The organism is Marinimicrobium sp. UBA4209 (assembly GCF_002381585.1).
Lineage (GTDB): Bacteria > Pseudomonadota > Gammaproteobacteria > Pseudomonadales > Cellvibrionaceae > Marinimicrobium > Marinimicrobium koreense.
Genome location: NZ_DFTP01000043.1, coordinates 395 through 55,662 on the forward strand (window position 1 = coordinate 395; position 55,268 = coordinate 55,662).

General features: G+C 59.5%; 61 protein-coding genes and 2 tRNA genes. 26 read left to right on the forward strand and 37 right to left on the reverse strand.

What is annotated here, in order from left to right:
* Positions 1 to 150, forward strand: a 150-nt coding sequence (locus B3187_RS17540) for a PA2817 family protein (RefSeq protein ID WP_414673681.1), incomplete at its 5' end; no start/stop codon positions are given.
* A gap of 522 nt (positions 151 to 672) precedes the next feature.
* Here the strand turns inward: B3187_RS17540 and B3187_RS05735 are convergent.
* Together B3187_RS05735 and B3187_RS05740 are read right to left on the reverse strand one after the other, a co-directional pair.
* Positions 673 to 748, reverse strand: a tRNA-Gly gene (locus B3187_RS05735).
* 14 nt (positions 749 to 762) lie between these two features.
* A tRNA-Glu gene (locus B3187_RS05740) sits at positions 763 to 838 on the reverse strand.
* Positions 839 to 1,068: 230 nt separating this feature from the next.
* Here B3187_RS05740 and B3187_RS05745 point away from each other — a divergent pair.
* Positions 1,069 to 1,851, forward strand: a complete 783-nt coding sequence (locus tag B3187_RS05745; protein ID WP_286805053.1) for a hypothetical protein — start codon at positions 1,069 to 1,071, stop codon at positions 1,849 to 1,851.
* Between the two features lie 22 nt (positions 1,852 to 1,873).
* On the opposite strand, the gene msrB is transcribed toward B3187_RS05745, so the two are convergent.
* Positions 1,874 to 2,272 (reverse strand): peptide-methionine (R)-S-oxide reductase MsrB, encoded by a 399-nt coding sequence (gene msrB, locus B3187_RS05750; RefSeq protein WP_286805054.1) that lies wholly within the window; start codon positions 2,270 to 2,272, stop codon positions 1,874 to 1,876.
* 112 nt (positions 2,273 to 2,384) lie between these two features.
* On the opposite strand from msrB, the gene B3187_RS05755 reads away from it, so the two are divergent.
* Both B3187_RS05755 and B3187_RS05760 read left to right on the forward strand, forming a co-directional pair.
* Positions 2,385 to 3,599 carry a pyridoxal phosphate-dependent aminotransferase gene (locus B3187_RS05755; RefSeq protein ID WP_024460649.1) on the forward strand — a complete coding sequence of 405 codons (1,215 nt, stop codon included), beginning with the start codon at positions 2,385 to 2,387 and terminating at the stop codon, positions 3,597 to 3,599.
* A 24-nt stretch (positions 3,600 to 3,623) separates the two neighbouring features.
* Entirely contained in the window at positions 3,624 to 4,115 is a 492-nt protein-coding gene (locus tag B3187_RS05760) for a hypothetical protein (RefSeq protein WP_286805057.1), read from the forward strand.
* Positions 4,116 to 4,282: 167 nt separating this feature from the next.
* On the opposite strand, the gene B3187_RS05765 is transcribed toward B3187_RS05760, so the two are convergent.
* The 3 genes from B3187_RS05765 to B3187_RS05775 form a co-directional block, all read right to left on the reverse strand.
* Positions 4,283 to 5,404 (reverse strand): 4-phosphoerythronate dehydrogenase, encoded by a 1,122-nt coding sequence (locus B3187_RS05765; RefSeq protein WP_286805058.1) that lies wholly within the window; start codon positions 5,402 to 5,404, stop codon positions 4,283 to 4,285.
* Between the two features lie 371 nt (positions 5,405 to 5,775).
* Positions 5,776 to 6,678 carry a 5'-3' exonuclease gene (locus B3187_RS05770; protein WP_286805059.1) on the reverse strand — a complete coding sequence of 301 codons (903 nt, stop codon included), beginning with the start codon at positions 6,676 to 6,678 and terminating at the stop codon, positions 5,776 to 5,778.
* On the reverse strand, positions 6,675 to 7,238 hold the full coding sequence (locus B3187_RS05775; protein ID WP_286805061.1) for an elongation factor P hydroxylase: 564 nt from the start codon (positions 7,236 to 7,238) through the stop codon (positions 6,675 to 6,677). Before B3187_RS05775 ends, B3187_RS05770 begins: the two co-directional genes overlap by 4 nt.
* Before the next feature lie 205 nt (positions 7,239 to 7,443).
* Here B3187_RS05775 and B3187_RS05780 point away from each other — a divergent pair, with 205 nt between their 5' ends.
* Complete coding sequence (locus tag B3187_RS05780; RefSeq protein WP_024460654.1) at positions 7,444 to 8,142, forward strand: hypothetical protein; 699 nt, start codon at positions 7,444 to 7,446, stop codon at positions 8,140 to 8,142.
* Between the two features lie 64 nt (positions 8,143 to 8,206).
* On the opposite strand, the gene tusA is transcribed toward B3187_RS05780, so the two are convergent.
* Positions 8,207 to 8,461, reverse strand: coding sequence for a sulfurtransferase TusA (tusA, locus tag B3187_RS05785; protein WP_123637754.1), 255 nt, complete (start codon positions 8,459 to 8,461; stop codon positions 8,207 to 8,209).
* 150 nt (positions 8,462 to 8,611) lie between these two features.
* On the opposite strand from tusA, the gene B3187_RS05790 reads away from it, so the two are divergent.
* Both B3187_RS05790 and B3187_RS05795 read left to right on the forward strand, forming a co-directional pair.
* Complete coding sequence (locus tag B3187_RS05790) at positions 8,612 to 8,992, forward strand: hypothetical protein (protein ID WP_123637755.1); 381 nt, start codon at positions 8,612 to 8,614, stop codon at positions 8,990 to 8,992.
* Between the two features lie 77 nt (positions 8,993 to 9,069).
* Complete coding sequence (locus B3187_RS05795) at positions 9,070 to 9,360, forward strand: antibiotic biosynthesis monooxygenase family protein (RefSeq protein WP_123637756.1); 291 nt, start codon at positions 9,070 to 9,072, stop codon at positions 9,358 to 9,360.
* Between the two features lie 12 nt (positions 9,361 to 9,372).
* On the opposite strand, the gene rlmM is transcribed toward B3187_RS05795, so the two are convergent.
* From rlmM to B3187_RS05810, 3 genes are read right to left on the reverse strand one after another with little or no spacing between them, the layout of a single operon-like run.
* Complete coding sequence (gene rlmM / locus B3187_RS05800; protein ID WP_123637757.1) at positions 9,373 to 10,428, reverse strand: 23S rRNA (cytidine(2498)-2'-O)-methyltransferase RlmM; 1,056 nt, start codon at positions 10,426 to 10,428, stop codon at positions 9,373 to 9,375.
* The gene (locus tag B3187_RS05805) at positions 10,425 to 11,060 is read right to left on the reverse strand and encodes an alpha/beta family hydrolase (RefSeq protein ID WP_286805063.1); all 636 of its coding nucleotides are present in this window, start codon (positions 11,058 to 11,060) and stop codon (positions 10,425 to 10,427) included. Before B3187_RS05805 ends, rlmM begins: the two co-directional genes overlap by 4 nt.
* Positions 11,053 to 11,283 carry a YheU family protein gene (locus B3187_RS05810; protein ID WP_286805064.1) on the reverse strand — a complete coding sequence of 77 codons (231 nt, stop codon included), beginning with the start codon at positions 11,281 to 11,283 and terminating at the stop codon, positions 11,053 to 11,055. Before B3187_RS05810 ends, B3187_RS05805 begins: the two co-directional genes overlap by 8 nt.
* 71 nt (positions 11,284 to 11,354) lie before the next feature.
* Between B3187_RS05810 and B3187_RS05815 the strand changes: the two genes are divergently transcribed.
* Positions 11,355 to 11,879, forward strand: coding sequence for a glycine cleavage system protein R (locus B3187_RS05815; RefSeq protein ID WP_024460661.1), 525 nt, complete (start codon positions 11,355 to 11,357; stop codon positions 11,877 to 11,879).
* A gap of 264 nt (positions 11,880 to 12,143) precedes the next feature.
* Here B3187_RS05815 and B3187_RS05820 read toward each other — a convergent pair whose 3' ends face one another.
* The 17 genes from B3187_RS05820 to B3187_RS05900 form a co-directional block, all read right to left on the reverse strand.
* Complete coding sequence (locus B3187_RS05820) at positions 12,144 to 16,292, reverse strand: DUF6701 domain-containing protein (RefSeq protein WP_286805117.1); 4,149 nt, start codon at positions 16,290 to 16,292, stop codon at positions 12,144 to 12,146.
* Positions 16,292 to 16,693, reverse strand: coding sequence for a hypothetical protein (locus tag B3187_RS05825; protein WP_286805067.1), 402 nt, complete (start codon positions 16,691 to 16,693; stop codon positions 16,292 to 16,294). Before B3187_RS05825 ends, B3187_RS05820 begins: the two co-directional genes overlap by 1 nt.
* Before the next feature lie 19 nt (positions 16,694 to 16,712).
* Positions 16,713 to 17,486 carry a PulJ/GspJ family protein gene (locus tag B3187_RS05830; protein ID WP_286876205.1) on the reverse strand — a complete coding sequence of 258 codons (774 nt, stop codon included), beginning with the start codon at positions 17,484 to 17,486 and terminating at the stop codon, positions 16,713 to 16,715.
* Positions 17,486 to 17,965 carry a prepilin-type N-terminal cleavage/methylation domain-containing protein gene (locus B3187_RS05835; protein WP_286805069.1) on the reverse strand — a complete coding sequence of 160 codons (480 nt, stop codon included), beginning with the start codon at positions 17,963 to 17,965 and terminating at the stop codon, positions 17,486 to 17,488. The genes B3187_RS05830 and B3187_RS05835 overlap by 1 nt, the downstream gene beginning before the upstream one ends.
* Complete coding sequence (locus tag B3187_RS05840; protein WP_286805071.1) at positions 17,949 to 18,407, reverse strand: pilus assembly FimT family protein; 459 nt, start codon at positions 18,405 to 18,407, stop codon at positions 17,949 to 17,951. The genes B3187_RS05835 and B3187_RS05840 overlap by 17 nt, the downstream gene beginning before the upstream one ends.
* 23 nt (positions 18,408 to 18,430) lie before the next feature.
* Positions 18,431 to 18,850, reverse strand: coding sequence for a type IV pilin protein (locus B3187_RS05845; RefSeq protein ID WP_286805073.1), 420 nt, complete (start codon positions 18,848 to 18,850; stop codon positions 18,431 to 18,433).
* A gap of 24 nt (positions 18,851 to 18,874) precedes the next feature.
* Positions 18,875 to 19,279 carry a type II secretion system protein gene (locus B3187_RS05850; RefSeq protein WP_286805075.1) on the reverse strand — a complete coding sequence of 135 codons (405 nt, stop codon included), beginning with the start codon at positions 19,277 to 19,279 and terminating at the stop codon, positions 18,875 to 18,877.
* A 141-nt stretch (positions 19,280 to 19,420) separates the two neighbouring features.
* Positions 19,421 to 19,990: a hypothetical protein gene (locus B3187_RS05855; protein ID WP_286805076.1), complete on the reverse strand. Its 570-nt coding sequence runs from the start codon at positions 19,988 to 19,990 to the stop codon at positions 19,421 to 19,423.
* 4 nt (positions 19,991 to 19,994) lie between these two features.
* Positions 19,995 to 21,215 (reverse strand): type II secretion system F family protein, encoded by a 1,221-nt coding sequence (locus B3187_RS05860; RefSeq protein WP_286805078.1) that lies wholly within the window; start codon positions 21,213 to 21,215, stop codon positions 19,995 to 19,997.
* Positions 21,215 to 22,951, reverse strand: a complete 1,737-nt coding sequence (locus B3187_RS05865; protein ID WP_286805081.1) for a GspE/PulE family protein — start codon at positions 22,949 to 22,951, stop codon at positions 21,215 to 21,217. The genes B3187_RS05860 and B3187_RS05865 overlap by 1 nt, the downstream gene beginning before the upstream one ends.
* Before the next feature lies 1 nt (position 22,952).
* Positions 22,953 to 24,032: a hypothetical protein gene (locus B3187_RS05870; protein ID WP_286805082.1), complete on the reverse strand. Its 1,080-nt coding sequence runs from the start codon at positions 24,030 to 24,032 to the stop codon at positions 22,953 to 22,955.
* Between the two features lie 275 nt (positions 24,033 to 24,307).
* Complete coding sequence (locus B3187_RS05875) at positions 24,308 to 25,225, reverse strand: ExeA family protein (protein ID WP_286805083.1); 918 nt, start codon at positions 25,223 to 25,225, stop codon at positions 24,308 to 24,310.
* A 13-nt stretch (positions 25,226 to 25,238) separates the two neighbouring features.
* A complete protein-coding gene (mshL, locus tag B3187_RS05880) occupies positions 25,239 to 26,987 on the reverse strand; it encodes a pilus (MSHA type) biogenesis protein MshL (RefSeq protein ID WP_286805085.1) in 1,749 nt (582 codons plus the stop codon).
* A gap of 11 nt (positions 26,988 to 26,998) precedes the next feature.
* A complete protein-coding gene (locus tag B3187_RS05885) occupies positions 26,999 to 27,328 on the reverse strand; it encodes a hypothetical protein (RefSeq protein WP_123637773.1) in 330 nt (109 codons plus the stop codon).
* The gene (locus tag B3187_RS05890) at positions 27,321 to 27,998 is read right to left on the reverse strand and encodes a hypothetical protein (RefSeq protein WP_286805087.1); all 678 of its coding nucleotides are present in this window, start codon (positions 27,996 to 27,998) and stop codon (positions 27,321 to 27,323) included. Before B3187_RS05890 ends, B3187_RS05885 begins: the two co-directional genes overlap by 8 nt.
* Positions 27,991 to 28,620, reverse strand: a complete 630-nt coding sequence (locus tag B3187_RS05895; protein ID WP_286805088.1) for a hypothetical protein — start codon at positions 28,618 to 28,620, stop codon at positions 27,991 to 27,993. Before B3187_RS05895 ends, B3187_RS05890 begins: the two co-directional genes overlap by 8 nt.
* Complete coding sequence (locus tag B3187_RS05900) at positions 28,620 to 29,570, reverse strand: MSHA biogenesis protein MshI (RefSeq protein ID WP_286805089.1); 951 nt, start codon at positions 29,568 to 29,570, stop codon at positions 28,620 to 28,622. Before B3187_RS05900 ends, B3187_RS05895 begins: the two co-directional genes overlap by 1 nt.
* 217 nt (positions 29,571 to 29,787) lie before the next feature.
* Between B3187_RS05900 and trmL the strand changes: the two genes are divergently transcribed.
* The 4 genes from trmL (at position 29,788) to mnmC (ending at position 33,436) form a co-directional block, all read left to right on the forward strand.
* On the forward strand, positions 29,788 to 30,255 hold the full coding sequence (trmL, locus tag B3187_RS05905) for a tRNA (uridine(34)/cytosine(34)/5-carboxymethylaminomethyluridine(34)-2'-O)-methyltransferase TrmL (protein ID WP_286805090.1): 468 nt from the start codon (positions 29,788 to 29,790) through the stop codon (positions 30,253 to 30,255).
* A gap of 90 nt (positions 30,256 to 30,345) precedes the next feature.
* Positions 30,346 to 30,810 carry a flavodoxin domain-containing protein gene (locus B3187_RS05910; RefSeq protein ID WP_123637778.1) on the forward strand — a complete coding sequence of 155 codons (465 nt, stop codon included), beginning with the start codon at positions 30,346 to 30,348 and terminating at the stop codon, positions 30,808 to 30,810.
* Entirely contained in the window at positions 30,807 to 31,328 is a 522-nt protein-coding gene (gene fldB, locus B3187_RS05915) for a flavodoxin FldB (RefSeq protein WP_123637779.1), read from the forward strand. Before B3187_RS05910 ends, fldB begins: the two co-directional genes overlap by 4 nt.
* The gene (gene mnmC / locus B3187_RS05920; protein ID WP_286805094.1) at positions 31,325 to 33,436 is read left to right on the forward strand and encodes a bifunctional tRNA (5-methylaminomethyl-2-thiouridine)(34)-methyltransferase MnmD/FAD-dependent 5-carboxymethylaminomethyl-2-thiouridine(34) oxidoreductase MnmC; all 2,112 of its coding nucleotides are present in this window, start codon (positions 31,325 to 31,327) and stop codon (positions 33,434 to 33,436) included. The genes fldB and mnmC overlap by 4 nt, the downstream gene beginning before the upstream one ends.
* A 25-nt stretch (positions 33,437 to 33,461) precedes the next feature.
* Here mnmC and B3187_RS05925 read toward each other — a convergent pair whose 3' ends face one another.
* On the reverse strand, positions 33,462 to 34,115 hold the full coding sequence (locus tag B3187_RS05925; protein WP_123637781.1) for a DUF502 domain-containing protein: 654 nt from the start codon (positions 34,113 to 34,115) through the stop codon (positions 33,462 to 33,464).
* Positions 34,116 to 34,167: 52 nt separating this feature from the next.
* Between B3187_RS05925 and B3187_RS05930 the strand changes: the two genes are divergently transcribed.
* On the forward strand, positions 34,168 to 34,980 hold the full coding sequence (locus B3187_RS05930; protein ID WP_286805096.1) for a glutaminyl-peptide cyclotransferase: 813 nt from the start codon (positions 34,168 to 34,170) through the stop codon (positions 34,978 to 34,980).
* Between the two features lie 80 nt (positions 34,981 to 35,060).
* Here B3187_RS05930 and B3187_RS05935 read toward each other — a convergent pair whose 3' ends face one another.
* A complete protein-coding gene (locus B3187_RS05935) occupies positions 35,061 to 35,267 on the reverse strand; it encodes a cold-shock protein (protein ID WP_024460685.1) in 207 nt (68 codons plus the stop codon).
* Between the two features lie 311 nt (positions 35,268 to 35,578).
* Here B3187_RS05935 and fnr point away from each other — a divergent pair, with 311 nt between their 5' ends.
* The 7 genes from fnr (at position 35,579) to B3187_RS05970 (ending at position 41,838) form a co-directional block, all read left to right on the forward strand.
* Positions 35,579 to 36,319 (forward strand): fumarate/nitrate reduction transcriptional regulator Fnr, encoded by a 741-nt coding sequence (gene fnr / locus B3187_RS05940; protein WP_246004352.1) that lies wholly within the window; start codon positions 35,579 to 35,581, stop codon positions 36,317 to 36,319.
* Positions 36,320 to 36,358: 39 nt separating this feature from the next.
* Entirely contained in the window at positions 36,359 to 36,952 is a 594-nt protein-coding gene (locus tag B3187_RS05945) for a DUF4202 domain-containing protein (protein ID WP_123637784.1), read from the forward strand.
* A 73-nt stretch (positions 36,953 to 37,025) separates the two neighbouring features.
* Positions 37,026 to 37,376 (forward strand): ArsC family reductase, encoded by a 351-nt coding sequence (locus B3187_RS05950; protein WP_123637785.1) that lies wholly within the window; start codon positions 37,026 to 37,028, stop codon positions 37,374 to 37,376.
* Between the two features lie 70 nt (positions 37,377 to 37,446).
* On the forward strand, positions 37,447 to 38,481 hold the full coding sequence (gene dapD, locus B3187_RS05955) for a 2,3,4,5-tetrahydropyridine-2,6-dicarboxylate N-succinyltransferase (RefSeq protein ID WP_123637786.1): 1,035 nt from the start codon (positions 37,447 to 37,449) through the stop codon (positions 38,479 to 38,481).
* A gap of 157 nt (positions 38,482 to 38,638) precedes the next feature.
* Positions 38,639 to 39,769 (forward strand): succinyl-diaminopimelate desuccinylase, encoded by a 1,131-nt coding sequence (gene dapE / locus B3187_RS05960; protein ID WP_286805098.1) that lies wholly within the window; start codon positions 38,639 to 38,641, stop codon positions 39,767 to 39,769.
* A gap of 33 nt (positions 39,770 to 39,802) precedes the next feature.
* Entirely contained in the window at positions 39,803 to 41,020 is a 1,218-nt protein-coding gene (locus B3187_RS05965) for an MFS transporter (RefSeq protein ID WP_286805100.1), read from the forward strand.
* A gap of 59 nt (positions 41,021 to 41,079) precedes the next feature.
* Entirely contained in the window at positions 41,080 to 41,838 is a 759-nt protein-coding gene (locus B3187_RS05970; protein ID WP_123637789.1) for a DUF1461 domain-containing protein, read from the forward strand.
* Here the strand turns inward: B3187_RS05970 and djlA are convergent.
* The 3 genes from djlA to B3187_RS05985 are packed head-to-tail and all read right to left on the reverse strand — an operon-like array spanning position 41,813 to position 44,923.
* Entirely contained in the window at positions 41,813 to 42,619 is an 807-nt protein-coding gene (djlA, locus tag B3187_RS05975; protein ID WP_246004425.1) for a co-chaperone DjlA, read from the reverse strand. The two genes, B3187_RS05970 and djlA, sit on opposite strands and share 26 nt — an antisense overlap.
* Positions 42,620 to 42,654: 35 nt before the next feature.
* The gene (locus B3187_RS05980) at positions 42,655 to 44,277 is read right to left on the reverse strand and encodes a protein adenylyltransferase SelO (RefSeq protein ID WP_286805101.1); all 1,623 of its coding nucleotides are present in this window, start codon (positions 44,275 to 44,277) and stop codon (positions 42,655 to 42,657) included.
* A 34-nt stretch (positions 44,278 to 44,311) separates the two neighbouring features.
* Positions 44,312 to 44,923, reverse strand: a complete 612-nt coding sequence (locus B3187_RS05985) for a hypothetical protein (protein WP_123637791.1) — start codon at positions 44,921 to 44,923, stop codon at positions 44,312 to 44,314.
* A 339-nt stretch (positions 44,924 to 45,262) separates the two neighbouring features.
* Here B3187_RS05985 and B3187_RS05990 point away from each other — a divergent pair, with 339 nt between their 5' ends.
* Positions 45,263 to 46,009 (forward strand): peptidase, encoded by a 747-nt coding sequence (locus B3187_RS05990; RefSeq protein WP_123637792.1) that lies wholly within the window; start codon positions 45,263 to 45,265, stop codon positions 46,007 to 46,009.
* Here the strand turns inward: B3187_RS05990 and B3187_RS05995 are convergent.
* The 4 genes from B3187_RS05995 to B3187_RS06010 form a co-directional block, all read right to left on the reverse strand.
* Complete coding sequence (locus B3187_RS05995; protein WP_286805104.1) at positions 45,963 to 46,979, reverse strand: zinc-binding metallopeptidase family protein; 1,017 nt, start codon at positions 46,977 to 46,979, stop codon at positions 45,963 to 45,965. The two genes, B3187_RS05990 and B3187_RS05995, sit on opposite strands and share 47 nt — an antisense overlap.
* Positions 46,980 to 46,984: 5 nt before the next feature.
* Positions 46,985 to 47,947 carry an alpha-E domain-containing protein gene (locus B3187_RS06000; RefSeq protein ID WP_024460698.1) on the reverse strand — a complete coding sequence of 321 codons (963 nt, stop codon included), beginning with the start codon at positions 47,945 to 47,947 and terminating at the stop codon, positions 46,985 to 46,987.
* A 1-nt stretch (position 47,948) separates the two neighbouring features.
* Positions 47,949 to 49,397 (reverse strand): circularly permuted type 2 ATP-grasp protein, encoded by a 1,449-nt coding sequence (locus tag B3187_RS06005; protein WP_123637794.1) that lies wholly within the window; start codon positions 49,395 to 49,397, stop codon positions 47,949 to 47,951.
* Between the two features lie 121 nt (positions 49,398 to 49,518).
* Positions 49,519 to 50,181, reverse strand: coding sequence for a 2OG-Fe(II) oxygenase (locus B3187_RS06010; protein ID WP_286805108.1), 663 nt, complete (start codon positions 50,179 to 50,181; stop codon positions 49,519 to 49,521).
* A gap of 112 nt (positions 50,182 to 50,293) precedes the next feature.
* On the opposite strand from B3187_RS06010, the gene B3187_RS06015 reads away from it, so the two are divergent.
* Positions 50,294 to 50,557, forward strand: a complete 264-nt coding sequence (locus B3187_RS06015; protein ID WP_246004354.1) for a hypothetical protein — start codon at positions 50,294 to 50,296, stop codon at positions 50,555 to 50,557.
* Positions 50,558 to 50,592: 35 nt separating this feature from the next.
* Here the strand turns inward: B3187_RS06015 and B3187_RS06020 are convergent, their stop codons facing one another.
* Positions 50,593 to 50,928 carry a DUF1820 family protein gene (locus B3187_RS06020; RefSeq protein ID WP_024460702.1) on the reverse strand — a complete coding sequence of 112 codons (336 nt, stop codon included), beginning with the start codon at positions 50,926 to 50,928 and terminating at the stop codon, positions 50,593 to 50,595.
* Between the two features lie 170 nt (positions 50,929 to 51,098).
* Here B3187_RS06020 and miaB point away from each other — a divergent pair, with 170 nt between their 5' ends.
* From miaB to B3187_RS06040, 4 genes are all read left to right on the forward strand, one after another.
* Entirely contained in the window at positions 51,099 to 52,475 is a 1,377-nt protein-coding gene (gene miaB, locus B3187_RS06025) for a tRNA (N6-isopentenyl adenosine(37)-C2)-methylthiotransferase MiaB (RefSeq protein WP_286805110.1), read from the forward strand.
* A gap of 613 nt (positions 52,476 to 53,088) precedes the next feature.
* Positions 53,089 to 54,138, forward strand: coding sequence for a PhoH family protein (locus B3187_RS06030; protein ID WP_286805112.1), 1,050 nt, complete (start codon positions 53,089 to 53,091; stop codon positions 54,136 to 54,138).
* 1 nt (position 54,139) lies between these two features.
* Entirely contained in the window at positions 54,140 to 54,652 is a 513-nt protein-coding gene (gene ybeY, locus B3187_RS06035) for an rRNA maturation RNase YbeY (protein WP_286805114.1), read from the forward strand.
* 103 nt (positions 54,653 to 54,755) lie between these two features.
* Positions 54,756 to 55,268 (forward strand): CBS domain-containing protein (locus B3187_RS06040; protein WP_286805120.1); only part of this gene is annotated, 513 nt, incomplete at its 3' end.

The window sequence follows — 55,268 nt, forward strand, 5'->3', positions numbered from 1 at the left end:
TGGTACTTCGGCGGCGACTGCCTGCATTACATGCCGGATGAAGAGATCGCCAAGTACCAGCTTCTGGACGAACGCCGCCACGAAGCCATTGCCGAGGGCCGGGAGTTCTCCTATGAGCACGAACGGGCCAAGGTGTTTGGCCTGCATTAGTCGGCCAGGGTGCCAGCGGGCACGGGAAGCCGCGTAGTTTAGCAGATTCGGATGTAACCGTCTTTTTAACGAGGGCGGTCGCCCGGCGGTTTGTGTCGGGTTACGCGCTGGGCGCTAACCCGACCTACGGGGTCTACGGGATCAACCCGACACACGGGGTAGCAACTCAGTGACGGCGGGTGCGGCCTTTGGCCTTACCCGCCCTACGCAAACCGTGAACGCCGCGGAATTTGGCGCCATGTAGGGCACGCCGGTGGAATTTGGCACATTGGAGCGGGACCAAAGCGCCGGGAGCGCTTTGGCACGGCGAAGCCGCCCGCAGGGGCCGTCCGCAGGACAACATAATGCGCCGAGTGACAAACCGGCAGGAAGCCGGTTTGCACAGCCGAAGGCTGCCCGAAGGGGCTGTCCGCAGGACAGCACAATGTGGCTCGTGAAACGAGACTCGTTTCCCGGGCGGATTCCTGTGCCCAACGGCCAGACACAAAAAAAGCCGACCGAAGTCAGCTTTCTTTGAAGATTTGGAGCGGGAAACGAGACTCGAACTCGCGACCCCAACCTTGGCAAGGTTGTGCTCTACCAACTGAGCTATTCCCGCCACATTGCGTAAAATGGCGTCCCCTAGGGGACTCGAACCCCTGTTACCGCCGTGAAAGGGCGGTGTCCTAGGCCTCTAGACGAAGGGGACCCGGACCTCCCTGAGCGCTGTATGCCGTGGCATTACCCTCAGAAAGTGGAGCGCATTCTAGGGAGCGGACCGGCACCTGTCAACACTTTTTTCGAATTATTCGACCGGGAAAACAACCACTTAGCGACGCCCCTCTTTCAGCCCTCCCGATCATTAGTGCTATACTGCCGTTTTTACGCCAAATTCCCCATTCGACCCGATAAACTTCGAATCAATAACAGCGGCGGCCTATGTCCTCTTTAATAATTGCCAGCATTATTTTCGCCTTGCTCATTGTGCTGGTGGGGTACGCCTTCATTGCCCAGACGCTGGAAAAACGCAAAAAACGACGCCAACGCCTACTGACTGCCCTCAAGCATCGTCAGCGCAATTTCAAATACATGGTTTCCGGGTTCCCCGAGGGCCTACTGACCAAAGACCTGACCCTGATCATTTATCGCGCCCTGCTCGATGCCTGCGAACAACTCAGCCGCCTGGAACCTCGGGAGCCGGGGCACATGGAGGACTTCACCTTCTACTCCGGCGAGCTCGAAGCGCTCAAACACCGCACCCCGTCCGAGCGCCCTCGTCCGGCCTCCGCTGAGCAAGCCGTCGAGATCAAGCGGCTTCTACAGGAGCTGTACCGCTTTATTGCCCACCAGACCGAACGCGGCAATATCGGTCAGGCTCAGGGACAAACCTATAAGGACCAGGTCAAGCGCCTGGCGCTGCTGGTCTCCGTGGATGCCCATGCGGTCTCCGCCCGACAGGCCCAGGCCGCCGGTAAACCCAGGTTGGCCATCCACTACTATAACCTTGCGCGCAAGATGCTGACCCAGGAAAAAGGCGGACAGGGCTTCCAGAAGCAACTGGCCCAGATCAACGGCATCATCAAGAAGCTGGAAAGTCAGTTGGAACAACAATCCGACGCCGGCGCCTCGCCCACCAAAGAAGGCCCCGCGCCGGAAGAAAAGAAAGAGTGGGAAGAGTTCGAACAGGAAAGCGACTGGAAAAAGAAACAGCTGTACGATTGATCCGCCCCTGCCCCATTTCAGATTATTGCCCCTCATCTAGCTTGATGGAGGCCGAATTGATGCAGTAGCGCAAACCCGTGGGCGCCGGGCCATCGGGGAACACGTGCCCCAAGTGACTCCCGCAGTTCTTACACATTACCTCGGTACGACGCATGCCGTGGCTGCCATCAAAAGCCTCCTCGATCACCTCTTCGGTTTTGGGCGCGTAGAAACTCGGCCAACCGCAATGGGCGTCAAATTTGGTATCTGAATCGAATAACGGCTCACCGCAAGCGCGACACCGATAGGTACCCTCCGTGAACACATCCCAGTACTCACCGGTAAACGGGGGCTCAGTGCCTTTTTCCCGACAGATTCTATATTGCTCCGGCGACAACTGCTCACGCCACTCGGCTTCGCTACGATTTTTCAGGTCACTCATGAAGACTGCTCCTTGACAGGGGCTGGGAAGAGACGGGATGATTCAGTCATAGTACGGTCTAAACCACCGTAGAGTTTACTTTTCACCCGCCCCCATGGACAAGATACTGTAGATGCGCACCGTCAATAAATCCACCAAGCTCGAAGGGGTCTGCTACGACATTCGCGGCCCGGTTCTCGAGCACGCCAACCGGCTGGAAGAAGAAGGCCACCGAATCCTCAAGCTGAACATCGGCAACCCGGCACCGTTCGGCTTTGCCGCGCCCGATGAAATCATCCAGGACGTCATCTACAACCTGCCCAATGCGGAAGGTTACACCGAATCCCGCGGGCTGTTCGCCGCGCGCAAGGCGATCATGCAGGAAAGCCAGCGGCTGGACATTCCCAACATCGATATCGACGACATTTTCCTGGGCAACGGCGTCAGCGAATTGATCGTGATGGCCATGCAGGCGTTGCTCAACAATGGTGATGAGGTACTCGTACCGGCCCCCGATTACCCGCTGTGGACCGCCGCCGTCAACCTGGCCGGTGGCAAAGCCGTGCACTACCTGTGCGATGAACAGTCCGACTGGTTCCCGGACGTCGCCGATATCGCCAGCAAGATTACCGACCGAACTCGCGGCATAGTGGTAATCAACCCCAACAACCCTACCGGGGCGGTGTACAGCCAGGACGTACTCGAGCAGATTGTGCAGCTCGCCCGGGAGCACAACCTGATCATTTACGCCGATGAAATCTACAGCAAGATTCTGTACGACGACGCCGAGTTCGTACCCTTGGCACGTTTGGCTCAGGATGTCTTGTGTGTGAGTTTTAACGGCCTGTCCAAATGTTATCGCCTGGCCGGTTTCCGCTCCGGCTGGATGACCGTCAGCGGTGCAAAGCACAAGGCCAAAGGGTATATCGAGGGCCTGGAGATGCTGTCCTCCATGCGCCTGTGCGCCAATGTGCCTGCCATGTACGCTGTGCAGACCGCACTGGGTGGCTACCAGAGCATCAACGAATTGATCATTCCGGGCGGGCGCCTGCGGGATCAGCGCGATGCGGCCATGAAGGCCATTGACGAAATTCCCGGTATGAGCTGCGTCAAGCCCAAGGGCGCGCTCTACCTGTTCCCGAAGCTGGACCTGAACCGCTACAAGATCAAGGACGACCAGCAGATGGTGCTGGACTTCCTGATTCAGGAGAAGGTGCTACTGGTTCAAGGCACGGCATTCAACTGGCCGGACCGGGACCACCTGCGCATTGTGTTCCTGCCCCGGGAGGACGATCTGACCAAGGCCATTCAGCGCCTGGGCCGATTTCTGGAACATTATTCTCAGTAGCACTCAGGGAAGGCAGCAGACGTTATGGCGGATATTCACATCGCGGACTTCTACAAAGATGCGGCGCGGATTCTGGTTCAGCTGTACAACCAGTTCCCTCGCCCGACCATGCTGTTTGTGGAAGACATTGCCGGGCCAGATACGCCGGATGAGTTTGGCCTGCACAGCCCACGCCACCAGAGCTGCCTGTCCACCATGCTCTGGCTGGCCCAGACCGGCTACCTGCGTTACGAAACGCTGGTGCGCCAGGAAGCCATTGATCAGGCGGTGTTGACCCAGCGAGGCTTCACCCTTTTGGCGAGCCCCCTGCCGGTACACGATGTGGTGGGCTTTGAGGCCCTGCCCCACGACTCGGACGCGCCCGACTCAGATACCAACCCCAGCGATGGTGTGCAGGCCGCGGCCCGCGCCGACAATGGGGTACAGTTATTGCGGGATGTGCTCAAGCACGGCTCGTCGACGGCGATTGAGCAGGTGATGCTGGAGTTGTTTCGGCAGTCGCGGCATCATCCGTAATGCGTTTTACGGCGGATGCGGCACGGTCGTCGTCGGTTACGGCGGATGCGCGCTTCGCGCTTATGCCGCCCTACATCTGGCTCCATAGCTTGCGTAGGGAGGATCGGTCCGACGCCTCGGAGCGAAGCGCATCCGCCGCAACCCAAGCTCGGTACCACAGGGGTCCCCTACTTGAAACCGAGCTCGTTCAACCGCGCTCGCGCCTCATCTGATGCCTCCGACACCCGATAATTATTGAACTCCCGCCGCTTGGGATACTGCTTGCGCAGCTGATCAAACCCCTTGGCGAAATCCGCCTCACCACGCTCCGCCCGGTCCGCCAACGCCCGCAGGCGCTGGTCATCCTCGGCGATGGCGTACACTTGGGGAATCAGCGTTTTCAACGCCGACCAGACATCACCTCCCGCCAGCGTCCGCTCCGGGTCCGCCACCGCCGGACGCAAGGCATCCAACACTTTATCCGGCGCGCGGCCCAAGTGACGGCAAAGGGCCTCGTAAATCATGAAAGTGCCCTGCATCTTGCCGTCGTAGCTGTACCCGGCAATATGGGGGCTACCCAGCTCGACCCGTGCCAACAAGGGGCGGGAGATATCCGGCTCCGGCTCCCATACATCCAGCACCACCCGCAGGTCCGCTCCGGCCTCCAGGTGGGCAAGCAGCGCCTGATTGTCGATGACTGCACCCCGGCCAGCATTGAGCAGCACCGCCCCCGGGCGCAGTTGCTTGAGCTCTTCGGTGCCAATAAGGTGAAAACTCGGGTGTGAACCGGACCGGGTCAAGGGGGTGTGCATGCACACCACATCACTTTCGAACACGGTCTCTAGCGAGGTCAGGTCGGGAATCTGTTCAGTGGAGAGAAACGGGTCGTACACTCGACACTCCACCCCCTGGGCTTTCAGGCGCTGGTAAAGCCTCCCGCCGACATTACCGCACCCGATAATGCCAACGCGCTTGCCGAGCCAGTCAACATCCAGGTGCGCCAGCGCCGCATAGACGTACTCAACCACGGAGTTGGCATTACACCCGGGCGCGCTGGACCAGGTGATACCCTGCCGCTCCAGGTAGTCGATATCGAGGTGATCGACGCCAATGGTGCAAGTGCCCACAAACCGCACGGGGGTGTTGTGGAGCAGGGTTTCGTTGACTTGGGTAACCGAACGCACAAGCAGCGCGTCGGCACCTTGCAGGTCGGCATTGGTCATATCCCGCCCGGGCAGGCGAACAACCTCCCCCATTTCCCCAAAGCATTCATTGACCAGGGGGATGTTTTCATCAGCTACGATTCGCATTCAATAATCCAGTTGTTTGTTGATCACCAATATTGGGCGGTATCTGGCACTTCGGATTGTACCGCTGCGGTTGGGCATACCCCTGTGAGACACGCCGTGAATACATCCATGTAGGCTCATTACCCGCCGTCCAGGCGGGTAATGGTCTCACAGGGGTATGCCCAACCTCCGCCGTAGCGAGAGTTGACTTTGGTGGAGATAGCGACCTTTAAAAACGCACTATCTCCAGCGCCCGTGCAGTTAACTCCTACCCTCCCGCAGCACAACTATGCGAAGTACCAAAACCACCTAAATCCGGTCCCCAGTAAAACAATGCAGAGTACCCATAAACGGCGGGTGCGCTTCGCTTACCCGCCCTACGCGGAGTTTGGTCAGAAATCTTCGAGTACCCGTCGAGCCCGAGCCAGAAACCCTTCCCCAAAGCCCATTTCGTCGGCGAATTCCTCCATTGCCCACCAATCGACCGGCCCGAAGGTCAGATCTGAGAGCGTAACGTCTAACGGCAGATCGTCCACAATTTTGGCCAACTGGCGGGAAATCTCCACCTGCTCCCAGTTCGCCTCCAACTTCGCCGCCAGAGACTTCGCCCCCCGGATGGGCAAGGTTGCGACGGTCTCCCGGTTCGCCCACAGCTCATCCAGATTACCAAAATGAGCCAACAGCGCGCTCGCTGTCTTGGGGCCTACCCCCGGAACACCCGGGATATCGTCGATACTGTCCCCCACCAACGCCAAGTAATCCACCAACTGATCCGGCCGGACGCCGAGTTTTCGTTCAACATCCGGCGCGTAAGATCGCTGATCCGCCCCGTGGTCCCACAGATAATCCTGGGGCCGACACAACAGCTGGCCAAGGTCCTTGTCCCGGGTCAGGATTGCCAGTGGCCGGGGGCTGGCGCGCATGGTTCGGGCCAGGGAGCCGATCAGATCATCCGCCTCGTGGGTCTGGCTGGCGAAGCTGGCGATCCCCAGAATTTCGCCAAAACGTCGGCAGGCGGCCAACTGAAACGCCAGGGCCTCATCCGGGTGGGCCCGGCTGGCTTTGTAGTCCGGGTAGAGGTCGTTGCGGAAGCACTGACCCAGGCTCTCGTCGTAACAGGCGGCGAGGTGGGTCGGGCGGGTCTGTTCGATCAGCCGCATCAGAAAGGTGCTGTAGCCGTACACGGCACCCGTGCCGTAACCGTGCTCCCGGCTCGACCAGTTGTCGGGCAGGGAGAAATAATACCGGAAAATGTAGATTGAAGCGTCAACCAGGCAGATCGGGGACGGCGTCATGCCACATCCTCCCAGGCAAACCGGGTTTCAACCAACAGGGACTCGACATTCTCGGCGGTGCCATAGAAGGCGACCAATGCCGCCAGAAAGGCATGGACCCGGCGGCTGACGCCCTCCCGGCAGAAACGCTGCACCTGCTGATGAATCGCGCGCTTGAACGAATCGCTCGGGCCGAGCCCCGCCGCCAGGTTGTCGGCGCTGGGACGAAAACGCCAGCCCGCCGCTCGGGAGAACAACCACTCCAGGGCCTGGGGGCGCACCTCCACCCGCTCGAACTCCGCCTGCTGGGCCTCCGTACGGCCATCCGGCGCGTACCAATAGCCATAATCCTCTTTCAGACGGCGTGCCGGACCGGCGACACACCAGTGCGCCACCTCGTGCAGCGCGCTGGCGTAGTAATTGCGCGTAAACCAGATGCGGTGCGGCTCGCCGGGGGCGTACAGGGGCTCCTCGGCACCGCCACAGAGGCGCGTGGCGTGGCTTTCACTGAAGGTCTGGTCGAACAGCTGAATCAAATCTCGGCAATCGTGCCGGCTGGTGTCGCCAACATCGGTCAACATGCAACTCCTCAGGCACACTCGGGCCTGCAGGCTCTGGTGTGCGGAAAGATTTTTACTACTAGGTGTTGTGCTTTCGGGTTATAACCTATACTTTAGTGACAGATGGTTATGAAAAAGGCTCGAGCTGTGCTCGGGAACCAGTCTTTCACCATCGGTGTCTCCTGGGCTAGCGTCGTTAGCCCCAGCCTCAGCCGGGAGGTGTATTATGAAGACCTCACAGTCGCGCCACAACACGGAAAATGTGGTTGATCTCTTCACAGGAAAGTCTCTCTCCGAGCTGCACGATCAGCGCTTTGTCCGCCTGGCCCCGGAATTGGACGGCCTGGAAATGCTGTATTCCAACGATACCAGCGACGATCGTCTGTTCAGCCTGAAAATCCTGTGCTGGGGTCTGCGCGCCAATGGCGAGGTGGTGGGTCTGGTGCCCTGGCTCAATGATATCGTGGCTTGCCCGGACATCTGCGACCCGCTCAACGGCCAGTGGGAAGGGTATTACGATCCGGGCATTGATGATGTCTTCTTCGACGCCCCCATCCACAAGGTGGTCGAACTGGAAACGGCGGCGGAGTATTACGAGCTCCAATGTGAGAACGACGACGATGTCGTTCAGGAGTTGCCGGATACCATTGGCACCCACGCAGTGCTCGCCACCGAAGAAACCAACAAACTGAACCTGGTTGAAGTCATCAGCTGGCGTCTGCAGCATGACGGCAGCATTTACGGCATGCTCACCGACATGAACAAGATCGTGAGCACCCCGGTCCTGCCGGGCGATGCCTGCCTGTATCCGGCCCAGCAGAGCGATCAATTCCGGTACTTTTTCCAGCACCAGATCGCCAACAAGATCAAGGCGGAAGATCCGGAGGCTTTGGCGGCAATTTCGTTGTTGGTTGATGGGTATTGATTCAAGACGACTTGAGTGGATCTTGTCGGGTTACGCGCTGGCGCGCTAACCCGACCTACCTGAGTCAGCCACTCTTGCGGATGTAATACCGGTACTCTTCCCCTTCGCTTTCTTCCAGCACCAACTCGTGCCCGAGAAACAGACAGAACTTGGGCACGTCCCGCTCCGTGGATGGATCGGTGGCAATCATCTCGATCACCTCACCCGCCGCGACCTCACGCACCGCCCGATGCAACAACATGACCGGTTCCGGGCATACCAGGCCCCGGGCGTCCAACGCTTTGTGAATGGTCCCCGGACGTTCTTTGTGATCAGACATCGACCCTTCCCGTTATCATCAAGACGAAATTTTCGGCTTTTGCCGGTAAAGCACATACTTCGTTGCTAGACTTGAAGTAGGAGATCCGCCCGCAGGAGCGAAGCGCTGTTTCAGCGAACCGAGGCGTCGAGTTTTACAGGGGTAGTCTTTATGCCGTCACCCAATCGCCATACTGCACATAGTGCTTTAACGCCCACTGCTCTGGCCATCACCTCTCATCTACTGCGCCATGATAACCCGAATCTTGCGCAAGCCATACAGCAGGCGTTGAGGTCTCTCCCCTCAGCGCCGGCCCCAACCACCGCAGAAATCACCAGCGCCGCACTCAATCGCCAATTGCTCAGCAACCTCCACGCGCAAACGGTTGGAGAAATACTCGCAGCGCTGACGGCTCTGGGGCAACAGGCGTTGCACGACCATCAACGCCACCCCGAGCGCGTCGCGTTATTGCATGAGCTGCTGGATGAATGGGTCGCGCTGGCGGAGTGGATTCTGCAGCGCAACGAAAGTCCGCCCAGCCAGTGGCATTGACGCGCGCTTTGCATTCCCGGGCGCGGGCGCTAGAATAGCGCTTTTAACGCCTTTATTTTCATTAGCCGGAATCATTCATGATCTACGTGCTCGTTGAACGCCACATTGCCGACGGAATGGAAAGTACCTACGAAATGGCCGCGCGCAAAGCGCTCAAATCCGCTTATCAGGCCGAAGGATTTCTCAGCGGTGAAACCCTGCGGGACTTGCAGCGGCCCAACCACCACTACCTGCTGTCCAAGTGGCGCTCCCTGCACGACTGGAAACGCTGGTATTACAGCGACGAGCGTCACGAGGTCATGAACCAGCTAAATCCGACGCTCGCGGACTTTGAAAAAATCACCTTGCTGGACAAGAATCCCGTCTAGCAAGGCGCACAATCAGCGCAACCGCATGATGTGGCCGGTCACTTCTTCGCGGTCGTGATACAGCTGCTTGAACGCCAGCGCCACATCCAGCCCCGCCGCTTCACACTGCTGCTCGATTCGCTCCCGCAAGCGCGCCACTTCGGCATAGCGCTGCTTCATGGGCAGCTTCAGATTGAATACCGCCTCCCGACACCAACCCTGGCTGACCCAGAGCGCAATCATATTCGCCACCCGTGCCGGCTTGTCGGCAATATCACAGACCAGCCAATCCACCGACTTTTTCGGCTGATAGACAAAACCGTCTTCCCGATGATGAGTGACTTGGCCGGACTCCATCAGTGACTCCGCCATGGGGCCATTGTCCACCGCATCGACAAACATGCCCCGGCGCACCAATTGCCAGGTCCAGCCCCCCGGCGCCGCCCCGAGATCCACCGCTCTAAGCCCGCCGGCGAGGCGAACATCCCACTCGTACTCTGGGATGAAGTGATGCCAGGCTTCTTCCAATTTCAACGTGGCCCGGCTCGGGGCCTCTCTGGGCTGACGCAGGCGGGGAATTCCCATGGGCCAGGCGGCGCGGTTGTCCACCGGGCTGACGCCGAGGTACATACACTGGCCGGACAGTACCAGCAGATGCCAGTGCCAACGGCTCTTGGGGTCCACCAGGCGCTGCTTTTTCAGGGCGGCCATCAAGGGTGAGGTCAGCTTTTTACCGAGCGTCGACAGCTCTTTACCCTCATTGGTATCGGGTGTTTCCACTACCAGGGAGCGGGCGGCGGGAAGCGCCTGGGCCGCTTCCACCAGCGGCCCGACCCGATCCCCCGGGGGCAGGTTGGCCAGCGGCGCAGTGGTCACGAACCACTGCCGGGCAAACACCAGATCCATAAAATGCAGTTGCCCCACCAGCCTCTGCGCACCGTCGGGCTCATGGGTCACGTAGATCACATAGGCCTGCCCTTCGCGGGTTTTGATAAACCCGTACACACCGGCGGCGGTCGCCAGCTCCTGGATTTCTGCCGCGCACTCTTTTTCAAAACCGGGCCGACAGTGTAAAAACAGATGGTTCACGGGCGATCTCCCCAGTGTTGATCGATCCAGTCGACGATACCTTCGATCGCCGACTGCCAATGTTGTTGCTGACGGAACCCGGACTTCACTCGCGGTTTGAAGTCGTGGTCACCATCGTCCAGCCAGAGCCAGTTCAGGGTCGCCGGTAGATCATAAGCCCGGACCTCGTCCCGATTACCCAGCGCATCGCGAGTACCCTGCACTATCAGGGTCGTTACCTGAACCGCCTGTAAGGGCCCCAGACGGGTCTTGTCCGGCTTACCCACCGGATGAAAGGGGTAGCCCAGGCAAACCAGCCCCGAGACCCCGGGCTCATGCGCCACCAGGCTGGCCATCCGTCCTCCCAAGGACTTGCCGCCCACCAGTAGGGGAAGCGCCGTTGCTTGCGCCGACGCAATAGCCATTCGCCAGCTTTCCAACAGTTCGGGCTGTCGGTTGGGCGGTTTTTTTTTGCCCGCGGTCCGCCGCTCGGCCATATAGGGAAACTCAAACCGCCAGACGTCAACGCCCCGGGCACAGAGCCCCTCGGCCATGGCGTTCATGAAGTCACTGTCCATGGGCGCGCCCGCCCCGTGGGCCAGCAGCAAGCGGGCCGACGGGTTCGGCGGGGTATTTTTCAGCCAATCAGTCATCCCCGAGCTCCCGGGCATCCCGCTCCGGAAGCAGGCTGACGGTTTCGGTGGCGGGGTCGAACACGATCACCACATCGCCCCGCTCAATCTGGGCTTGTACCTGCTGTACCTTTCGCTCCAGGCTGGTTTCCTCCCAGCCGTAGTCGGTGCCCTCACGCGTGATGAACTCTTCAATAAGGCCTCGCAGGGCGTCGGCGGATACTTGCTGATGGGGAATGATCATGGCTTCACAATGACTTTTTTCCGGGGTTGCGCCACAATGGTGGCATAACAACTCTGAAGTGGATGACAACGATGCAACACTATTTGATTTTGACGCTGATCAGTGACGACAAGCCGGGCATTGTGGAGCGACTGGCGCAGATTATCCAGCAGCACGAGGGCAATTGGCTGGAAAGTCGCCTATCGCACCTGGCCGGCAAGTTTGCGGGTATTGTACAGGTTGCGGTGCCCGAAGCGCAGCGCGAACCCTTGACCGCCGCCCTGCAGGCGCTGGGCGGACAGGGGCTGAAGCTGGTGGTGGAATCCGCACAAGCCACCGAGCGCGCGCCCTTCCGCGCCTTCCGCTTTACCGTGGCGGGGCCGGATCGAGCCGGTATCGTGTTGGAAATCGCCCAGGCGTTCGCCGAGCGCAGCATCAATATGGGCGAGTTGGAAACCGATTATTCCAGTATGCCCTGGTCCGGCGAGCCACTGTTTCAGGCCAACGGAGTAATTGAGGTTCCGGAGTCGGTGGATATGGACGAGCTACACGATGATCTGGATTCCATTGCGGATCAGTTGGCGATTGATATCCGTCTGGAAGAGGACCAACCGTAGGATACCCATGTAGTATCACTTACAAAGCCTTATCGGTGCATTCGTCACGCTCCGGTATCAGCGAGGAACACCTATTGCAGACCCGCCGTGAACCCATCCTTGGGGGCTTCTCGTCGGCATCCATGCCTCCGAGAGTCTGCAATAGGTGTTCCTCGCTGATACCTCGGTGCCACATTTGAACTTCAGCACCCGTAGGGTGGATCGGTCCGACGTCTCGGAGCGCGAAGCGCGTCATCCACCGAAAACCTTAAAGCTCAGCACGCCCTACTCCAGAACCTCTCGCCAATAAATGATTCGATCGTGCCCCCGGTAAGAACCAAAACCGATGTTCGCCGGCGGCATCTGAATATCGTTCAGAAAATCACCGTCCTGATTCCAGTCGAAGCGCAGCCAAGGGCGGTTGGTCAGGTCAAGCTCGATATCGAACGAACCGGTATTGCCCTCCCCCGGTGCGGTGAAGTAGTGATCGGAATCACTGCTACTGAAGTTGACCCCCACCCCGTCGAGACTGGCGTATTGACCCGTGGTGCTGCCGCCGCCAACAGGAACCGTGCGGTTACTGTCGTCCACCAGATTGCCGGTCGGCTGATAGGTTATCGCTTCCCGGGGGATGCGGGTGCAGCTGTCATCGACGTTGCGGACAAATTCTGAACCGTTCCAGTATTCGGTATAAAAAGGCACTGGCAGGTCAACGACTTCGGGGCCAAAGGCATCATTCAAACGGAGCCGGCCAAAGCGCAGGTTGAGCGGATCACCCAGAGCGACTGCGCTGCAGTTTCCCGCTGCTGCGCAGTCACCGCTGGTGTTGGCATTCATGTCCAGGTCTACCATTGGACGGCCATCCAGTGAATCCATCAGGGTCAAACCCCATTGCAAGTCCGCCCTGGGACCATCCGGGAGTGTATTGGATGCTCTTAGAAAAGCGGCGCTAGAATCAGTTACTGTAAGTACCCCGCCGCTCCAGCCGGCCTCGTTCTCCGCCTGAACCCTCCCGCTTAATTCGCTGCCATTGGCGGCGTCATCGTTTTCGGCGACGTAGCCAGGGTTCGCGGTGCCCGCATACGCCAGAGTGGTATCGTCGTAGTTGCTTACCACAGCGCCATTCAGGTTGCGGGCACTGACGGTATAGGACAGGTCGATCGCAGCCTGATGCATATAGCTGAAGGATCCGCAGGCATCGCTGACGGTGCTTCCATTCAGCGTATAGTCGTATGGATAAAACCGGCCCACGGGATCACTTTCGGTCACTTCCACCAAGTCGCCCACACCGAGATAATCGTCACCGACCAAGCGGGGTTCCAGAGTAATGGTGCCCACATTATCCCAGCTCACCCCATCGCCAAGCGCTACGCCGTTATCTTCGCGAGTCAGACTCCCTGCACCGCCCAGGTTTCCGAGGCTGCCGCCCGAGGGGTAAACCAATTCACTCAGTTCAAGACGGACGCTCTGTGCTGGCGATTCATTGCCGAAGTTGGGAGTCAGTGCGCCATTGCTATTCCGGGCTTCGACCCGCACTGAGAACGGCTCTCCCGACGCCACGAAACCAGCTCCGGACCCCGTACCGCCGGGATTGGATTGCCCCGCAGCGCCCTGCACGTCGGTCACGACCAAGGTGTGGGGTTTGACGATAAAGCGATTACTCTGACCGACCAGGTCCACCGCCGGTTGCTCGCCCTCTTCTGGCAAACTCAACTGTGCCCAGAGGCGAATATCACCCACGTCGGAGTACTCCAGCGGAATGTCCGCGTAGCCTTCGTCATCAAAGCCGAGAGAGACGGGCGAGTAGGCCGGACCTGCACCGGCATTGTTCGCCTGAATGAAGGTTGATGCCAGGCTAAGGGTTTGGCCCGCACGGCAACTGCCGGGGTTGATACACTCATAGCCCAGCTGCACCGTACGGGTCTGGTTGTCCACTCGCGCCTCGCAGGAGCCGGTTTCATCATCGGTGCGCACCGCACGAATGACCGGATTGAGGTCTTCGGTGCCGGCCACCTGATTGGGCAGAGGCCCACCGGAGCGATCCCCGTAAAACACCAGCCCGGTATCAGCAAAGTTCACCGGGCCGGAGCTGCCGGAAGCTGTGCCATCGGTCACCGACAACCCCACCTCAGCCGGGCTGAGTTGACGCAGAAAGGCGGTAAAGTTGTTCTCCGAGCCTGAAAAAACATAAGTGCCATCACCAACCCAGGCAGTATCTCCCGAATCCGGCACCGGATCGGCCAGCAAGTCCACTACTGTGCCCGCGGCGGGCACAACCGCATTGCCAGCGCTGTCCCTGGCGGTAATCACTACCGGTAAGGCTTCACAGGTCACACCGTTATTGGCGTGCACCAGGGTGTAGGAGTCGACTCGGTTACCGGGGCAATGATAGAGACCGGTGGCGGTGCCATTTGCGTTACCGATAGGAATCGGCACAAAGCCGCTCGTAGCGCCAGGCGCGTCCCAGCGCAGCCGGATTTCAGAATCGATAAATTCCTCGAAATATTCCAGCTCAATATCGTAGCTCTGCCCTGCTTCCAGGTTCACAACACCACTGGTATCGTTGGTTGCTGGCTGAGGAGCCCACTCATCGATGACCAGATCACCGTCTACGCGAAGGCGAACACCATCATCAGACCGGGTCTGAAAACGATAGCCGCCTGTTTGCGTGATGTGTAACCGTCCGCTCCAGCGTACCGAGAACTCATCGTCGCCCACCCCGGCTACCCCAGGACCGCCCAGTCCCCAATCGAAGTCCACCGGGCCATCAACGCGGGTGCCCTCAGGTGCGCCCGCCAGATTCATGTTGTTATAGAACTCGCCAAAGAGCCCAGGCACCGGCGTTCCGGTCGGACAAATACTCTGGCTGCAAGGGTGTCTGGCCTGAAAAATCGCCTGCACTTCAGACTCTGTCAGCACTCCTTCGTAAATACGGACCTCATCAAGCTGCGCTTGAAGATAATTTAACGCCACGCTACTGCTGGTGTTTTCTACTCGACCAATGCTCGAGAAGCCGTTGCCAATAATGCCTGTTCCGGTGGTTCCTCTGCTGTCCAACGCGCCATTGATGAAAATCTGATACTCACCACTTTCGTGATTTCGCGTAAGCGCCACATGTGTCCAGTTTCCTGTACTCACCTGAGCATTCGAAACCGTTGTGTTATTATTTCCCACCGTCAAGCCAATCCGCCCCTGCGGATTCAACCAACCCCAGAAAATATCGTCGGCGCCCCCGTTCTCCTCTATACCAGCCACAGCCGGGGAGGACCAGGCCGTCGAGTTGCCGGTTTGTGTGGTTTTAATCCAGAACGCCATGCTGGCGGTGCGATTGAGGGTTCCGGATAAACCCGGCACACTCAGATAATCATCTACTCCATCAAACTCCCCATATCCGCAAGTACCCGGATCGCCTGAAAGCGCCGGAGCAACATCGGCCGTATCAGCGCCGTTTTGCGCTGTCGCGTTATTGCCATTGCCACTGCTGTCGATCACCTCACCTGCGGTACCGCTCCAACCAGCTTCGTCCATCCGCCAATCCGCGATTAAGGTCGCAGGAGTGCCACCCGTAGGATCGCAAAACGGCGTATAGTCCAGGTCAGGTGCTATGGCACTTGGATAACTGACGATAGTCTCTTGAGCAAGCTGTACCTCTTCCGCAGATAAGGCCCCGTTAATAACCACTTGATATTCGGTTGTTATTAGCCCATCAGCATATAAAAATCCTGTGATGGCGGAGAACTGTCTGACAGTGATCGAACCCTTTGCGTAGATAAAAAGCTGTCCTGGACTGAACCCAGACGTAACCATGTCATAACCAAGTACAACATCACCGTCGACAAATATCCGGACCGGGTCCGAGTTTCCACCTTGCTTGGTAACCTCGGTTTCCTGACCAAGCGTCATATCACCAGTAATCCAATAATCCCCGGACCGAAAGCGGACTTCGGATTGATAACCAGTGGACAAGGCTCGCATTCGATATTCACCACCTTCACTGTTGAAGGTAGCTCTCACCCGTTGGGGAACGGTTATATTTACATACTGACCAGCATTAATGTTCGTATTGCCCCCTGAAGCCGTGACAGAGCCCGAGCTACCGTTGCTTTGAAGAACAGCAACGGAGCTCGGGGTACTCGGATAACCCGTTGCCTGGCACGTACCCGAGTCGCAAATAGCTTGCCCCGGCGAGGACTGCTGTATCAGTTCTGGTGTAGAGATAAGACCACCGCCACCGTTAATTTCAGCCTGGTAACCTGCATTGACACTCCCAGTTGAAGAGTGACTTTGAACTCCGTTAGTGAATACCGCGTCACAGGCGACGGACCAGGCCAGCGGAGAGAACAGCAAACTCCCAATGAAAAGAAGAAAGCGTGCTAAGACGCACGAAAATTGGAAACAGGCGAACCGAGTGTTGAAACTGAAGAAGCGTCCCATCAAAACCTCGCCTGAACCGTCAGAGAGCGCACTGCTCGCGTGGGACCACTGCCGCATTGACTGCTGGCGGAAAGGTTGTACAAGCCCGGCTCCGCCAGCTCACACTGAACTTGTGCCGTGCACAGGTTAAGACCGTTGATACCGGAGAAGTCGATACTGGTATTCAGTGAAGCGCAGCGATTATCAACCGGGGGGCGAGCGTTGGCATTGGGGTAGAACAATTCACTCAGGCCCCGCTGAACCGCGCTTTCTGCTGCGTACAGCGCCTGCACGGTAACCACCTCCTGAACACTGGCAATACCGCTTTGGCTTGTAGTACGCCATAACGCCAGGGAGGCGAAGCCCATCACGACGATAATAAACAGCGCAACCGGCAACAGAAAGCCGTCCTGCTTCCGCATAGCACGATGTTGAAAAAGATCAGGGGACATTGCGAATCAATACCTCCTGCTCAAAAATCATGGTTTCACCGCCCTCGCTGAAGGCGACGTTCATCTGCAACAACACATTGCGACTATCACTCGCGGCAGACAATACGAAGGGACTGCCCGAGGCCTGAGCGTTGCGGGCCAACAGATCAAAGTCACTGCCAGGATCAACGTTTGCCGCCGTACGATCCTGCGCGGGATAAAAACGCAGTTGACCACCAAACAGGCAGAAGGCCTGGGGTTGATTGAGCAGGAAAAAGCGCCGCCCAATGGAATTGCGCTGCCAGGTCCGGCTGGGGAATGTCACCTCTGTGGTAGTGCGGCTGTTGACCGGCGCCAGCGACACCGGGCTACCACCATACAGCTCGCCGCTGTCCATCGCACCGATACTGAGGTAATCCGCGGTGCCAAAGTCCACCGAGTGCGGCGCGGTCTGGATCGCGGTGTGAGGGGGCGCGCCATTGGCCGCATCGGGTACCGGCTCACGGTAGATACCGCCACCCGCCACCGGCATAAACTCCACACAGTCGCCATCATTGGTAATCCGCACGCTGTAGGGCATGGCACCGCGAATCTGGCGGGTCATCCGCTCCAGCGCCTGTCGGGCGGTATTGACCAGTGCCGCCCGGGCCTGGGTTTGCCGATAGCTATCTGTGGCACTGACGATAAAGCCGGTGCCGATGGTGGCCACCAGCGCAAGCACCACGATGACCGTGATCAATTCCACCAGGGAAAACCCGGCTTGTCGTGACCGGCACCGGCACATCAGAAGTTTGTCCTGTAGGCTGAGAGGGTGAGTGATTCGCCGCTGGGCGCGGTGGTGGTCACGGTAATCCGCTTGGCCCAGCGGTTGTTGGTCAGCCCCAACTCACTCCCCGCAAATTCAACCGCGACGGTACGGTTGTATCCAGGATACGGTGAATCGGTGTCACCATCAAAGCTGCTGACACCACCCGCATCGGCACAGACCGGCGGCGAGGGTCGACCCGGCGGGGCCTGACTATCGCAGGCCGGCACTCCGCCGGGCGGCGTATTGGCATCGTAGGGCTGTGCCAGCACCACATCCAGTCGGGACTGGGTGGATTCGAGCAGCCGCACCCGCACCAGCGGGTCCACGCTGTTGATCACCGAATATCGATAGACGCCCAGCAACGCCCCGAGCGCCAGTGCAATCACGGTGATAAAGACGATCAGCTCAATCAGGGTAACACCGCGCTGACGACGCAACTCAGGGCGTATAGGCATAGCCGCTGGCCTCCACACGTACGGTGGCCGACGTCGAACCGCGGGCCACCACAATCTGTCCTGGATCGGTCCGGCCCAATTTATCAAAGGAGTAGGTGCCCGTTCCGGCCGTAATGGTTACCCCTTCGGGCAGCGTCAGCGGAAAGGTTCCTCCGGTGGCAACCACGGAAGTGCCGTTTTCCGTCACATTCAGACTGGACTGGACAACATTTACTTGGATGGAATTGCTCGTGCTGGCACGGGCCATGGCCAGTTGTTGCGCGGTAAAGAAGGCGGACAGGACCTGGTCGCGAGCGGATTGGATGGCGGCGGCGTCGGTGCTATAAAAGCGGGGCACTGCCACCACGCTGATAATGCCCAGCAGGATGATCACCGCGATCAGCTCGATCAGGCTGAAACCCGATGACTTCCGGCCATTGTACATTGCGCGCGCTGAGGGCATGGTCGGACCTGTTGCAGAGGACGTTAGGAGCTGCTTGGGTTGATTCCGTGAAGCGTAAAGCTGGCGCGGATAGCGTTGTCGGATTCATCGACAACGTCGCACTGAACAGTAGCCATATGCGATACCGTGCCATCGCCGGACCCGGCCGCTTCAATCCGATAGCCTGCTGGCAATCCGCTTACCAACAGAAAACGGGCATTCCTGCAGGCGTTCATTGGGAAGGCCGATTGGGAAATAGCCGCTGGATACTCTTCCCTCAAAATAAAGGTAGCCAAATTGGAAGAGCTAGCGGTCGACAAAGTCGCTGCCAACTCCTCTGCTGCCACCCTCTTCGCGGACGATGAGAAATCAATCAGCTTGGGAAGCGAAAATGCAGCCAAAACTGCCAAAACAGTAATGACTGCAATCAGCTCAACTAGAGTGAAACCTTTAAAGCGGCCCACTCAGTTATCTCCGCGCCTACTCGATTATGGAGCCGCAACGCCGTAAACGGTGAAGTCCGCCTCGGCCTCAGTATTAGCCACATTGGGAGAGTGAACGGTACACGTTACGTTTGCACCATCACCAACCGCCAAGGACTCGATCTCATAGTTTGCGGGTAGCGCTCCCCCCTCCAACAGACCGGCCGCATCGGTACAGTTCTCAATCGTGACAGGAGTTGGCGCATCCTGTATTCCCGCATCAGTCGCGACCGCTGCAGCATAGTTCAATGCACTGGCACTCGCCAGGTTGCCCGCGACTCCATCAACAGCCGCTTCACGAGCCGCATCCGACAAATCCACAAACCGGGGCACTGCCACGGCGGCGATAATGCCCAAAATAACGATTACCGCAATCAGCTCAATCAGAGTAAAACCGGATTGTTGTTTCATAAGAGAACTCCATTAAAGGTCATGAGTTATTGTAAAACCTGTAAAAACCACTGCTGGCGCCGAACTCCGCACTTGGCGCATGTTTTCACCTAATATAGGTGAATTCAACTTCCATGCCAACACTTAAACCGATAAAAATCGTCATTCCAGTGACGAGCTGAGCAAAACCCGGCCATCAAACGGAAGATAGTCAAAATATCGACGACCACTGTCGCCAACCAATTGACGGTAGCGACAGGCGCTTTCCCGCCCCTCGCCCACCTTGGCCACCCCGAAGACCGCATTGGGCGCCAAAGCCCCCTCCAGGCTGACAGGCGGTGCCTGATGCAGAAACGCCCGCCAAAGATCCAGACACTCCTCGGGGTCAAGACGCCCGTCTGCGGCCTCGCGCCGGGACCGGGTGTTCACCGGCCAGCCCTGAGGGTTCAGGTAGACCCTGATGTCCGAAGCATCTTCCAGCCCCACAGGCATCGTCGGCAGCTCGCTGAATACGACCACATCCCGCTCTGTCTCACCTTGTGCCCGCTGAATAAACCAGTGAGCCCGCACTCCGGACACCGCCGTTTTGAAGTTCTGGGCTGCCAGCTCAAAACTCAGCCGCTGCACATCTCCGGCCATGCGGCCATACAGACCCAAAGCGAACACCAGTACGATGCCGATCAACGTGGCGATCAACAACCATTCAAACACCCGCTGGGATTTCCGGCTCATAGGCTCACTGCTGAATGTTGTACATTTCCCACATGGGCAGGAAGATGCCCAGGGCGAGAATCAGGACAAAACTTGCCATAATGACCACCATGATCGGTTCAATACGATCACTCAGACGCTTGGTATCGTAATCCACCTCCCGCTCATAGAACTCGGCCACTTCCGAGAGCAGTTGGTCCACCTGGCCGCTCTCCTCCCCCACGGCGATCATCTGCAGCACCAGTGGCGTAAACATGCCGCTGGTCATATGGGTCTGAAACAGCCCTTCACCGCGCTCCACACCGGCCCGAATCTCACGGATCTTGTCACCCAGCCAGGGGTTATCAATGGCCCGGGCACAGAGATCCAGCGCCTGGTTGACAGGCAGACCGGCCCGCAACATCACGCTGAACGAACGCGCATAGCGGGCCATGGAGGCCCGTTCGATAATGTCGCCGATCACAATCAGGCCAAGTTTTTTGCGGCCCCAGACTCGGGCCCCCTTATCGGTTTTGATATACCGACGAAACCCGTAAAAACTGCCCACGGCGACAAACAGCAGATAGGGCCAGAAAGCGACAAAGAAATCGGACACACCCACCAGAATGCGGGTTGGCAACGGCAGGTCCGCGCCAAACTGGGAAAACATATTGGCAAAGGCGGGAATCACCTTCACGTTGATGACCATGATGGCGATGGCCAGGGCGATCAATACAAAGCTGGGATAGCGCAGCGCCGCCTTGATGCTCTTGATGGTTTCCTGGTCCCGCTCCAGATACTCACTCAACTGCTTGAAGGCGCTCTCCAGAGAGCCACTGCCTTCCCCCACACTCACCACGCTGATAAACAGGTTGTTAAACACGTTCGGGTGGTGACGCATCGCTACTGATAATTCCAAACCGGATTCCAGACGGTCGGCAATGTCCTCCAGGGTATTGCGAAAGGTCACATGGCGCAGGTTGGCGGCCAGGCCGCGAATGCCGCGTACCAGAGGCACGCCCGCCCGGGTAATGGTGTACATCTGTCGGCAGAACATGATCAGGTCAACAGTTTCTACCTGCCCACTGTGGCGCCACTCCTGCCAGCGCTCAGACCAACTGGGGCGGTGTTCATAGGGCTCGATGGCAATGGGCGTCACCCCGCGCCCGGCCAGTTGGCCAGCGACGGCGTCGGGGCTGGGGCCTTCCAGTTGGCCGGATACGGGGCGACCTTCGGCGTTGCGGCCTTTGAACTGGTAGAGGGCCATCAGATCAGCTCTGCCTCATCTTCGATCTGTGCTGAGACTTTCATGACTTCTTCGAGGGTGGAGATGCCCTCAATCGCATAGTCGAGTGCGCTGTGACTGAGGGGGCGATAGTTGGGGCTCTGCTGGGCCGCTCGGGTAAACGCATTCAGGCTGTTGTCCCGCAGCGCTTCAGCCATGGCACCATTGACTTCCAACAATTCGAAAACCCCGACCCGACCCCGGTAGCCGGTATTGTGGCAATGGGGGCAGCCCGCCCCCTGTTTAAACTGCACCTGGCTGAGATCGCGCCCCTTCGCGATGGCCGCCAGCAGTTGGCGTTCGTTGGCATCCGGCTCGTGATCCTGAATGCAACTGGTACAAATGCGGCGCAACAGGCGTTGGGCCACAATCGCCTTGAGTGCCGTGGCCACCAGGTAGGCATCGACGCCCATATCAATCAGACGCAGCGCGGAGGTCAGGGCATCGTTGGTGTGCAGGGTGGACAATACCAGGTGACCGGTCATGGCCGCGCGCAGGGCAATTTCGGCGGATTCCGCATCGCGGATCTCCCCCACCAGCAGAATGTCCGGGTCCTGGCGCAGTGACGCCCGAAGCACACTGCCAAAGGTCAGGCCGATACGCTCGTGCAATTGCACCTGGTTGATACGTGGCAAACGGTACTCCACCGGATCTTCCACGGTAATGATCTTCTTCTCGGGCTTGTTGAGCTCCGAGAGCGCGCCGTACAGCGTCGTGGTTTTACCACTGCCGGTCGGACCAGTGACCAAGACCAACCCGTGAGGGCGAGCAATGATTTTACGAAACCGGTCGACCAGCGCGGGGGGCATGCCGACCTTGCCGAGAGGCAGTACGCCATCAGTGTGGTCAAGCAGACGCATCACCACCGACTCGCCAAATTGCACCGGCATGGTGGACAGACGCACGTCAATATTGCGGCCTTTCACCTTCAGATTGAAGCGCCCGTCCTGGGGTTTGCGCTTCTCGGAAATATCCAGCCCGGACATCAGTTTCAGACGCACCACCAGGGCCGGGGCAATGCGCTTTTCGTTCATCACCTGCTCGAGCAACACGCCGTCGATGCGGTTGCGAATCCGCAATACGGTTTCATCCGGCTCGATGTGAATGTCCGACGCTTTGGCGGTGATCGCCTCTTCAAAAATTTTCTGCAACAGCTTGACCACCGGCGCATCGCTGTCGGTCGCCTCGGCGGCGAAATCCGTCAAATCGATCGCGGAGCTTTCCAGCTCTTCATCCAGTTCTTCGGCCAGCGAGGCAATTTCACTCGCCTGACTGTAGGCGATATCGAGCACATCCAGCAGCTCGGACTCGCGGACCACCGCCGGTTTGATCGTCTGATCGAGCTGGCGGGTCAGTTCATCCAGACAGAAAATATCCGTGGGGTCGGCCATCCCCAACAGCAGACCGTCGGGATCTTCCCGCAGCGGAAGCACCCGATAACGACGAGCACTGGTTTCCGGCAAGCGCCGGATCAACTCCTGGTCAAACCGGAACTGACGCAGCTCGACGAAGGGAATATTCAACTGATCGGACAGCAGGTTGAGCAGTGCATTCTCGTCCACGTACCCGAGATCCACCAGGGTGTTCCCCAGCTTCCGGCCGCTCTGCTTTTGCTCTTCCAACGCGTGGGAGAGCTGGTCGTCGGTGATCATCTGCTGGGCAACCAGCAGATCCCCGATGCGAATACGTTTGCGAGTGTTCTGTTGAGTATCAACCATATCAGGGTTCCCGGTTTTCGGTTCGACGGGCCAGTGCGTCGACACGCCCCTCCAGGTACCGGCGAATGGACTCACGGCCATCGTAAGCGCCACTGGCCAGCGCCTGTTCGAAGGCTTGCAGTGCCGCCGCCGCTCGCTGGCGGGCATCTTCCGCCAGCCCCAGCCCCAACCAGTAGGCCGGCTGTGCGCCAAAGTCATTCAGTAACTGCCGGTAATGATTGGCCGCTTGCTCGTGTCGCCCCTGCTCATAATTCAGGCGCGCCCACAAAGCGCGGTAAGGCTCATTGCCCTCAGCATGTTCCGCCGCGTTCTCCAATAGTGCCAGCGCCCGGGCATTATCTCCACGTAGAGACCAGAGCTCAGCGCCCAGGCGCGCGTGTTCATCATCGGACAATGCCCGTGATTCGTTCAACAGTTGCTCTGCCTGTGAGTCGTTACTCTCTTGCAGGTAGAACTCCACCAATGCCACGGTGCTCACCGTCGGCGGCACCCTATCTTCCGGCCACTGAGCGAGCGTCTGCTCCAGAAAATGCCGGGCCCGGCTACGCTGATCCCGAGACCACCACTGGCGCGCCTGTTGCGCGCGCCGTCGATCTTCGCTGGCAAGATCGAGTTGTACATTGAGCGAGGAGGCGTCTGCCGCCTTCTCGGTTTCCGGCTCCGTACCTTCGCTTTGCGAACGATTTCGCAGTGTCTCCAATCGGGCTTCGCTGTTCTGCATCCCCGACAACTGCGGATCGACCGAACGAGCCCGACGCAGAAATTGCTGGGCCTCATCCAGAGCCTCCCGGTCCATGGCCGCTTCAGCCAGCTCCCGATAACGCTGGGCAATCGCCGCCAGCCCGGCGAGCGCCTCCGGATGATCAGCACTGAGGGCTAACACTTGCTGATAATATTCATACGCATTGTCTCCCGCCGGGCGCGTCAACCGGTCCCGGTCCCGGGCCTGGCGAGCCTTGTCGAGCAGCAGCTGAAGATCCTCTGAGAAGCCGGAGTCCTGCGACTCATCTGGAACCGCCTCAACGGGTTCCTGAGTCAACGGTTGACTCAATGCCGCCTCTACGTCCAGTGTTGCCGGCATGCGGGGCTCCGGCTCAGCGACTGTGGATTCAGCCACCGGCGCAGAATCGATTGCTGGCATCGGTTGTTCTGTCATCGGCGCACTGCCTTCACCGCCCGCTCCAACCAGTGACCAAAACACCAGTGCGGCTATGACCAGTGCCACGAGAACGGCCAGACCCGCACCAACAAAATAGCGCGATTGCATTGGCTGAGTGCGGTGCGTCGATGGGCCGGCCGGGTTCGGGGAGGTACCGCCCCGTCGATCCAGGTCGCGCAGCATGTCATTCATCAGACTCACGTCGTGCCCCCGTACCACCAGAGCCCCACGCCCACCAACAACAAGGAGACCGCCAACCAGGGAGTCCAACCAAAAGGCGTGACGGACAGCCAGCGCCCCAGCCGACGACTTTCGGTGGTATCCTTCACGGCCCTGGCCACCTGCGCCCGACCTACCATGGAACGTCCCTGACCGAAGCTGACCAACAACGCCTTGTGGGCGAGCACATTGATCAACCGGGGAATTCCCCCGGATGCGCGATGCATCAGCCGGACCGCGCCCCGGGTAAACAGCGAGCACCCCCGATAACCGGCGGACTGCAGACGAAAATCGAGATAGTCGGCCAGGGTGCGGCGATCGATGGTACCGAGGGTTTCCGAAAACACGATTCGCTGTTTCAACTGACGCAAGTCGCTGCGATTGAGCACATCTTCCAACTCGGGCTGCCCCAACAGAACCACCTGCAACAGTTTGCTTTTTTCCGTTTCCAGATTGGTCAGCAGACGCAAGGCTTCGATGGTCTCCCGGGGCATGGCCTGGGCTTCATCCACCACCAGTACCACGCGCCGTTTCTCCGCGGCGAGTGCCACCAGCCGGGCGTAGATCTCATTCAGCAGTTGATAGGCGGGCATATCGGGCGAGGACGGCACACCGATTTCCTGGGCCAGGAAGCCTTTCAGTTCGTCCGGCGTCAGGTAGGGGTTGGGAATGTACGCGGTAAGAAACTCCGGCCCCAGGCTGGCCAGCAGCTTGCGGCACAACAGGGTTTTACCGGTGCCCACTTCCCCGACGATTTTGATGAACCCTTCGCTGTGTCGCAGGGCCAGCAATACCGTATTGAGCACCGCCCGATGGGCGGCGCTGTCGAAGAAGAACTGGGTATCGGGGGTGAGGGAAAACGGCATCTCCCGCAGCCCGAAGTAGTCCTGGTACATGACCGGCTCCGCGCTATTGCTCCCAGAGGTCGCGATAACCATCGCCCATCTGTTGCATGCGATTGCGACTGCGATCGAGTTCGTCCTGCCAGGTGCCATCATCTACCACCACCGGACGCAACAGAATCACCAGTTCGGTTTTCTGGCGGCTACGCCCCTGGGTTTTGAACAGGCTGTTGAGCAGTGGAATATCGCCCAACACCGGCCGCTTGCCATCGGTGTCCCGGGTATCCTCCTGCATCAGGCCACCCAGCACCACCACCTGGCCGCTGCGCGCCCGGACAATGCTGTCCGACTCGCGAATACCCCGTTGTGCCAGAGGCAAGGCGAACTCCTCGCTACCGACGGTAAACACTTTCAGTTGGTCATTCACTTCACTGACCACCGGATGAATGTGCAGGATCACCTCGCCGCTGTCGGCGATTTGCGGGGTCACATCCAGGGCAATACCACTGAAGAAGGACGACAGTTCGATATTGGGCGTGCTGGTCACCGACGCCACATTCGAGGTGGTGTTATTGGAGATACCGGTCACAAAGTATTCATCGGAGCCCACTCGAATCAGCGCTTTCTGGTTGTTCACCGTGGACACTCTGGGGCTGGACAGGACCTGCACGCTGCCCTGAGTTTCCAGCAAGTCGAGCAGCTCGGTTACATCACCCACCTGCAGGACGGAGGTAAACAGGTTTTCAGTACCGCGTTGCAGTTCTTCCAACCCGGAAATCTGACGGGAACTGCTTCCCGGCGGAATGGTGGTGACGGCCGAATCCTGCTCCGAGTAGCTGGTCGAGCGCAGCCGATTATAGCCGTAGTCCAACTGCCCGCTGATGACGCCCCAGTTGATCCCCGCCTGGAACCCTTCGTTCAGACGGACCTCCAGAATCTTCGCTTCCAGAATCACCTGACGCCTTACGCTCAGCTCGGAACGCTCCAGAAATTCCCGCACCGCATTCAGCTCATGAGGCATGGCCTTGACCACCACCATACCGGCCTGGGGGCTGACCATCACCATCTTGTCGCCACCCTCACCGCCGACAATGGCGGACACCGACTGGCGCAGCGATTGCCAGAAATCGGTGCGGTTCATGGTCTGCACCCGCGCCCCCGGGGACACCTCAGACCCATTGGTCGAACTGCCGTCTTCACCGGCGAGCAGGCCCAGCAGGTTGGCACTGTCATCGCCGCTGCCCGAATTATTGCCGGAACCGCGATTGTTGCGGTTATTGTTTGATGATTCACTGCGACCGATCGACAGGTTGGTGTCCGACACCCCCACCCGCTGAACATCCAGGTAGTTCACATGGAACACCTGAGTCTGAAGCTCGTTGGGATACACCGTGTAGATATTGCCCGAACGCCGGTAGTCATAACCGTAAATGTCCCGTGCCACTTCCAGCACTTCATCCACCGTGACTCCTTTCAACTCCAGCGAGAGACTGCCACTGACATCGGGGTGCACCACAATGTTGGTGTCTGAGTCCTGCACCAGCCCGAGAAAAAACGCCTTGGCGGGTACATTGCGCACTCTGACATCAAACCGCTCCGGAGCCACCTCCTCGCTGCGACGGCGCTCTGGAACCAGTGCCTGGCTCACTTCCTCGGGTACCGTCTGAGCCTGCTCACGCTGCGCCTCGGCCACCTCACTCATTTCACGCTCAGCCGCCAACTGCGAATCGCGCGGCCCAACACAGGCCGTCACCAGGACGACCGCCATCAGCGCGGCGGCGGTGTGCATCGTTCTTCTCAGAAAATGCGGATCCATAATCGTTTGCCTCATTGCTCCGCGGGCCTCGTTCGACGTACGGATTCATCGTTCAAATTCAAACGCCACTGCCGGCCGCTCTGACCGACAATCACTGAATGGGATTCAACTTGCAGCAGGCGTACCCCCCCGGTGTTGGCAATCATCTCGCCCGCCGTCAGGGACTGTCCGTTGATGATCGCCAGGCGGCGCGAGTCGCCCGCCATGATTGCGTTCAGCGTCAGGGACACCGACTCGCGGCTGGCCCGGTAATCCAGGGGGCGAGTGGGGTCGCGCTGACTGTCCGCCCACACCAGCGCCGACCACCCGATCAGACAGGCAATGCACAATAATCTAGACACCGAGCAGACCCTCCTCGGCACTCAGGGTATAAACCCGCAATCGAATATCGCCCACCGGGTAGTCCATCACTTCGTAATCCAGACGATCCCAGTAGAACCGCCAGGGCAGCCCTTCGAGCCGGCGCAGGAAACTCAACACTTCAAAGAAGTCACCGCTGACATCAAGCTCGACACTGTGTCGAAAAACACCGGTCGCCGTTTCAACCGGTTCCGCCGCTTCAGTGCCATCTGCGGCCTTGGTCAACGGCAGTTCCTCAACGGGAAGCGTGCGCACCCGTCGCAGCTGCAGCTCGGTGGTGGAAATCAACACTTCCTGAAGAATCTGCGGCAGTTGATCCGCACTGACCAACCCCTGGGAAAGGCTCGCCAGACTCGCATCCAGCTCATCCAGTGTCCGCTGCAGTTGCTCCAACTCCCTTGCGGGTCGGTTGTCCGCCTCGGTGCTCATCAGGGCGGCCAGCTGTGCCTGCTGGGCATCCCGATCGTTTGCGACGGCGGTGCGCTGCTGTTCAATCTGCTCGCGCTGACGCTCCTGAGGCAACTCAATCAACCATTGCCAGAACCCGATCAACACCGCGATCAGGCATAGCAAGAGCAGTACCCGCTCACGCAGGGAATAGGCCTCCACCCGCTCGGCCCAGCGCTGCCAACTCTGCTGCCAATCAGTCACGCGATCGCCCTCCCCGTGCGTTGGTCTCGTCGGCCTCGGCGCGCTGCACCGAAAATATCAACCCCGGTCCCCGGTCATCCGGCTCCCGCGCCACTTCCAGTACGCCGAATGACACGCTGGCGAAGCTCTCATCCTGACGCAACTGCTGTAGATACAGCGGCACCTGTTCCGGCTTGCGCACCCGGCCGGCCAGCTCGACGTACTGCCCCCCGGATTGCAGCGAAAACTCCGCCAGCGCCAGATCATCCATGGCATGGCGGGACAGGCTCAACAGTTGCCCGGAAAACCCCTCGGCGTTGCCGAGATTCTGCTGGGACATCAGGCGCAGAATCTGCTCCCGCCGCTGAATTTCCTGACGCAAACGGGCCACCTGCTCTTCCACCGTCGCACCGCGACGGGCGGGCAGTTCGGCCATGAGCCGCTGCACCTGTTGTTGTAATGTCTCCAACTGCGCGCGTTCATCCGTCAAGCGGGCCTGGAGCGAATCGGTGTACGCCGCACTCCACAGCGACAGGCCGATAATCAACACCAGAACCACCGCGATCGCGGCGATCATCTGGTTCAGGCTCAACCACACCCGACGGGGGTGAAACTCCGGCAAATACAGATTGACCTGTTGCATCAGTCCCCCTCCGTGAGTCGCAGCGCGGCGCCGATGGCGGCTAGGCACAGCGTCAGGGTGTGAGACTGAACCTGATCGCCCAGTGTCAGCGACGACTCGATGTCCAGCAACGAAACCGGCATCGGCAAGCCATTGGTCAGTGATTCAGTGATTTTATCAGGGCTGAGGTTTTCCCCGATCAGACAGATCTGGCCGGGCGGCGGCTGGCGCATCTGGCGTTCGAAGTAATCCAGGGAGCGTTGGATTTCCAGTAACAGGACATCCTCCGGCAGATCTTCCAGCAGCCCACCTTCATAGGGCACATTAAAGCGGCGGGCCAGGTGCAGGTCGTCACCGCGGACGATATGCAGACTGCCGGTGCCACCGCCCAGCTTGACCAGCGCCACCCCCCGGGCCGTGTCGCACAACCGATACACCAGGTTGCGCAACGCCAACTCCGGAATATCGATCACCTGGAGATCCAGCCGGGCGTCCGCCACCTGAGCGATACGCTGTTCAATCAGATGGCGATGGGCCACCGCAACATAGGCCATGCGCTTCCCGCCGCGGCTGCGATCCTCCGGCAACAGAAAGGCATCCAGTACCGCCTGGTCGGCGGGAAAGTCAATCAGGTCGCGAATTCGCCAACGCAGGGCCTCGCGCAGCTCCGAGGTCGGCACGGCCGGAGCCTCAACCAGGAGCAGATTGTAGTCTTCCCGCCCCAACACCAGGTGACAGGCTTTACGGCGCAACCCCAACTGCTCCACACGCTCCTCGAGCAGCCGACCTTGACGCTGGCTATCGCTCTCGGGGAGCCACTCAGCGGCCTGGAGAAAAGGTCGGGCCGTTTCGCCCTCACCGGCATGAGTCTCAATGGGATGGGCCTCGGCGCAGACGAGCGAAACCCCGCCCTCGTTGAATTGGACGCCAACTGTACCTGTACTGGATGGTCGTTTACGAAATAAGCTCAACGGCTGGCCACCTGGGCTTCCCGAGTTATTGTTGACAGAGGCAATAAACATGCCTGAACGCTGGTATTATGACGCATCGAGCGCACTAAGTCCCGGCGAACCACACAATCGCCAAGAAAATCTCGCCTTGAAGACGCTTTATATTTCTTTTTGTTATAACCAGCGTCACGAGGCCCGGATCTTGCGCACAATAGTACACGAAATCGGCTGAAAACCAATGTTCCATATTGTTTTATTTGAACCGGAAATACCGCCCAACACCGGCAATATTATTCGTCTGGCGGCGAATACCGGCTTTCACCTGCACCTGATTGAACCCTTGGGTTTTGTGCTCGATGACAAACGGCTACGCCGCGCGGGACTGGACTACGGTGAGTGGCAGTCCCTGAAAACCTATCCGGATTGGCCCAGCTTCCTGGAGCAGGCGCAACCGGCGCGACTGTTCGGACTCAGCACCAAAGGCCACCGTTACCCGAGTGAAACGACGTTCGAAGCGGGGGACTACCTGCTGTTCGGCCCGGAAACCCGAGGGCTACCCGCGTCCATTCGGGACGAGCTGGGCCCGGACCATCTACTGCGCATCCCCATGGTGGCCGACAGTCGCAGTATGAACCTTTCCAATGCGGTGTCCGTAGTGGCCTATGAGGCCTGGCGTCAATTGGGGTTTCCCGGCAGCCACCGCTGACGCCAACTCCAACAGGCTGGTATCATGCCCTGCTCAAAGGGCGCCAGCCTGATCCAGCATTCGTACCACAGTTGATTAGCAAGGGGACTCATGAGTCAAATCCAGATATTGGTGGGTAGTGTCACCGGCAATGCCGAAGGCATCGCCGAGCTCGCAGCAGAGGAACTGCAACGCAAAGGCCACCAGATCAGCATCAACAACTTTGCTCAGGTGGAAGACCTGGTCCGAAGCCCCGATGAAATTTTACTCATCTGTACCTCCAACACCGGCGCCGGCGACCTGCCGGACAACCTGCAGCCGCTGTACGTTCAGATGACCCGCGAGTATCCCGCCATTGCCGGGCGCCAGTACGGCCTGATCAATCTCGGCGACAGCAGCTACACCACCTTCGGTGAAGCCGGCCAAGCCATCGACGATGCATTCGCCGACCTCGGCGCGCAGCGAATCGGCGAGCCTCTGGTGCTGGACGCCTGCAGCGGCGACGACCCCGAAGAGTCCGCCCGGGAATGGCTTGAGCAGTGGGCGACGCTCCTGCCGGATGGAGCACCGTCATGAGCCGTGCCGCCATCGGGCTGTTTTATGGCAGCTCCACCTGCTACACCGAAATGGCGGGCGAAAAAATCCGCGCGGTACTGGGTGAAGACCGGGTGGATATGTTCAACATTGCCGATGAACCGGTCATCACCGCCCAGTTTTACGACTACCTGATTTTCGGCATCCCGACCTGGGATTACGGGGAGTTGCAGGAAGACTGGGAGGAGATCTGGGAAGAGCTGGCGGAGCTGGACCTGCGCGGTAAAGCGGTGGCGCTCTACGGACTGGGGGATCAGATCGGTTACCCCGAATGGTTTCTCGACGCCATGGGCTACCTGCACGCGCAACTGCTGGCCCGGGGCGCCCGCCCCTGCGGCTACTGGCCCCGGGAGGGCTACGAATTTGAGGCCTCTCAGGCACTCACCCCCGAGGGCGATCAGTTTGTGGGGCTGGCACTGGATGAAGAGAATGAGTTCGATCTGACCGACGAGCGCATCGCACGCTGGTGCGAACAGATTACCCGGGAGTTCGGCCTGTGAGCGACGCCCCGGAGACCGGCACTCCGGGGCCGGATCAGAACCTGGAAACCGCTCACCTGCAATGGGATGAGGCGGGTCAGCCAATCTCCACCCGGTTCGACGACGTGTATTTCTCCCGCACCGACGGACTGGCCGAAACCCGTCATGTCTTCCTGCACCACAACCGTCTGGCCGAGCGCTTCCAGGCTCTGCACGAACAGCCCGTGACTGAACGCCGCTTCGCCATTGGCGAAACCGGCTTCGGCTCGGGCCTCAATTTTCTGGCTGCCTGGCAACTCTGGCGACAAACGGCCCCTGACGATGCCCGCCTGCACTTTATCAGCGTGGACCGTTTTCCCCTGCAGCGAGACGACCTGCAACGGGCCCTGAGCCTGTGGCCCGAACTCAGGGCGCTCGCCAATGAACTGATCGATCAATACCCACCCACCGTGGGCCCGGCGTTCCACCGGTTACATCTGGACCGGGGGCGAGTGATCCTGACACTGATATTTGATGATGCCCAGAGTGGCTTGGCCCAGCTACTGAGCAGCGATCACCCTGATTTCATCCACTCTGGCCCAGCCCTGGACGCCTGGTTTCTGGATGGCTTCGCACCGGCCAAGAATGCCGATATGTGGACTCCGGAACTGTTCACTACCCTGGCTCATCTGAGCCGGCCCGGCACCACCCTGGCCACCTTCACCGCCGCTGGAGTGGTCCGGCGCGGCCTGGCCGCTGCGGGCTTCACGCCGGAGAAAGTGCCCGGCTTCGGCCGCAAGCGGGAAATGCTCACCGCTCAGTATTCAGAGCAGCAACCGGCAGCGGTACCCCAGACACCCGCCTCACAGGCCTCAGCCCCCCACCGCCTTAACCGCAAAAAACCCGCCCTGCCCTGGGCTCTACCCTCCCGCCCGGGGCTTGGGCCCGATGCGCCGCGCACGGCGCTGATTGTCGGGGCCGGATTGGCGGGCTGTCACAGCGCGCGGGCGCTGGCCGAACGGGGCTGGCAGGTGACCGTTCTGGAGCAACACCCCCGTGCCGCGCAGGAAGCCTCCGGCAACCCCCAGGGGCTGCTATACGCCAAACTTTCCCCCAAGAACTCGCCTCTGGCACGTTTCAATGTGCTGAGTCTGAGCTTCGCCCAGCGTTTTTATCGGCCCTACTGGCCAAACGGCGCCGCGTGCGGATTACTGCAGGTCGCCACCACTGACAAAGAGCGTCAATTACAGACCCAAATTGCCCAGCGTTACGAGGCTACGCCAGAGCTGGTCCGCCCAGTTAGTGCCGCCGAAGCGGGCGAGCTCGCCGGCCTGCCAGTCCCCCAGCCTGCCCTCTACTTTCCCCAGGCGGGATGGTTGAGTCCGGCGACGCTGTGTGAAGCACTACTCGACCACCCCAATATCACTCTGGGAGGCGAGACCACGATCACCGAGCTCAGCCGGCAGGGAGAACTCTGGAGCGCCCGGGACCTGAACAACCGCGAGCACCGGGCCCGCATCGCGGTATTGGCAAACGCCCGGGCGGTGCGACGTTTTTCCCAAACCGCCGCCCTGCCCCTGAAAGCCATTCGCGGACAGATTACCCAAGTGAACGCCACAGACCGGAGCCGGCAGCTGAAAGCGGCACTGTGTGGCGATGGCTACCTCGCTCCCTCAGACGGCGCCCAGCACTGCCTTGGGGCCACGTTCAATCTGCACGACACCGATACGGCGATAACGGAACGGGATCAACAGCAGAATCTGGAACAACTGGCGCAATTTGGCCCCGAGATCGCCAACCTCTTTGCGGATCAACCATTGGCCTCACTCGGGGGACGCGTTGCGTTTCGCTGCACCACGCCGGACTATCTGCCCCTGGTGGGTCCCGCCCCGGACCGGGCCGCGTTTCTGGAGGACTTTGCGCCGCTACGCAAGGACGCCCGACTGAACATTCCCCGTCCGGGGCGCTACCACGACGGTCTGTTCATCAATGTCGGCCACGGGTCCCGCGGGTTGTGCTACACCCCGCTGAGCGCCGAGCTGCTGGTCGCCCACATCGAACGGGAGCCCATGCCGCTGGACCGCGAGCTGATTCAGGCGCTGCACCCGGCGCGTTTTCTGATCCGGGATCTGATGCGCAACAAGATTTGATCCTTCAGCTCACCGAAAGCGGGACTCAAGGCTGGTCAGTGGACGCCGCTGGCTGCTCGGGGGCGGGCTCCGGCGGGTCACTGATGATCTGGGAGCCGCTACCACAGGAAATTACCGTGCGCATGGCCGCCTCGACACTGATGTGTGGCAGCAACTCCACACAGTCTTCGGTCAGGTGATAGACAAACCCCGACGAAGGAATCGGCGCCGTCGGCACATACACGGTGCAATCGCCATTGCTGTGCCGCGCCGTCACAATGGCGGTCACCGACACCGGGTTCTGACGCCCCATGATGTAGGCGCGGCACACCTGGCCACGCAGTAGCGAGGTATTGTTTTCACCGCCGAGAAACTGCATGACCACTTCCCGGATGGTGCTGTAACCGGGTGCAAAGCGCGTGAGCCACTGATCCACCCGGTTGTGTATCCAGCGGCCAATGCTGGTTTTGACCGCCAGGCCGATCAGGAAAAAGGCGCCCAGCACCAACACGATGCCGAGCAGGTCGGCCACCTGCTCCGCCAATGGCGCCCAACTGGCCAGCCAGGCGCTGATCGGGGCAATCACGGCGGTCACCAGCCCCAGCAGCCACTGCAGGATAAAGATGAAGATCGCAATGGGCAGCGCCACCATCAAGCCACCCAGTAGCGTCAATCCCACAAACGACTGCCAACGTTTCATAAATGCCTTCCCGTTGATTACCATAGAGCCCTCACTGTCCAGGACCACGCTTATGACACAATCTTCCGGTGCTTTCAACACGCTCATCCGCGGGTGCGGCCAGATGCTGTGGCTTAGCGGTCTGATGATGTCCCTGGTCGCCTGCGCCGACACCGGCCCTCGCGACATTCTTCAGTACCAGTTCCAGATCGAGGCAGAGCAACCCCACGACCCCACCCTGTTTACCCAGGGATTACTCAAGCGTGGTTCACGGTTCTATGAAAGCGGGGGCCAATACGGCCAATCTCGCCTGGTCATCTATCAGGACAACGGTCGGCAGGTCGAGCGTGAACGGCCTCTGGCCGCACGCTACTTTGCCGAAGGGCTGACGGAACTGAACAATGAACTCTACCTGCTGACCTGGCGGGAAAAAACACTACTGGTTTACGACGCGGGCACACTTGAACCTCTGCGAGAGATGAGCTATTCCGGCGAGGGGTGGGGCCTGACCAATGACGGCGAACACCTGATCCGCTCCGACGGCAGCGCCCAGCTTTATTTCCATGCACCAGAGGACTTCAGCGTACAACGTCAAATCACCGTTACCGAAAACGGCAAGGCAGTCACACGCCTGAATGAACTGGAATACGTCGATGGCGCCATCTGGGCCAATATCTGGTATTCAGATCGCCTGATCCAGATTGATCCCGACAATGGCCGGGTGATCGGCTCTCTGGATCTGGCCGAGCTGGTACGCACAGCGCAGCCCGAGACGTCCGGAGCAGTGCTCAACGGTATCGCCTACGACGCCGAGCATAACCAGTTCTGGGTGACGGGAAAGCTGTGGCCTACACTTTATCGGCTCTCCTTGAGTCCCGAGCCCTAGTGGTCCCAAACCGCGGATAGCCGCGTATAAAAAAAGCCGCACATTCTGCGCGGCTTTCTTATACGGCGTCATCGGTGAGCTCAGAGCCCAACGACATTATCCGCCTGAGGGCCTTTCTGGCCGTCTTTCACATCAAATTCCACGCGCTGGCCTTCTGCCAACGTCTTGAAGCCGGTACCGGTGATAGCACTGTAGTGCACAAACACATCCTGGCCGCCTTCCTGCTCAATAAAACCAAAACCTTTGGATTCGTTGAACCACTTAACAACACCTGTACTTCTGGACATAGTCTTAACCTTAACGTTTTGCTGAGTCGAATGAAATCCGCACCGGTACCACATGACTCCGAACGCGGGACAACCCGCTGGCACAGTTCACTTACTTATGACTGACAAAACGTGGTGCTAAAAACAGGCCTGAAGCGTGTACAGGACGACCTTGTTAGTACGACGGTGTAACCATAAATAATGCGGCGATTGGCCAGCAAAAATGACTATATACTCGTTGCAGAGCCCCTGTAAAGAGCCCACCGGTGCAACACCTTTACCCTGCCAGACAAAGCTGCAACAATAGCCTCACGACCTTTATGGAAGATGCCATGATCCGGATCAGCACCTCTGAAACCAACTGCAGCCACGACCCCCAGACCTCCTGCGGCACCTGTCGTCTGAACACTCTGTGCCTGCCGCTGAGCCTGCATCTGGATGACGTCGATCAGCTCAACCGGATCGTCCAACGCGGCCGCCCCCTTCACAAGGGCGAACATCTCTATCGAGCCGAAGACCCGTTCGACGCCTTGTTCGCAATCCGCTCCGGTGCGGTCAAGGCCTCCACCCTCAACGAACAGGGTGAAGAACAGGTCACCGGCTTCTACTTGCCCGGCGAACTGGTGGGCCTCGACGGCATCGCCGATAACCGGTATACCAACACCGTGGTCGCGCTGGAAACCTCGTCCATCTGTGAAATCCCCTTTGAACAGGTGGAGGATTTGAGCCTCAAAATCCCTTCTCTGCAGCGCAATGTCTTTCAACTGCTCAGCCGGGAGATCACCCAGGATCAGCAGCTGATCAGCCTGCTGAGCAAAAGCAGCGCTGAAGAGCGGGTAGCCACCCTGCTGCTGAGTCTCTCCAGCCGCCATCAGCGCCGCAAGCTGTCGCCCACCGCCTTCCGACTGCCCATGTCACGAACGGATATTGGTAACTTTCTCGGGCTGACCATCGAGACCATCAGCCGGGTGTTCAGTCGCCTGCAGCAGCAGAAAGTGCTGTCTGTCGACAAAAAAGAAATCCATATTCTGGATATGGAGCAACTGCGCCAACTGGCCAGCCAGCGCCACTGACACCGTTTGCCGATCAACCCCACAGGACTGACTCGCCCCATGCCCGATTCACAGACCCGACTCGATCAGACTCTGGCCGCGTTCGACGCCGCCAACGCCGAAGACCCGAACCGGGAAACGGATCAGGGGGAGAGCCACCCCAAAGAGTGGCTGTACGGCCGACGCATGACCGAAACTCTCAACGTCTTCTGTCCGGATGCTTCGGAACCCCTGCAACTGGCCGCGCGCTGCCAGCACATTCGCCGCTGGGAGAGTCCACGCAGCGACTACCCCGACGGCCGGGCCGGTTATAAAAAGTGGCGCAGCCAGCTCGCCCTGCACCACGGCCGGGTGGCCGGTCAGATCATGGCGGAGCACGGCTACGATGAAGAGACCATCCGCCGGGTGCAGGATATGCTGATCAAACGCAACCTCAAGCGCGATCCGGAGGTGCAGACTCTGGAGGATGTGATCTGCCTGGTTTTTCTCAGTCACTACCTGGAAGACTTCGCCCAGAAGCACAATGAGGAAAAGCTGATCGATATCATCCAGAAGACCTGGAACAAGATGTCGGAGAAGGGCCATGAGGCGGCACTGAAGCTGCCGTTGTCGGAGCCGATGGGGCGTCTGATTCACAAGGCGCTGGGTGCATAAAAGGCCGCAATCCCGCCAAACCCACCTTAAAATTTGCTACAATTGCCGGTTTTGCAAAACCGGTGAACATTTCATGGCAGCGATTACCCTCTACGGCATCAAAAACTGCGACACCGTCAAGAAAGCCCGCCGTTGGCTGGACGACCAGGGCGTGGACTACCGGTTTCACGATCTACGCTCCGACGGGCTGACCGAAGCCCAAGTCACCGGCTGGCTGAGCGAGCTGGGAATGGACCTGGTGAACAAACGCAGTACCAGCTGGAAAGCGCTGGACGAAGCCACCCGGGAGCAAATGACCGCTGACAATGCGGCTGCGGTGATTCTCGAGAACCCCACCCTGATCAAGCGTCCGCTGCTTGATACCGGGGATGCCCGCCACGTGGGGTTCAAGGCAGACGATTACACCGCCTGGTTGGCCCACTGAGCGGGCCTCTCGCACTGCATCGCGTTTCTTTCAATTTCCGTATTAACGTAATGACCCACAGGACATGACCATGACTCAACTGTACAGCCTCGGCCTTGGTGTCGGCACCCAGAATCTGAACAACGAGTGGTTGGAAGTTTTCTACCCTCAGCCTCTGCTCAACCCGGCCGAGGCCACCGCTTCCGCCGTGGCCCAGGCGCTGAACTATCAGGGCGGCAACCAAGTGATCGAGCTGGACGTCGACAAGATGCAGGGCCTGGCTGAGGCGCTTGAGCAGGCCGGAGACGATGCCCAGGCGGCCATTGCCCGCTCCTTCATTCACAGCAAGCGTCCGCTGGTCGCGACGCTGCTGGCCGAAGACAGCGCGCCGAAGTCGGTGCCCGAGGGTTACCTGAAGCTGCACCTGATTTCCCATCGACTGGTCAAACCTCACGGTACCGACCTGACCGGTCTGTTTGGTTGCCTGCCCAACGTTGCCTGGACCAATCAGGGCGCGGTGGATCTGGACGAACTGCCGGAGCGTCAACTCCAGGCCCGCTTGGCTGGTGATCTGCTGGAAGTGGCCTGCGTGGACAAGTTCCCGAAAATGACCAATTACGTGGTGCCCAAAGGCGTGCGGATTGCCCACACCGCCCGGGTTCGCCTGGGTGCCTACCTGGGTGAAGGTACCACCATCATGCACGAAGGCTTTGTGAACTTTAATGCGGGCACTGCCGGCCCCGGCATGATCGAAGGTCGTATCTCCGCTGGCGTGTTTGTCGAGTCCGGCTCCGATCTCGGCGGCGGCAGCTCGACCATGGGCACCCTGTCCGGCGGCGGCAACATCATCATTTCCATCGGCAAGGAGTGCCTGTTGGGCGCCAATGCCGGCACGGGCATTCCGTTGGGCGATCGCTGCACCATCGAATCCGGTCTGTACATCACCGCGGGCACCAAGGTGGTAGTCCTGGACGATCAGGGCAATGAGGTGAACACCGTCAAAGCCCGGGAACTGGCCAACCAGTCCGGCCTGTTGTTCCGTCGCAACTCCCTGACCGGTCGGGTCGAATGTGTGACCAACAAGACCGCGGTGCAGTTGAACGAGTCGTTGCACGTTAACAATTAAGTTAGGTTAGGTTACGGCGGATGCGCGCAAAGCGCTTATCCGCCCTACGCAAACCACGGCAATATCCGTGGGGCGGATCGGTCCGACGCCTCGGAGGCCAAAGGCCGCATCCGCCGTTCCCAAAAGCCGCATCCGCCGACACCCCAAGAGACCTGCTATGACCCCCACACTCCAACTCGCCCACGACCTGATCCGCCGTCGCTCGGTCACCCCCGACGACGCCGGCTGTCAGGACCTGATGATCCAGCGCCTGGAGGCCATCGGCTTTCAGGTGGAACGGTTGCGGTTTGAAGAGGTGGACAACTTCTGGGCCACCCGGGGCACCGACGGGCCACTGCTGGCCTTTGCCGGGCACACCGATGTGGTGCCCACCGGCCCGGAAGGTCAGTGGCAACATCCCCCGTTCGAACCGGTGGTCGAATACGGCATGCTGTACGGTCGGGGCGCGGCGGATATGAAAGGCTCTCTGGCCTCCATGGTTGTGGCCTGCGAGCAATTTGTGGCGGAGCATCCAGATCATCAGGGCCGGATCGGTTTTCTGATCACCAGCGATGAGGAAGGCCCCTCGGTGAACGGCACTGTGAAAGTGGTGGAGTGGCTGGAAGCCCGCCAGGAGAAAATCGACTGGTGCATCGTGGGTGAGCCCTCCAGTACCGACCGGGTGGGCGATGTGATCAAGAACGGTCGCCGGGGTTCCCTTGGTGGCATCCTGCGAGTCAAAGGCGTTCAGGGGCATGTGGCCTACCCTCACCTGGCCGACAACCCGATTCACAAAGCCGCCCCGGCGCTCGCCGAGCTGGCGGCACAGGAGTGGGATCAGGGCAACGAATTCTTTCCCGCCACCAGCTTCCAGATTTCCAATATCAACGGCGGCACCGGGGCCACCAATGTGATCCCCGGCGACGTCGAAGTGGTGTTCAATTTCCGCTTTTCCACGGAAGTGACCGAAACGCAGTTGCGTGAACGCACCGAAACGATCCTGAATAAACACCAGCTGAATTACGAGCTCGACTGGAAACTCAGTGGTCAACCCTTCCTGACCGCCGAGGGCGAGCTGGTCGACGCCGTCGTCAAAGCGGTAGAACAGCACACCGGGCAGAAGCCGATACTCTCCACCGCCGGCGGCACCTCGGATGGGCGTTTTATCGCACCTACCGGGGCCCAGGTGGTCGAACTCGGTCCGCGCAATGACACCATTCACAAGGTGGACGAGTGTGTTAAAGCGGAAGATCTGGACACCCTGACCGCGCTCTATCAGAGCACGCTCAAACGGTTGCTCATCCGCTAAAGTCGATCACCTGCTGAAGACCGAGAGGGTACTGTGCAGAATTATTTTCGTTTTATCGCCCAGTCCTGGCCACTGTTGGCGTTTGGGTTTATCAGTATTTTCTGGGGTAACTTCGGGCAGTCGTTTTTCATCAGCTGGTACGGTACGCCCATTCAGGAGTCTCTGGGGCTGTCCGCCGGTCGGTACGGGTCCCTGTATTCCATTGCCACACTGACCAGCGGCCTGCTGATCATGGTGTTCGGGGGGCTGATTGACCGGCTGCCATTGCGTTTCTTTGCCTCCCTTTCTGCCGTGGGGCTCACGCTAGCCGGCATCGTGATGGCGCTGGCCTATCACCCCCTGCTGTTGTTACTCGGACTGTTTCTTCTGCGTTTTTGCGGCCAGGGGCTGCTGCCCCACACCGCACAGACCACCATGGCCCGCTATTTCGACCGGGACCGGGGCAAGGCATTGAGCGTCTCGGCCAGCGGCGTACCGGTCGGCGAGGTGATTCTGCCCATTGCGGCAGTGGCACTGATCACTCTGATCGGCTGGCGGGGCAGTTGGGGCGTCATCGCCCTGCTGACCGTGGTGCTCTACATTCCCCTCATGCTCTGGCTGCTCAAACAGGCCCCGGTGGACACCCGCAGCCGCCCCGCCACTGCGGACGCTGAGGTACTCAAACGCAGCGCCGGGCGGCGGGACATGCTCAAGGATTACCGGTTCTGGCTGGCTCTGCCCACGGTGCTGGGCGGTCCGTTTATGGTGACCGGCATTTTCATCCAGCAGGGTTTTATTCTGGCCGAGAAAGACTGGTCGGCCGCCTGGCTGGCCAGCTGTTTCATTATTTACGGCGTCACCCACTGGGTGGCGCAACTGGTCACCGGCATTCTGATTGATCGCTTCAGTGCCCAGACGGTGCTGCGTTTTGTCCTGGTCCCCCTGACCGGGGCGGTATTTGTACTCGCATACTTGAAAGGCAACTGGGTGGCGCCGCCGTTCATGATGCTGTTGGCCATGACCATTGGCTCCGGCAGTCCCGTGGGGGGTGCGCTCTGGGCCGAGGTGTACGGTACTGCCAAGCTCGGCTCCATCCGCTCCCTGATGAGCTCCCTGATGATCATCTCTACCGCCATCTCACCCTTTCTGTTCGGAGTGCTGATCGACCGGGATCTGACCGCCCTTCAGATTTTCAGCGGCACCGGCTGGGTACTCATTGCCGCCCTGATTCTGGTGCAGTTTTCCTATAAGCCGCAGCAGACAAAACAGTAAGACTTTCCGGATCTCTCGACTCTTGGCATCATGGGTCCTCCACGAATAAAGGAAGGCCCATGCTGACATCACTGCTTCATCAATCCAGCCACTGGTTCAACCGGTTGGCGCTGTGGCCACTTCTGTTTGTCAGCCACTTTCTGGCCGCCAGTCTGCTGGCCTGGCACCTGCTTGCTCAAGTGGACTTCGGGTTTTCCCTGGCCTACCCGCTCCTGGAAATTGATCAGCACATCGAGCGTTTCGGACCGGAAAACCGGTACAAAACCGGGTTTGGCGAGACATCACAGGAAGAGCATGTGCGCCTGTTCGGCGAAATCACCCGCAGCATTCAGAGCAGTGGCGAGGGTCTGGCGGAGATTCAGTACACCCTGCCCAACGGCCAAAGCACCACGCTGATGCGCCTCCCCGAAGTCATTCACCTTCAGGATGTGGCTCGGCTGGTGGATCACTACTATCTGGCGGGCCTGACGGCGGCGGTATTACTGGTCGTATTGGTGCTCTACGCGCGCCAGCGCCAGCTGACACCACCCAGGCCGCGGAAGGTATTGTGGGTGACCGGTGCCAGCCTGGCGGTTGGCGGTGTCGCACTCTGGGTGATCGGCCCGGTGAAGGTCTTCTATTGGCTGCACGAATACGCCTTCCCCGAGGATCATCCCTGGTTTTTCTACTACCAGGACTCCCTGATGACCACACTGATGAAGGCGCCGGACCTGTTCGGTTTTATCGGCGCACTCCTGCTGCTACTGACCCTGATTCTCTGGGCCCTGTCCGGGGCGCTATTGCTGCGCGGTTTCAGGCGCGGGCGCGCTCTTCCTTGATCAGATCATAGGCGGTACGGATTTCCTGGGAGCGCTCGGTGGCCTCCTTGATCATGTCCTCCGGTACCCCCTGCCCGATCAACTTGTCCGGGTGATACTCACTCATCAACTTCCGATAGGCTTTCTTCACCTCGGCATCACTCGCCTCGGGAGAGACACCCAAGGCATCATAGGCCTGCCTGAGCCGGTCCCGGGCTGACGGTCCGCTGGCCCCACCCTGATAGCGCTGCTGGCCACTGAAGCTGTTCTGGGCCTGGATCATCCGCAGCAACTGCTCAAACATGGCGCTGGACAGGCCCAACCCGAGGGCAATCTGACGCAGCACCTGGACTTCCTGCTCATCCAGCTCGCCGTCGGCCAGGGCAATGTTGACCAGGTAGATCAGCAGCATCCGCACCAGATTGGCGCGACGGCCACAGACCTCCCGGAACCGGGCCACCTGGGCATCGGGGTCAAACTCCGTCGCCACGCCTTCCTTGAACAAGGCGATCGCCTGCTGGCGATGCTCGGGGGTAAGCCCCATCTCGTTCATGTAGGCTTCGGTCTGCTTGATTTCGGATTCGGACACCCGACCGTCGGCCTTTGCCAGGTGGCCCAGCAGGCGAAACACCGTCTCGAAGAAAGTCTGTTCGATTTCCCGACGCCGCTCGGGCGAGCCCTCCGCCTGAATCTGGTTGTACCCCTTATCGAAAAGGTGGCCCACCACCAAGCCCAGCAGAGCCAACAAGGGGCCACCCATAAACCAGCCAAGCACACCGCCAATGAGTTTTCCGAGAATCATCATAAATAGATCGTTTCCTTTAACTGTTCAGATCATCAGGAGCTGCAGGAGAGCATGGAGCAGCCCGCCTTGCGCCGGGCCCACTCGGGCCGGCGGGCAAAGTAAGCGGCGTTCTCTGGCTGTTCGTCGTAGGGTCGACGCAGAAGTTCCTGCAGCCGATGAATTTCACTGAAATCCTCCGCTTCGGCCCGATCAATGGCCTGCTGGGCCATGTAGTTGCGCAGCACGTACTTGGGGTTGGTGCGGTTCATCAGGGCCCGCCGCTGAGCGTCTTCGGTACCGTGCAGTACCCGGTCCTGAATCAACCGGTCCCGATAGCGACGCAACCATTCGGCCATGGTGTGCTCGGCTTCGAAGGTCGGTGGCTGGTAGTAGGCTTCCAGGACCGGCTCCAGCAGCTGAGCGCTGTCCGCCTCTTCTCCGGGAGTCTCGCCATCCGGATGGAAATCCGCCAAGCGGCGGAAGAAAATCGTCATATCGATCTCGGCGCTCTGCAATACCTGCTGCAGTTCAGACACCAGCACCGAGTCCCCATCCTCCCAGCGGCTCAGGCCCAGCTTTGCGGTCATATCCCGCTGCCAGCAGCGCTGATATTCCTCGCGATAGACATCCAGCACCGCCTGTAGGGGCTCTACCTCGCCAATCAGAGGATGAATAGCATTGGCCAGCTGAGCGAGATTCCACAGTGCCACCTGGGGTTGAGCGCCGAATCGATAGCGACGCCCCTGGGCGTCGGTGGTGTTGGGAGTCCAGTCCGGGTCGTAGCCTTCGAGCCAGCCATAGGGGCCATAGTCGATGGTCAGCCCCAGTACCGACAGATTGTCGGTGTTCATCACGCCATGGACAAACCCCACCCGCATCCAGTGGGCCACCATCTCGGCGGTGCGCACCGCCACCTCTTCCAGCCATCGCAGGTAGGTGTCACGGCCCGGCGCGCCGAGGTGAGGGAAGTCAGTCTGTATCGTCACGTCGAGCAATTGCTGGAGCAGCTCATGCTCCCCGCGGGCCGCATGCAGCTGAAAGTGGCCGAAGCGGGTAAACGATGGGGCCACACGGCAGACCACCGCTCCGGGCTCCCACTGGACGTTGCCGTCGTAGAACATGTCCCGTTCAACCTTATCGCCAGTGAGTACCAGGCTCAGTGCCCGGGTGGTCGGGACGCCCAGATGGTGCATGGCTTCACTGCAGAGAAACTCACGCACCGAGGAGCGCAGCACCGCCAGACCATCGGCGCCCCGGGAATAGGGCGTGCGCCCGGCGCCCTTGAGTTGCAGGGTCCAGTGCTCACCCGCCTCGTTCAGAACCTCGCCCAGATTGATGGCCCGGCCATCACCCAACTGCCCGGCCCAGTGACCAAACTGGTGACCACCGTAGACGGTGGAGTGCGGTTCCATACCGGGCAACAGCGCGTTGCCGGCAAACACCTCGGCAAACGCCTGGCTGTCACAGTCTTCAGGCAGGAACCCGAGCGTATCGGCCACTTCGCGGGCGTAGGCAACCAGAGTCGGTTTACTGGCCCGTCGCGGGGCAACCCAGCTGTAGCTGGCGCCGGTCACCGGGCGCGGCACATTGTCCGCCACCGGGTCGGCCGGCAAGGCCCTCAACCAGCGGTTATCGAATTGGGGAAGGTGACGAAATGAAGAGGAGGTATCGGTCATGGGGCCAGTATATCATCTGGCCCCATGGCGGGGGTTAATGGACGCGGCGACGGGCAGCCCAGAGGCCACCGAGACCGATCAGCAGCAAGACGAAGCCACCAGCCTCGTTAACCGAAACGGCTGTATCCTGGAACTGCAGGCTGTCCATGGCGAAGATGCCACCGGCAGCGTCAACGACCAGCCTGGAAACATTGGTAAAGTCAGCCGCAATCCAGAGCGGCTGGTTTTCGAAGTCCGGGTTGATCTGCGCGTCGACCAGCTCGCCGACCTTATTGCCCTGACCATCATAAGCCACCAGGGTAATCCAGAACGACATGTTGTTGTAATTGCTGGTCGACGCGAAATAGGCCCCCATAAAATCAAAGGGATTATCGCGGGTAATTTCCAGGTTACTTTCGAACCCCTGATTGAACAGAAACTGGCTACCACTGTGCGCCGCATCGCCGAACCCCGACATACCGGAGTCGCCCAGCCCCCAGCGACTGTCCCAGTTGAACCCCGCATAGCTTTGTTCGGACACACTGCCTTCTGAGGGGTCCAGATCATCAAAGGTAATCAGATCCGCGCTTGCCAGGGGTGCGCCAAGCAGCAGAGCTATAGCGAGGCCCTTTAGCCAGCGCTGTGTGAAATGAATTCCGTCTTTCATAATTCCAGATCCGTGTCATATGCCAATATTTGGTGGGTTTAAGCGCCATCCCAATATGGCATTTAATGCAACGAAAGAGCCAGAATTAAAAAACCCTTTAAAAACAATAGGTTAAATTTTTTCGCGCAAACACCCATCCTCCGACAATGCTTTTGGCGCCAATCCTGTAAAGCGCTTCGACAAAACCCTCCCCGTCAAAACCTGCGTCGGACCACTGAATTCGGGGCCTCGTCGGGCAAATTGACAGCGGTTACCCACCCCTTCGGTCACCCGCTCCTTGACGCTCCGGATGACTGCTCTTAACCTAGGCGCCCTTTGAGTTACTGGGCGAGCCCAACTATGACCTACTGCCTGGCCATCAACGTCGAGAACGGATTGGTGTTCTGTTCGGATTCACGCACCAACGCCGGGGTCGACCAGGTGAGCACCTACAGCAAGATGTACCGCTTCGGAATTGAGGGCGAACGTCAGTTTGTGGTGCTCTCCGCCGGGAACCTGGGCACCACCCAAGCAGTGATTTCCCGCTTGAAGCGGGACATAAAGGATGGTGCCGAACAGAGCCTGAAAACGGTTGAGTCCATGAGCGACGCCGCCGAATATCTGGGTGAGGTCAATCGCGCCCAGCAGGAAAAACACTCCGATAACACCAGCGCCAACTTTGAGGCGAGCTTTATCATCGGCGGGCAGATCCAGGGCGAGAAGCCCCGGGTGATGATGGTGTATCCGGCGGGCAACCATATCACCACGTCGAAAGACACCCGCTATCTGCAGATCGGGGAAAGCAAGTACGGCAAACCGATTCTGGACCGTATCCTGACCGCCAAGACCGACCTGGACACCAGCGCTCTGTGCGCCCTGGTCTCCATGGACTCCACCATGCGCAGTAACCTGACGGTGGGGCCTCCCATCGAGCTGCTGCGCTACGAGAAGGACTCCTTCACCGGTCAGCATAACCGCTTCGATGAAGACGATGAGTATCTGCGGGAACTGAAAAAAGCCTGGGATGCGCGCCTGGTGGAGGCATTCGTTCAACTGCCGCCTATTGACTGGCAGCCGCAATCACCCGATGAATCACACGAAGCTTAGCGATCACTGAGTCGGTCAGCACGAACGGATAGGCGTCCGGCAGGCCCATGCTGCGATTCAGGGCGTTGAGCACCACGGTCAATTCCACCCAGCTCTGGACCAGCTCGTCCACCGAATCCGTCGCCACCACGGGGGCGGAGCCAAAGGCCCGGGCGGTGTCCAGGGTATCCCACATGTGCAGGTAGTGCGCCCAGGTTTCGGCCCAATCCTCCAGCGGGTGTGAACAGGCATAGGCGCTGATGTGGGTACCCTGCCAATTCGGGTTGCCCCCCTGCTTATAATGGCTTTTCAGCGCTTGCTGATAATCCACGTGGGGATTGCCAAACACCTCGATCACCTCCTGCTCCCAGGCCGTCCCCCGCACCAGCAGGTCGTAGTAATAGTGACCGCTCTCGTGGCGAAAGTGCCCGAGAAGGGTCCGGTAGTACTCCCCCAGTTGCTGGCGAATCCGCTCCCGGTAGGCATCGTCCGCCTCGGCCAGGTTCAGGGTGATCAACCCCATGGCGTGGCCGGTGGCCACATAGGATTCACGCACATTGGCGTTGGAGCGGCTGTCCTCCAGGAACGCGAACTGCAGGCCGATTTTGGGCGCCTCATGACGCCCCTGCACCGGCAGCCCGAGCTGCATCAGGGTGTAGATCAGATGGCGTTTGGCCGATTCCAGCTTGGCCCAGTGGCGCACATTCCCGGGGCGTTCCAGGTGCGGTACGATCTTGTTCAATCGACAGGACCGACAGTAGCGGTGACGATCACCGGCGGGCAGCACCCAGTTGCAGCTCTGATATTCGATGTGATTGCGACAGTCGTGAAAGCGTTCGCCCGAGGCACTCACCAACACTCCGTCGGCTTCGCGGATCAGCGCCACCATATCCTGCCGCTCGGGATCAAACCGCAGCAGGCGCCCGCAGTTCAGGCACTCGCTATTATCAAAGAAAACGCGCTGGCCGCAGGTGCACTTGAAGTCTTTCATAGGGGTTATTGGCTCTGGGCCTGAGGGGCGACAGGCAGGAACCAGGTATTGGCAATCTGCCGGTGAATATCCGCCACTTCCAGTTGCACGTTGTCGACGTACTCCTGAAGGCCGGATTCGAGCAGCTCGGGGATGTTGGCACTGCGCAGGCGACGGCGCACGCCGGTCACCGCCCGCAGGGCTTCATCACTGTTGGGCAACTTGTGCAGGCAGGATTCCAGCTCACCCAGGCTGTGGGACACTGAACGCGGAAACATACCGTCCTGCAACAGAAAGGTCACCACATCCTCCGCGTTCACCCGGTCCTGCACATGCTGGCTGTACATCTGATAGGCGCTGAGCGAGCGCAACACACTCATCCAGAGAATATTGTCGTAGGGCTCCAGTACATCTTCCTCACCGCTGAGGTGGGGCAACAGGTTCGCCGAGCCGGCATCGACAATGCGGGTGGTCATATCGGCCCGTTCCAGATTGCGTCCGATGCGGATGAAGTCATAGGCGCTGTTGTGACTCATACAGCCCGCCAGCAGACCGGTGAACTGCTGAATGCTGGCAATGACCGTATGCAGCACGCGGTTGCGCTCGCGCCGGGCCACCGACTTGGACAGATTGTCCTTCACCTCGAGATACAGGTTGTTGATCAGCTCCCAGGCTTCCATGGGAATGATTTCCCGGGTGATACGCGCATTCTCCCGCGCCCAGCTCAGTGAGTTGAGCAGCGAGGCCGGATTGTCGCGATCCGACAGCATGAAGCGCACCACCGTGCGCTCATCGGCTTCCTCGGTATCGCCCCGATTGAAGTAATCGCCGGTGCCACTGATTTTGATCAGTGAGCCCCAGCCCACCCGGATACCCCGGGGCAGATCCATCAGCAGGTGAGAGTTGACATTGACCAGGCGCGCCACGTTTTCGCTGCGCTCCATGTATCGGCTCATCCAGTAAATACGTTCTGCAACTCGTGACAACATCTTATTTATCCCCCTCAACCACGATCCAGGTGTCTTTACTGCCACCCCCCTGGGAGGAGTTCACCACAAAGGAGCCCTTGGTCATCGCCACCCGGGTCAGGCCACCGGGGGTGACATGATGATCCCGCCCCTGAAGAATGAACGGCCGCAAGTCGATGTGTCGCGGTTCGGCGTTGCGCGGCGTCACCACCGGCGACGTGGACAGGGACATCAACGGCTGCGCCATATAGTTGCGCGGATTGGCCTTGATCTTCTGGGCGAAGGCTTCCCGCTCTTTCTTGCTCGCCTGGGGCCCCATCAACATACCGTAGCCGCCGGACTCATTGGCCGGCTTGACCACCAGTTTGTCGAGGTTGGCCAGCACATAGTCCCGATCCTTTTTGTCGTTGCACAGATAACTGGGCACATTGGGCAGAATCGGGTCTTCGTCCAGGTAGTATTTGATCATCTTGGGCACGTAGGTGTAGACCAGCTTGTCATCCGCCACCCCTGCGCCGGGGGCATTGGCCAAGGCGACATTGCCCTTGAGCCAGGCGCGCATCAACCCCGGTACACCCAGCACCGAATCGGGATTGAACATCTCCGGGTCGAGGAACAGGTCATCGATCCGCCGGTAAATCACATCCACCCGGGCCAGGCCATTGATGGTGCGCATGTACACCATGTCATCCTCTACCACCAGGTCACTGCCTTCCACCAGCTCCACACCCATCTGTTGAGCCAGATAGGAGTGCTCAAAATAGGCGGAATTGTAGATGCCCGGAGTAAGTACCACCACTTCGGGAAACTCCATGGGGCGCGGAGAAATCGCCGCCAGGGTATCGAACAGTTGGTTGGGGTATTCGGTCACCGGCAGAATGGTATGGTTTTCAAACAGCTCCGGCAGCACCCGCTTGGTGACCTTGCGGTTCTCCAGCATGTAGGACACGCCCGAGGGAACCCGCAGGTTGTCTTCCAGGACGTAAAACTGCCCTTTCTCGTCGCGAATCAGGTCGGTGCCGCAGATATGCGCCCAGACCCCAAACGCCGGCTTCATGCCAATGCACTCCGGCCGGAAGTTTTTGGAATCCGCCAACAGCTCTTCCGGGAAAACCCCGTCCTTGATGATCTTGCGCTCGTTGTAGACATCGTCAATAAAGCAGTTGAGTGCCTTGAGGCGCTGGATCAGGCCGCGCTCGGTTTTTTCCCACTCGCGCTGGGAAATCACCCGGGGAATGATGTCAAAGGGCCAGTCGCGGTCAATATTGCCCGCGTCGCTGTAGACGGTGAAGGAGATCCCCATGGTCTTGATCGCCAGCTCGGCGGAGAGCTTGCGCTCCTGAAGCTCCTCGCCGCTGAGAGAGGCAAGGTAATTGGCCAGATGGCGGGCCGCTTTGCGCGGGTTGCCGGGGGAGCTGATCAGTTCGTCGTAGAAGTCGCCACAGGCGTATTCGCGCCAGTCAATCTGCATAGCCGGATCCCTACTGCTGTGAGTGATGCTCGCGCTGCAACAGCGCGGAATCATTGACGATAGCAGCTCAATCCACAAAGGCCAAGCGGGATTCCTGCTTCCCTGCGCCGGGTAGACGCCACTATCTGGGCGGATCAGGAACCAACGCCGAGCTGTTATTCACCCGGAACCAGCCCGCAATGCTATAGCGCTCACGCTGGGCGGGACGGACTTCGTGGGGGAACACTTCGCTGAGGAAAATCACCAGCTTGCCGTATTCGGGACGGACGCACTCCAGCTCTGACTCACCGTCTTCGGCGTAAATCACCAGCTCGCCACCGTCATTCGATTGCCATTGGGGGTTGAGATAAAAGACCGTGGACAGCACCCGGTTGGACTGCCCCTTGAACGCATCCAGGTGCTTCTTGTAAAAGGCGCCGGGCGGGTAGCTGGCGAAGTGGGCTTCGTAATCAAACAGCCCGAGAAACAGGCGGCGGTTGAGCCCCTGGCGCAGTTGCTCCATCCAATCGAGAAAACCGCCGGCGCCCTCGCTTTGCCCCTGCAACCAACAGATTTGGTCCGAGCGCACAAACCGGTTAACCTGAAAGTCGTCCTGACGGCCAATACCCGCCGGTTTGAACTCCGCACTGTCGAGCTGCTTGAGTTCAATAAACAGCCGATCCACCAGTGCCGGGGGGACAGCGGCGGGTATCACCGCATAGCCTCGGGTTTCCAGTTGCTCGGCGATATAATCCAGCGTGTCGCCGTCGGAGGGGCCCCGGGGCGGTAGGGGTTGGGTGCTCAATCGTGGTCCTGCCTTTACGTTCCGGGGCGCCATGGGACCGGCGCCGTCAGACGGCTATATACCGTAAATTAACGCGGAATACACGCTTTTCAATCGCGAACCCGGCAATTTTATGAAGCACTCATGGCTCGCCGCCCTAAAGGCGCACTACACCGGCTCTCTGGAGCAGGGCTTCCGCCAGTTTCGGTTGGGGGTTTCGCTGTTCTTTCTCGGCGTGGTTGGGCTGTATATCGCCAATACGCTGATCGAACCATCGATCGAGCAGGAGCTTGTGGTATTGGCGAGCTTACTGGTGGGGGGTGCGGGCTTCATCTGGGCCATGATGGCCCACCTGCGGATGCTGATCGGGCGACTGATCCGGTTTTTCAGCCGGTAGGTAGAAAGATCAGCCGCCAGCGATGGCGTCCGGACTCAGTTATCCGAGCCCGGCTTGGGGGCAAAATTGCTGTAGGGGAACTGGGTGACCTTCTCGCCCTTGAATTCACTGATCTTGCCCGCGCCTTCCTTTTCCACCTCATCGATACGAACGATGGCGTGCATGGGAATATAGGAGCGCTTGACCCCGGCGAATTCGTTTTTGAGCTTCTCTTCCGACGGGTCGACCACCAACTGGCTGCGCTCACCGAAAACGAACTCTTCCACTTCAATAAAGCCGTACATTTCGCTCTGATAAATGGCGCAGGCGAAGACCTCATAGACCTGGCCCTGATTGACGAAAATGACTTTGTAGACGGGTTTTGCGGCCATAGTACTGCTCGGGTTTTCCAGACAAATCGAAAGGGCGCGAAGAATAGCACAAATCCCGTGCTGAATAGACCCATTTTTGGGTAGATTTTGATCAATCTATGGGATTTCAGGCCCAAGATCGCTATAATGCGCGACCTCGAATTTGACCATTTTTTAACCAGGTTGTTGCCATGACCACCGAGCACAGCACCCCGACGCCGAAAAAGCTCTACATCAAGACCCACGGCTGTCAGATGAACGAGTACGATTCCGCCCGCATGCGCGACCTGCTGGGCGAATCGCACCAGATGGTGGCCACGGAAAACCCGGAAGAAGCGGACGTGATCCTGATCAACACCTGCTCCATCCGGGAGAAGGCCCAGGAGAAGCTGTTCCACGAGCTGGGCCGCTGGAAGTCACTGAAAGACGCCAAACCGGACCTCAAGATCGGCGTGGGCGGCTGTGTGGCCAGCCAGGAAGGGGAAGCCATCTCCAAGCGGGCGCCCTTCGTGGACATGATTTTTGGCCCCCAGACCCTGCACCGCCTGCCGGAAATGATCGAGACCCCGCGTGGCGACAGCGCCGTGGTGGACATCAGCTTCCCGGAAATCGAGAAGTTTGACCACTTGCCCCAGCCAGAGTCCGACGGGGTCAGTGCCTTTGTCTCCATCATGGAAGGCTGCTCCAAGTACTGCACCTTCTGCGTGGTGCCCTACACCCGGGGCGAGGAAGTCAGCCGTCCGGTCACCGATGTGCTCGCCGAAATCGTGCACCTGGCCGGTCAGGGCGTGCGGGAAATCAACCTGCTGGGCCAGAACGTCAACGCCTACCGGGGCGAAAACAGCGACGGAACCGTGGTCGACCTGGCCGAGCTGATCACCTACGTCGCCGCTATCGACGGCATCGACCGCATCCGTTTCACCACCTCTCACCCGGTGGAATTCAGCGACTCGCTGATTGATGTCTACAACGAAGTGCCGGAGCTGGTCAGCCATATTCACCTGCCGGTACAGAGCGGTTCAGACCGGATTCTGATGGCCATGAAACGCGGCCACACGGCCCTGGAATACAAGTCCAAGCTGCGCCGCCTGAAGGCCAACCGCCCGAACATCAGCTTCTCCTCGGACTTCATAATCGGCTTCCCGGGAGAAACCGACGCGGATTTCAAGGCCACCATGAAACTGATTCATGATATTGGCTTTGATACCTCCTTCAGCTTCATCTACAGCCCCCGCCCGGGCACCCCGGCGTCGGATCTGCCGGACGAGACGCCGATGGAAGTGAAGAAAGAGCGTCTGAAAATTCTGCAGACCCGTATCACCCAGCAGGCCCAGGACATCAGCCGCAAGATGGTGGGCAATACCGAGCGGGTGTTGGTCAGCGGGTACTCCAAGAAGGACCCAGGTCAGTTGTCCGGGCGCACGGAGAACAACCGGGTGGTAAATTTCCGCTGCGATGACCCGGCGTTGATCGGCAAGTTTGCGGATATTCTGATCGAAGAGGCATTACCGAATTCGCTGCGCGGGACCTTGTTGAGCTCCGAGTTGGATCAGGATTGGGCGGCTTGATACTGCGTCAGAGATTGACTCCGTAGGGAGTCCGGGCACGCTACCGGGTAACCTCTTCTCAAAACGCGATGAATACGTCCCTGTAGCTCCCTCGCTTCATCCGTGAAGCGAGGGTTTGAGAAGAGGTTACCCGGCACCGTGCCCTCCGGGGTAAATTCGCGCCCAACGGGGTGCTCACCGGACAAGGGGTGACGGCGGATGCGGGCTTCGCCCTTATCCGCCCTACGCATAGCATGGTAGTTCGTGTAGGGCGGATAAGCGCAGCGCATCCGCCGTTACCCAAGCGAGACGCTACTTCAGAGGTCCGGGAAGGGGAAGACCGTTCAAGACCGTGGAGCGGGGGACCCGCGATTCGAGCCTGCGTGGACGCCCCACATGGATGTGGGAAGTGTCCCGAAGCGCCGGGAGCGCGAAGAGGACCGTATTTACGGCGTGTCTTGAACGGCCTTCCCCTTCCCGGACCGGACGCTCAGATAACCACAAGAGCCTCTTATAACCCAGGGTTCGCAAAACCACCCGGGCTAAGAAACAAACGGCCGAAGATTTGCCTTTTCGCCATCATTTTTATGGTTTAGGCTTAAAGTAAGTCCATAAACAGGAGAACGACACCTCATTGAATAGTCACGCAGTAACCAGCCCCGACGCTGTCACCCATCGGGTGACCCTGGAACCCGACGACAACCGCCGTCTCGCCAGCCTCTGTGGTCAGTTCGACCAGCACCTGCGCCAGATCGAAGAGCGCCTCAATATCCAGATTCGCAACCGCGGCAACCAGTTCGCGCTGACCGGTGATGCCCAGACCACCGAGACCGCCGCTGAGCTGCTCAAGAGCCTCTACCGCGAAACCAACACGGCGGAGCTCACCCCTGACGAAATTCACCTTGCCCTGCAAACCTCCGGTATCGAGGAGCTTATGGACCAACTGAATGACCGCGTGACCGACGAGGGTGCCGCCGAATCCGGTACCGGTGGCGATCAGGCCTCCGGCGGCATGACGCTGATTCGCACCAAGAAGTGCACCATCAAGCCCCGGGGCGGCAATCAGCAGCGCTATGTGAAAGCCATCCAGGCCAACGACATCAACTTCGGCACGGGCCCGGCCGGTACCGGGAAAACCTACCTGGCGGTCGCCTGCGCGGTGGAAGCCCTGCTCAAAGACGAAGTCGAGCGGATTCTGCTGGTACGCCCGGCGGTGGAAGCCGGCGAGAAGCTGGGCTTTCTGCCCGGTGACCTGGCCCAGAAGGTGGACCCCTACCTGCGGCCGTTGTACGACGCCCTGTTTGAAATGCTGGGCTTTGAAACCGTCGGTAAACTGATCGAGCGCAACGTGATCGAAGTGGCCCCACTGGCCTACATGCGCGGTCGCACCCTGAGCAACGCCTTTGTGATTCTGGACGAAAGCCAAAACACCACCCGGGAACAGATGAAAATGTTTCTGACCCGGATCGGCTTTGGCTCCACCGCCGTCATCACCGGCGACCCCAGCCAGATCGACCTGCCCAAAGGCCAGAAATCCGGGCTGCGGCACGCCATTGAGGTGCTGTCGAACGTCAATGGCATCAGCTTCACCCACTTTACCGCCAAGGACGTGGTGCGCCACCCGCTGGTGCAGCGCATCGTGGAAGCCTACGACGCCTTCGACGAGAGCCACCCGGACGACTGACGTGCCCCTGACCATCGATATCGCTGTCGCCTCCGAGGACGACGGCCTCCCCTCTTCCGAGCTGATCGAACGCTGGATTGGCGCAGCCCTTGAGGCGGGCGCCCATCAGCCCGATGCCGAGGTCAGCGTCTGTATCGTCGACGAGGCCGAAAGCCAGGCCCTCAACCACCGCTATCGGGGCAAGGACAAACCGACCAACGTTTTGTCCTTTCCGGCCGACCTGCCTGCCGAGCTGGAACTGCCCTTGCTTGGCGATCTGGTAGTCTGCGCCCCGGTGGTGGCGCGGGAAGCAAAGGAGCAGGGCAAAAGCCCCGAGGCCCACTGGGCTCACATGCTTGTGCACGGGACCTTGCATTTGCTAGGTTATGACCATATTGATCCGGAGGAAGCCGACCAGATGGAAAGCCTGGAAACCCGGATTCTGACTCGGTTACACTACCCGTCGCCTTACGACGAGGCCCCGATACCCGGCGCAAGCCAACCAACAGGACAGATTCAAACCCATGAACGATGACCCTCCGAGTAGCAGCCTTCAGACCCGCTACTCCGATAAAGCCGATAAAACCGACCGATCGGACAAGACCGAACGCGCCGACCGGTCCTGGTTGCACAAGTTGATGCAGGCCTTCAACGGTGAGCCGCAGTCCCGCGAGGAACTGCTGGAAATCATCAAAGAAGCCGCCAACAACAAACTGCTCGACCAGGAGGCACTGAGTATCATCGAGGGGGCCCTGGACGTCTCGCTCCTTCAGGCGCGGGAACTGATGATTCCCCGCTCCCAGATTGTCGCCATCCGTATCGACGAAACCCCCAAAGAGTTTCTGCCCAAAATCATCGAGTCCGGCCACTCCCGCTTCCCGGTGATTGGCGAGAGCTTTGATGACATCAAAGGCATCCTGCTGGCCAAAGACCTGCTGCGCATGATGCTCGAAGAGAACACCGACTTCAGTCTGGAGTCGATCCTGCGCCCGGCCAACATCATTCCCGAAAGTAAGCGGGTGAACGTCCTGCTGCGGGAATTCCGGGAAAAGCGCTACCACATGGCCCTGGTCATCGATGAATACGGCGGTATCGCCGGGCTGCTGACCATTGAAGACATTCTTGAGGAGATCGTCGGCGACATCGAAGAC

Bases quoted from the DNA above. Each gene is read 5' to 3' on its own strand.
- msrB (WP_286805054.1), bottom strand. From the start codon at position 2,272: ATGAGTGACCTGAAAAATCGTAGCGAAGCCGAGTGGCGTGAGCAGTTG.
- B3187_RS05835 (WP_286805069.1), bottom strand. From the start codon at position 17,965: ATGCCTATACGCCCTGAGTTGCGTCGTCAGCGCGGTGTTACCCTGATT.
- fnr (WP_246004352.1), top strand. From the start codon at position 35,579: ATGATCCGGATCAGCACCTCTGAAACCAACTGCAGCCACGACCCCCAG.
- B3187_RS05830 (WP_286876205.1), bottom strand. From the start codon at position 17,486: ATGTGCCGGTGCCGGTCACGACAAGCCGGGTTTTCCCTGGTGGAATTG.
- B3187_RS05805 (WP_286805063.1), bottom strand. From the start codon at position 11,060: ATGACTGATTGGCTGAAAAATACCCCGCCGAACCCGTCGGCCCGCTTG.
- B3187_RS05755 (WP_024460649.1), top strand. From the start codon at position 2,385: ATGCGCACCGTCAATAAATCCACCAAGCTCGAAGGGGTCTGCTACGAC.
- B3187_RS05970 (WP_123637789.1), top strand. From the start codon at position 41,080: ATGCTGACATCACTGCTTCATCAATCCAGCCACTGGTTCAACCGGTTG.
- B3187_RS05980 (WP_286805101.1), bottom strand. From the start codon at position 44,277: ATGACCGATACCTCCTCTTCATTTCGTCACCTTCCCCAATTCGATAAC.
- B3187_RS05870 (WP_286805082.1), bottom strand. From the start codon at position 24,032: ATGCCGGCAACACTGGACGTAGAGGCGGCATTGAGTCAACCGTTGACT.
- B3187_RS05895 (WP_286805088.1), bottom strand. From the start codon at position 28,620: ATGCAACAGGTCAATCTGTATTTGCCGGAGTTTCACCCCCGTCGGGTG.
- tusA (WP_123637754.1), bottom strand. From the start codon at position 8,461: ATGTCTGATCACAAAGAACGTCCGGGGACCATTCACAAAGCGTTGGAC.
- B3187_RS05850 (WP_286805075.1), bottom strand. From the start codon at position 19,279: ATGAAACAACAATCCGGTTTTACTCTGATTGAGCTGATTGCGGTAATC.
- B3187_RS05995 (WP_286805104.1), bottom strand. From the start codon at position 46,979: ATGAAAGACTTCAAGTGCACCTGCGGCCAGCGCGTTTTCTTTGATAAT.
- mshL (WP_286805085.1), bottom strand. From the start codon at position 26,987: ATGGATCCGCATTTTCTGAGAAGAACGATGCACACCGCCGCCGCGCTG.
- B3187_RS05875 (WP_286805083.1), bottom strand. From the start codon at position 25,225: ATGTACCAGGACTACTTCGGGCTGCGGGAGATGCCGTTTTCCCTCACC.
- B3187_RS05945 (WP_123637784.1), top strand. From the start codon at position 36,359: ATGCCCGATTCACAGACCCGACTCGATCAGACTCTGGCCGCGTTCGAC.
- djlA (WP_246004425.1), bottom strand. From the start codon at position 42,619: ATGATTCTCGGAAAACTCATTGGCGGTGTGCTTGGCTGGTTTATGGGT.
- B3187_RS05865 (WP_286805081.1), bottom strand. From the start codon at position 22,951: ATGGTTGATACTCAACAGAACACTCGCAAACGTATTCGCATCGGGGAT.
- miaB (WP_286805110.1), top strand. From the start codon at position 51,099: ATGACCACCGAGCACAGCACCCCGACGCCGAAAAAGCTCTACATCAAG.
- B3187_RS05910 (WP_123637778.1), top strand. From the start codon at position 30,346: ATGAGTCAAATCCAGATATTGGTGGGTAGTGTCACCGGCAATGCCGAA.
- B3187_RS06015 (WP_246004354.1), top strand. From the start codon at position 50,294: ATGAAGCACTCATGGCTCGCCGCCCTAAAGGCGCACTACACCGGCTCT.
- B3187_RS06005 (WP_123637794.1), bottom strand. From the start codon at position 49,397: ATGCAGATTGACTGGCGCGAATACGCCTGTGGCGACTTCTACGACGAA.
- B3187_RS05840 (WP_286805071.1), bottom strand. From the start codon at position 18,407: ATGCCCTCAGCGCGCGCAATGTACAATGGCCGGAAGTCATCGGGTTTC.
- B3187_RS05935 (WP_024460685.1), bottom strand. From the start codon at position 35,267: ATGTCCAGAAGTACAGGTGTTGTTAAGTGGTTCAACGAATCCAAAGGT.
- B3187_RS05810 (WP_286805064.1), bottom strand. From the start codon at position 11,283: ATGATCATTCCCCATCAGCAAGTATCCGCCGACGCCCTGCGAGGCCTT.
- B3187_RS05860 (WP_286805078.1), bottom strand. From the start codon at position 21,215: ATGGCCCTCTACCAGTTCAAAGGCCGCAACGCCGAAGGTCGCCCCGTA.
- B3187_RS05825 (WP_286805067.1), bottom strand. From the start codon at position 16,693: ATGCGGAAGCAGGACGGCTTTCTGTTGCCGGTTGCGCTGTTTATTATC.
- dapE (WP_286805098.1), top strand. From the start codon at position 38,639: ATGACCCCCACACTCCAACTCGCCCACGACCTGATCCGCCGTCGCTCG.
- B3187_RS05815 (WP_024460661.1), top strand. From the start codon at position 11,355: ATGCAACACTATTTGATTTTGACGCTGATCAGTGACGACAAGCCGGGC.
- B3187_RS05925 (WP_123637781.1), bottom strand. From the start codon at position 34,115: ATGAAACGTTGGCAGTCGTTTGTGGGATTGACGCTACTGGGTGGCTTG.
- trmL (WP_286805090.1), top strand. From the start codon at position 29,788: ATGTTCCATATTGTTTTATTTGAACCGGAAATACCGCCCAACACCGGC.
- B3187_RS05765 (WP_286805058.1), bottom strand. From the start codon at position 5,404: ATGCGAATCGTAGCTGATGAAAACATCCCCCTGGTCAATGAATGCTTT.
- fldB (WP_123637779.1), top strand. From the start codon at position 30,807: ATGAGCCGTGCCGCCATCGGGCTGTTTTATGGCAGCTCCACCTGCTAC.
- B3187_RS05775 (WP_286805061.1), bottom strand. From the start codon at position 7,238: ATGTTGACCGATGTTGGCGACACCAGCCGGCACGATTGCCGAGATTTG.
- B3187_RS05770 (WP_286805059.1), bottom strand. From the start codon at position 6,678: ATGACGCCGTCCCCGATCTGCCTGGTTGACGCTTCAATCTACATTTTC.
- B3187_RS05990 (WP_123637792.1), top strand. From the start codon at position 45,263: ATGACCTACTGCCTGGCCATCAACGTCGAGAACGGATTGGTGTTCTGT.
- B3187_RS06020 (WP_024460702.1), bottom strand. From the start codon at position 50,928: ATGGCCGCAAAACCCGTCTACAAAGTCATTTTCGTCAATCAGGGCCAG.
- B3187_RS05985 (WP_123637791.1), bottom strand. From the start codon at position 44,923: ATGAAAGACGGAATTCATTTCACACAGCGCTGGCTAAAGGGCCTCGCT.
- B3187_RS05790 (WP_123637755.1), top strand. From the start codon at position 8,612: ATGCCGTCACCCAATCGCCATACTGCACATAGTGCTTTAACGCCCACT.
- B3187_RS05780 (WP_024460654.1), top strand. From the start codon at position 7,444: ATGAAGACCTCACAGTCGCGCCACAACACGGAAAATGTGGTTGATCTC.
- B3187_RS05795 (WP_123637756.1), top strand. From the start codon at position 9,070: ATGATCTACGTGCTCGTTGAACGCCACATTGCCGACGGAATGGAAAGT.
- B3187_RS05930 (WP_286805096.1), top strand. From the start codon at position 34,168: ATGACACAATCTTCCGGTGCTTTCAACACGCTCATCCGCGGGTGCGGC.
- dapD (WP_123637786.1), top strand. From the start codon at position 37,447: ATGACTCAACTGTACAGCCTCGGCCTTGGTGTCGGCACCCAGAATCTG.
- B3187_RS05950 (WP_123637785.1), top strand. From the start codon at position 37,026: ATGGCAGCGATTACCCTCTACGGCATCAAAAACTGCGACACCGTCAAG.
- B3187_RS05745 (WP_286805053.1), top strand. From the start codon at position 1,069: ATGTCCTCTTTAATAATTGCCAGCATTATTTTCGCCTTGCTCATTGTG.
- B3187_RS05820 (WP_286805117.1), bottom strand. From the start codon at position 16,292: ATGGGACGCTTCTTCAGTTTCAACACTCGGTTCGCCTGTTTCCAATTT.
- B3187_RS06000 (WP_024460698.1), bottom strand. From the start codon at position 47,947: ATGTTGTCACGAGTTGCAGAACGTATTTACTGGATGAGCCGATACATG.
- B3187_RS05855 (WP_286805076.1), bottom strand. From the start codon at position 19,990: ATGAGCCGGAAATCCCAGCGGGTGTTTGAATGGTTGTTGATCGCCACG.
- B3187_RS05760 (WP_286805057.1), top strand. From the start codon at position 3,624: ATGGCGGATATTCACATCGCGGACTTCTACAAAGATGCGGCGCGGATT.